This is a genomic window from Allobosea sp. Root670 (assembly GCF_001429415.1).
Taxonomy (GTDB): domain Bacteria; phylum Pseudomonadota; class Alphaproteobacteria; order Rhizobiales; family Beijerinckiaceae; genus Allobosea; species Allobosea robiniae.
In genome coordinates, this window is record NZ_LMJU01000001.1 from 1,127,025 (window position 1) to 1,183,448 (window position 56,424).

The following is a 56,424-nucleotide window of genomic DNA, read 5'->3' on the forward strand; positions in this document are numbered from 1 at the left end:
ATAGGCCCATTTGCCGGTGGTGCGGAAATCATAGGTCGTGCAGAAGCCGACGTCCGGGGGCGTGCCGGCATCGACCGCGCCGACCGATTTCGTGACGCAGTCCTCGGTCGCGTAGAGCGAGAGCTCGACCTTGACGCCCGTCGCCTTCTGGAATTTGTCGACGACCGCCAGCAGCGCGTCGTCCTCTCCCTTGTAGAAGCCCTTGGTGAACCAGGCCGTCAGCGTCTCCTGCGCCATCGCGGCGCCGGACCAGCCCGCTACGACTGCCGCGACAGCCGTTCCCATGGCGAAATGCCGTACAAGCTTCATCCGATATCCTCCCATTTAAACCGTTTTAAAGCGACCTTATGGTCGTCTTGCCGCGACCCTAATCGAAAAGCCCCGCCCGAAACAAGCCGGGCGAGCCCCGCTAAATAGTATTTCTAATTCCAGAGTGCGCAACTGGCCCGCAGCGTGGAAACCGGGGATCGTTTCATGGAACCGTCATCTGCCGGGACTACCGGCAGCGCCATCTCGCAGACGCGATCAAGAGATGGAGTTTGACATGCAGCGCAAGGCCCTGAGCGCCTTCATCATCGCGGCCGGCCTCGCGGCCGCGCCGCAGGCTTTCGCCATCGAGGGCAAGCTGGTGCTCTATACCAGCCAGCCCAATACCGACGCCCAGCAGACGATCGACGCCTTCAAGGCAAAATACCCCAAGGTCGATGTTTCCTTCGTCCGCGACGGCACGCCGCGCGTGATGGCGAAGCTCAAGGCCGAGTTCGAGGCCGGCGCCCCGCAGGCCGACGTGCTGCTCATCGCCGATGCCGTGACCATGGAAGGTCTCAAGAAGGACGGGCGCCTGCTCGCCCATGACAAGGCCGATCTCGCCGCCTATCCGGCCGGCATCCACGACCCGCAGAAGATGTGGTTCGCGACCAAGCTGATCACCACCGGCATCGTCTACAACACCAAGGCTACGATGAAGCCCGCGAGCTGGACGGACCTCGTCAAGCCGGAGGCGAAGAATCAGCTGGCCATGCCGAGCCCGCTGAACTCCGGCGCCGCGCTGATCCACACCATTACGCTCACCAGCAATCTTGGGGACGGCTGGGGCTTCTACGAGAAACTCAAGGAGAACGGCACGCTCGCCGCCGGTGCCAATGGCGATATCCTGCGCCAGGTCGCCACCGGCGAGAAGCTCTACGGCATGATCGTCGACTTCATGCCGATCCGCGAGAAGGCCAAGGGCGCGCCGGTCGAGTTCGTCTTCCCGAGCGAGGGCGTCTCCGCGGTCAGCGAGCCGGTCGCGATCCTGAAGACCACCAGGAACCCGGAAGCCGCCAAGGCCTTCATTGATTTCCTGCTCTCGAAGGAGGGCCAGGAGCTGGCGCTGAAGCAGGGCTATGTCGCCGCCCATCCCGACGTCGCCCTGCCGGCCGGCTATCCCGCCCGCAGCGCGATCAAGCTGATGGTCTTCGACGCCGCCAAGGCGCTCGCTGAAGAGACCGCCGCCCGCAAGCGCTTCGGCTCGATCTTCGAGTGATGACGGCTTCACTGCTGCAGCGGTCGGCGCGATGACGCTGGCCCTTGCCCGAAACAGCCGGCGGGAGTCCGCGATCGCGGTCCCGCCGGTTTCGCGTCTGCGCCTACCGGAAGGCTGGGGCCTGCCTGCGCTCGTCGTCGCGGTCGCTCTGCTGCTCGGCGGCCTGCCCTTCTTCCGACTGGTCGCGGCCGCCTTCGCCCCCGGCTGGCAATTCGCACCGGGGGAAGCCTTCGTCGAGATGGCAAGCCGCGCAGCGATGACCGCAACCTGGCATACGCTGGAAACGGCCTCGCTCTCGGCGCTCGGCGCGCTCCTTGTCGGCGGCATCGTCGCGCTGGCGCTCGGCGTCACCGATGTCAGGGGCAAGCGCCCCCTCGCCTTCGCCTTCGTCTTCTCGATGATGATCGCGCCGCAGGTGGCGGCGCTCGCTTTCCTGAGCCTGCTCGCGCCGAACTCGCCAATCCTCTCGCTGATCGGGCTCGCGCCGCCACCGGGCACGCCGAACCCGCTGCTCGGGCGCGGCGGCATCATCCTGGTCATGGCGCTGCATCATGCGCCGCTCGTCGCGATCACGCTCTGGACCGGCCTGCGCAGCATCCCGCAATCGCTGGTCGAGGCTGCCCAGATGGAGGGCGCCGCGCCTGCCACGATCACCACGCGGATCGTCATCCCGGTGCTGCGACCGCAGATCATCGCCGCCGGGCTGATCGCCTTCGTCGCAGGCGTCGGCAATTTCGGTATTCCGGCCCTGCTCGGCCTGCCCGTGAACTACCTGACGCTGCCAACGCTGATCTACCGCCGGCTGTCGAGCTTCGGCCCGTCGAGCCTCGGCGAGACGGCCGCGCTCGCGGTGCTGGTCGGCGTGGTCGCGGCGCTCGGCATCGTCGCCGCCGCGCTCGCCGCCCGCAACCAGCGTGGCAAGGTCGAGATCGAGCGGTCTCTGGAGCCCTATTGGCTGCTCGGCCCGGCCCGGCCCTTTGTCGCTGCTGGGCTCTGGCTGCTGCTCGCTCTCAAGCTCGGCTTGCCGCTGCTCGCCCTGCTCAGCGAGGCGCTGACTCCGGCCTTGGGCGTGCCCCTCTCCTGGCAGACACTGACCTTCGACAAGTTCACGGAAGTTCTGTTCCGGCAGGCGGTGACCATGCGCGCCTTCCGCAACTCGCTGATCTTCGCCGGCAGCGCCGCGCTGATCCTCGCTATCCTTGCGATCGTTTTCGCCTATGGGCTGGAAAGGCGGCTCGGCAGGTTCCGTCGCGCCGTCGAGCTGATGATCGAACTGCCCTATGCGCTGCCGGGCATCGTCCTGGCCATCGCCTGCATCCTGATCTTCCTGAAGCCGTTGCCGCTGATCGGCGTCAGCATCTACGGCACGCCCTTCATCATCCTCTTCGCCTATCTCGCCCGCTTCCTGCCGCTGGCGCTGAAGGCGCCGGTCGCTGCGATGGCCCAGATCGAAGCGCATCACGAGGATGCCGCGAAGCTCGACGGCGCCAATCTCCCGCAGATGCTGCGCTTCATCGTCGCGCCGATCCTGGCGCCGGCTGCCGCCGTCTCGGCGCTGATGGTCTTCCTCGTCGCCTTCAACGAGTTGACGGTCTCGGCCCTGCTCTGGTCCTCGGGCACCGAGACACTCGGCGTCGTGCTGTTCAGCCTGAAGGAGGCCGGGCTTGCCGGCGAGGCGGCGGCCGTCGCGATCAGCGCCTGCGCCGTCATCCTCGTCGTGATGCTGGCGCTCGACCTGATCGGGCGCAACCGGCAGCACAATATCTTGCCCTGGCGGATCTGAGGCCTCTCCGTACAGGTCATCAAAGCGCAGCCGTTGTCTCAACAGATGTGACGGAAAATTAAACTTGGGGGCGCCCTAGATGGAGCATGGGTGCCCATCAGACATTACAGGCCAGGCCGGAGCCCGTGCCGGACGATCGCCAGATTCTCGTCATCGAGGATTCACGAACCTTCTCGCTGGCGCTGCGGCAACTTCTCCAGGCCGAGACCGGACTGCCTGTCACGACCTGCGCATCGCTGAAGGAGGTCAGCGACCTCATCGTCGCGGCGCCCGGCGCCTACGCGATCGCCGTGGTCGACCTCAACCTGCCGGATGCTCCTCGCGGCGAGGCGCTCGACTGGACCGTGACCCACGGCATCCCCTCGGTCGTCTTCACCGCCACCTTCGATCTCGCCACGCGCGGGCGGATCATGGAGCGGGAGGTGATCGACTACGTCCTGAAGGACAATGAATTCGCGCTTCCCAACATTGTCGGCACGGTCAAGCGGGCGCTCAACAACCGCAACACCCGCATCCTCGTCGTCGACGATACCCGCACCACCCGCAAGGTGCTCGCCCGGATGCTGTCGATCCAGCAATATGCCGTGGTCGAGGCCGGCTCCGGGCAGGAGGCGCTGGCGATGCTGGAGAGCAATCCCGACATCCAGCTCGTCGTCAGCGACTATTACATGCCCGACATGGACGGCTTCGAGCTGGCCCGGCGCATCCGCCGCCGCCATCCGAACGTGCGCGTCCTCGGCATTTCCTCCTCGACCGACCGGCAGACTTCAGCGGGGTTCCTCAAGGCCGGCGCGCATGATTTCGTCTCGCGCCCGTTCGTGCTGGAGGAGCTGCAATGCCGCATCGCCTCCAATGTCGAGGTCCTCGACCAGCTCAGGCAATTGCAGGACCTTGCAGCGCGCGATTTCCTCACCGGCCTGTTCAACCGCCGCCATTTCTTCGCCCGTGGCCGGCAGCTCGTCGGCGAAGCGCGCGATATGGACCTCCCGGTCTCGATCGCTATTCTCGACATCGACCATTTCAAGCGGCTCAACGACCGCTACGGCCATGACGGTGGCGACCAGGCGCTGACGGCGGTTGCGAGGACGCTGAGCATCATGGCCGAGCGCGGCTTCAACCTGCTCGCCCGCATCGGCGGCGAGGAATTCGCCATCATCTTCCCGGGTGCCGATCTCGCCGAGGCCGAGCGCCTGTGCGAAGGCATCCGGACGGCCATTGCCGGCGCGCCGCTGACCATCGAGGGAGAAACCCTGCCGCTCACGGTCTCGATCGGCGTCGCTTCGATCGGCCCCGGCGATGCGCTCGAAGCTGCCCTCGGGCTGGCCGACCAGGCGCTCTACACAGCCAAGCAGGGCGGGCGCGACAAGGTCCACACCGCTACCGCTGTCGCCTGAGGCTATTCCGCTGCGATGCGCGACTCGGCCCTGTGCTCGCCCATCAGCAGGGCACGCGACGCCTTCACCTCGCGGACGACGAAGTCGACGATGGCGCGAACTCGCGCGACATCCTTCAGGTCGGCGTGGACCAGGAGCCAGAAGGAGCGCGTGATCGAAACCGTCTCGGGCAGGACGGGCACGAGCCGCTTCTCTCCTTCCGCCATGAAGTGATGGATCACGCCGATGCCGGCACCGGCGGCGACGGCATTCATCTGGGCGATGACGCTCGAGCTCTGGACATGGGCGCGCAGGCCCTTGGCAACCTCGTCGAGATAGTCGAGCTCGGGCGAGAAGATCAGGTCGTCGATATAGCCGATGATGCGATGCTCGAAGAGATCCTCCGGCTTGGTCACCGGCGGCATCGAGGCGAGGTATTCCGGCGAGGCGTAAAGCCCGAGGCGGTAGTCTGAGAGCTTGCGGGCGACGACCTTGCCTTCCTTGGGCGGGGCCAGCGTGATCGCGACATCGGCCTCCCGCTTCGACAGCGAGAGCAAACGCGGCATGGCGATGAGCTGGATCTCGAGGCCCGGATAGGATTTCGCGAACAGTGCCAGGCGTGGCGCGAGGAACGAAGTGCCGAGACCATCCGGTGCGCCGATCCTGACGGTGCCCGACAGCGCCATGTCGGCGCCACCAATATCGCTCTGGATCGCGAGCGCCTCGGTTTCCATGCTTTCCGCCTTGGCGAGCAGGCGCTCGCCGTGAGCGGTCAGCATGTAGCCCTGCGGGCGGCGCTCGAAGAGCTTGGCCTTCAGCGCCTCCTCCAGCGAGGTGATGCGGCGCGAGACGGTGGCATGATCGGCGCCGAGGCGGCGCGCCGCCGCGGTCAGGCGCCCGGAACGCGCGACGGCAAGGAAAAAGCGGAGGTCGTCCCAGTCGAAGCGCTCCAAGGTCCTCTCCCCGTATTTGTGTTTTCGCACGGCCGACGTTTCACTCTCGCTATAGCCGTGCATAAACGAGAATGGTAGGGAGGATGCGGGATCATCGCACCATCAGTTCGTAGGGAGGGCGCCATGCGTCAGGTTGGACATTTCATCGGCGGCAAGCATGCCGCGGGCACGTCGGGTCGCACGGCCGACATCTACCAGCCGATGGACGGCACGATCATCGGCAAGGTGGCGCTGGCCTCGACGGCCGAGCTCGACGCCGCCGTGCGGAACGCCGCCGAGGCGCAGCCGAAATGGGCCGCCGTCAATCCGCAGCGCCGCGCCCGCGTGCTGATGAAGTTCATCGACCTGATCGCGCAGAACAACGACGCGCTCGCCGAACTGCTCGCCCGCGAGCACGGCAAGACCATTCCCGATGCCAAGGGCGACATCCAGCGCGGCGTCGAGGTCCTGGAATATTCGCTCGGCATCCCGGGCCTGATGAAGGGCGAGTTCACCGACGGCGCCGGCCCCGGCATCGACATCTATTCGATGCGCCAGCCGCTCGGCGTCGTCGCCGGCATCACCCCGTTCAACTTCCCGGCGATGATCCCGCTCTGGAAGCTCGGCCCAGCCATCGCCTGCGGCAATGCCTTCATCCTGAAGCCCTCCGAGCGCGACCCCGGCGTGCCGATGCGCTTCGCCGAGCTGTTCATCGAGGCCGGCGGCCCTCCCGGCATCCTCAACGTCGTCAACGGCGACAAGGAAGCCGTCGACGCCATCCTCGACCATCCCGAGATCAAGGCCGTCGGCTTCGTCGGCTCGACCCCGATCGCGGAATACATCTACGCCCGCGGCTGCGCGGCCGGTAAGCGCGTGCAGTGCTTCGGCGGCGCCAAGAACCACATGATCATCATGCCGGACGCCGACATGGACCAGACCGTCGATGCACTGATCGGCGCGGGCTACGGCTCGGCCGGCGAGCGCTGCATGGCGATCTCGGTCGCCGTCCCGGTCGGCAAGGCCACCGCCGACGAGCTGGTCAAGCGCCTGATCCCGCGCGTCGAAAGCCTGAAGATCGGCCCCTCGACCGATACCAGCGCCGATTACGGCCCGGTCGTGACCAAGGCGGCGATGGAGAAGATCAAGTCCTATGTCGATATCGGCGTGAAGGAAGGCGCCAAGCTCCTGGTCGACGGGCGCGACTTCAAGATGCAGGGCTACGAGAACGGCTTCTATGTCGGCGGCTGCCTGTTCGACAACGTCACCAAGGACATGAGCATCTACAAGGACGAGATCTTCGGACCGGTGCTCTCGGTGGTGCGCGCCGAGACCTATGACGAGGCGCTGAAGCTGACCAACGACAACGAATACGGCAACGGCACCGCGATCTTCACCCGCGACGGCGACGCGGCACGCGACTTCGCCTCGAAGGTCCAGGTCGGCATGGTCGGCATCAACCTGCCGATCCCGGTTCCGCTGGCCTATTACACCTTCGGCGGCTGGAAGCGTTCCGCCTTCGGTGACCTCAACCAGCACGGCCCGGACGCGATCCGCTTCTACACCAAGACCAAGACGGTGACGGCGCGCTGGCCGAGCGGTATCAAGGATGGTGCGAGCTTCGTCATCCCGACGATGAACTGAGGCGCCACCGACGGAGGAGGCTATGGAGCGACCGCTGCGCATCATCGCATCGTCGCTCGTCCTCCTCTGCGGCATGGGGCCGGCCCTCGCGACCGGCCCCTCGCCCGACGCCACACCCTCGTCCGAGGATGCGCTCTGCGAGCCGGGCGCATCCGAGAACGCGCCCCTCGGTAACGTGCAGCTCGCCCGTTGCCGCCGGCTCTGGCAGCAGCGGGTCGAGGCCGCCCGGGAGCGAAGCCAGAGCTATGTCGAGGGATTGATCGAGGATCGCCGGCAGCGGCGGGAACGCGCGGCGAGCCGGCCGCCGCCAACTCCTCCACCTGTGACGGTCGAAACCTTCCTCGGCAGCGATCTCGCCTATGGCGATGTGGTGGTGACCGACAAGGGACCGCGCGTCTTCGTCGGGAAGGCCGGGGAACCGGCAACCGCGGACGATTTTGTGGCCCTCGACGCGGCCCGGTCGCCGCATCGCGGCCGTGCCCAGCCCTATGACGGGGCCTATCCGCAGCCCAAACGCCCTCAGGTCGCGACGCAGCGGCCCGCCGCCCTCAAGCCCCAGGAGCGCCAGCCTTGAGCCCGTTTTCCCTGACCGAGGACCAGATCGCGATCCGCGACATGGCGCAGGACTTCGCCGCCGAGACATTGGCGCCCCATGCCGCGCGCTGGGACGAGGAGAAGCATTTCCCGGTCGAGGAAATGCGCGCCGCAGCCGCGCTCGGCATGGGCGGCATCTATATCCGCGACGATGTCGGCGGCTCCGGCCTCTCGCGTCTCGACGCAGCCTTGATCTTCGAGGCGCTCTCGACCGGCTGCCCGACGGTCGCGGCCTATATCTCGATCCACAACATGTGCGCCTGGATGATCGACCGCTACGGTTCGGACGAGCAGCGCCAGCGCTTCCTGCCGAAGCTCTGCACGATGGAGCATCTGGCGAGCTATTGCCTGACCGAGCCCGGCGCCGGCTCGGACGCTGCTGCGCTCAAGACGAAGGCGGTGCTGGACGGCGACCATTACGTTCTCGACGGGCAGAAGCAGTTCATCTCCGGCGCCGGCGTCTCCGACATCTATGTCGTGATGGCGCGTACCGGCGAGGCCGGCCCCGGGGGCATCTCGACCATCGTCGTCGAGAAGGACACGCCCGGCCTCTCCTTCGGCGCCAACGAGAAGAAAATGGGCTGGAACGCCCAGCCGACGCGCGCCGTGATCTTCGAGAACTGCCGCGTGCCCGTGACGAACCGCCTCGGCCCGGAAGGCATCGGTTTCAAGATCGCCATGGCCGGGCTCGATGGCGGCCGACTCAATATTGGCGCCTGCTCGCTCGGCGGGGCGCAGGGCGCGCTCGACCGATCCCTCGCCTATGCCAAGGAGCGCAAGGCCTTCGGCTCGGCCATCGCAGATTTCCAGGCGCTGCAGTTCAAGCTCGCCGATATGGCGACGGAGCTTGAGGCGGCCCGCAGCCTGCTCTGGCGCGCGGCGGCGGCGCTCGACGCCAAGACGCCAGATGCGACCAAGCTCTGCGCCATGGCCAAGCGCATCGCCACCGATACCGGCTTCGAGGTCGCCAACCACGCCCTGCAGATCCATGGCGGCTACGGCTATCTCGCCGATTACGGCATCGAGAAGATCGTCCGGGACCTGCGCGTCCACCAAATCCTCGAGGGCACCAACGAGGTGATGCGGATGATCGTGGCGCGCGGGCTGGTCGGCCGGTCGAAAGGGAATTGACGCCGGAGGCGTCATCCCGAACGCCGAACGGCGACCTGGGATGACAAGACGAGACAGCACCTTTTTCTGATGATGATCCCGCGTCTGCTCTTCGCGCAGCCCGGAATGACACCAAGAGCGACGACAGAAACGACGAGAGGATACGACCATGACCAACATCGCCTTCATCGGCCTCGGCAATATGGGCGGCCCGATGGCCGGGAACCTCGTCAAGGCCGGGCACGCCGTCAAAGCCTTCGATCTCGTGCAGGCCTCGAAGGACGCCGCCGCTGAACTGGGCGTTGGCATTGCCGGCTCGGCGAAGGACGCCGTGGCCGATGCGGAGGTCGTCGTGACCATGCTGCCGGCCGGGAAGCATGTGCTGAGCGTCTGGGCCGATATCCTCCCGGCGGTGAAGCCCGGCACGCTGCTGATCGATTCCTCGACGATCGATGTCGAGAGCGCCCGCAAGGCGCATGCGCTGGCGGCCGAGCGCGGCTGTCTTTCACTCGATGCCCCGGTCTCGGGCGGCACCGGCGGTGCGAAGGGCGCGACGCTGACCTTCATGGTCGGCGGCACCGAGGATGCCTTCGCCCAGGGCGAGCCCATCCTTGCCAAAATGGGGCGGCGGATCGTGCATTGCGGCGGCGGCGGCAACGGCCAGGCGGCCAAGATCTGCAACAACATGATCCTGGGCATCTCGATGATCGGCGTTTCCGAGGCCTTCGTGCTGGCCGAAAAGCTCGGCCTGTCGCATCAGGCGCTGTTCGACGTCGCCTCGACCTCGTCGGGCCAGTGCTGGTCGCTGACGACCTATTGCCCGGTGCCGGGGCCGGTGCCGACCTCCCCCGCCAATAACGAGTACAAGCCGGGCTTCGCCTCGGCACTGATGCTGAAGGACCTGAAACTGTCGCAGGAAGCGGCGCAGGCTGCGGGCGCCTCGACCCCGCTTGGCGCGGCGGCGGCGCAGCTCTTCGGGCTGCACAATGCCTGGGGCGAGGGTGGCACGGATTTCTCCGGCATCATCCATCTTCTGCGCGGACGCGGGCAGGCGTGAGACGCGCTTGCGCGGCAAGGCGTCGCGGGTCTAGACCCTGACCATGAACGACGCCCTGCCCCGCCGCGAACGCTCCTCCTTCACCGGCTTCGCGATCAACCGGCTCGACCGGCGCGAAGACCTGCGCAACCAGCCCAATGCGGTGACGGCCTTGCGCCACCGCTCGGACACACGGATTGCCGTGGTCGCGGGCGAGACGCCGATCCTGAAGCGCCTCGACGGTGAGGCGCTCACGGTCTGGTTCAGCCATGGCGAGACCGAGATGCTCGGCCCGGCGGCCGAGGAAATCTTCATGGGTATGGCCGAGGACGGGACGCCCCGCTTCGGCCGCCTGCTCGACAAGGCCCTGGCCGAGCCGCTGAAGGAGCGGGCCGAGTTGTTCGTCACCGATCTGCGCTCGGTCGCGCTGAAGCGCATCGTGCCGGAAGACGAGGTCGGGCCACTCGGCGAGGCCAAGGCCGTGCTCGACTGGCATGCCCGCCATCGCTTCTGCGCGCAATGTGGCGGGCCGACCGTCGCTGGCGCCTCGGGCTGGCGCCGTGAATGCACTGCTTGCGGCGCGATGCATTTCCCGCGCACCGATCCGGTCGTGATCATGCTGGTGACGCGTGGCGATGCCTGCCTGCTGGCGCGCCAGGCCCGGTTCGCACCGGGCATGTATTCCTGCATCGCCGGCTTCGTCGAACCGGGCGAGACGATCGAGGACGCGGTCAGGCGCGAGAGCTGGGAGGAGGCCGGCTTGAAGGTCGGCGCCGTCCGTTACCTCGCCTCGCAGCCCTGGCCCTTCCCCTCCTCGATCATGATGGGCTGCATCGCCGAGGCGCTCGGCGACGAGATCACGCTCGACATGACCGAGCTTGAGGAAGGCCGCTGGTTCCCCCGCGAAGAGGTGCTGCAGATGCTGGACGGCAAGCATCCCGACGGGCTCGCCTGCCCGCAGCATATCGCCATCGCCAACACGCTGGTGCGGGCCTGGGCACTGGACGGCGAGCGGATCTAGCGGGACCCTTTACCATTCCTTAACCGTGAAGGGCGCCCCCTTGCGCGGTCCACCGGGGCTTTTGGGGGCTCGGAAAGGACCGCGACCATGCACGAGCTCGACCCTGAGCAGACCATCATGGAGCAGCTCGTCGGCCTGCCCGTTGCCGATGTCGAACGTGATCTGATTCTCGCCACCCTGCGCGAAACCGGCGGCAACCGCACCCACGCTGCCAACCTCCTCGGCATCGCCATCCGCACGCTGCGCAACAAGATCAACAGCTATACGGCGGCAGGCTACGAGGTGCCGGAAGCGCTCCAGCCGTCGGCGCAGTGAGCGGCCATGCGCATCACGGCATCGAATGCGGCGGCGGCCGGCCAGTTGGTCGCCGCGACGACCACGGCGGCGCTGCTGCGCTGCCTGTTCCACAAGGGGGTCCTGGCGCCCCACGACATCCGGGAAATCTACGAGGCCGCCCTTCTCCTGCTCGAAGAGCAGCAGGGGGCGGCGCCGGAGCACTCCGCCACATTCATTGCGGCGCGGGAGATCATCGAAGACGGCCTCAAGGACTGAGGCCGTCTTCCTGCGCAGCGAACAGCCGTCGTTTGTTCACAAGCGGCTACTCGCCGGCTTCCTCGATCGTCGAGCGGAAGTCGTTGGCGGCATAGACGCCCATGATCTTCATCTCCTTGGAGAAATAGGAGAGCTCGTCGAGCGCGCGCCGCAGCGCCGGGTCGTCGGGATGGCCCTCGACATCGGCATAGAACATCGTCGCCGAGAAATGGCCGTCGACCATGTAGCTTTCGAGCTTCGTCATGTTGACGCCGTTGGTGGCGAAACCGCCCATCGCCTTGTAGAGCGCGGCCGGAATGTTGCGGACGCGGAACATCAGCGTCGTCACCGTCTTGGCCCCGCCCTGGCGCGCATATTCCGGGTATTTCGAGAGCACGACGAAGCGGGTGGTGTTGTGCTTCTCGTCCTCGATATCCTCCATCAGGATATCGAGGCCATAGACCTCCGCCGCGATGCGCGGGGCGATGGCCGCGCGCGTGAGATCGCCGGCCTCGGCGACCTGGCGGGCGGAGCCCGCGGTGTCGGCGGCGACCTCGGCCTTGAGGCCGAGCTTGCGGATGATCTTCCGGCACTGGCCGAGCGCATGGATATGGCTCTGGACCGTCTGGATCGTCGCGAGCGTCGCGCCCTTCACGCCCATCAGGTGAAAGCGGATCGGCAGGAAATGCTCGCCGATGATGTGCAGCCCCGAACGCGGCAGCAAATGATGGATATCGGCGACGCGGCCGGCGATCGAGTTGTCGATCGGGATCATGCCGTAGCGTGCCTTGCCGTCGCTGACGGCCGAGAGCGCGTCCTCGAAGGTGGCACAGGGCAGAAGCTCGCAGTCCGGAAACACCTGAAGGGCCGCCTGCGAGGAGAAGGCTCCGGGCTCACCCTGATAAGACACGACGAAGGACATGGGACGACTTCAGGCTCCAGCTTCTTGTTATCCGCCACTCCAGAGGGCGACCGTGATACGGCCCCTGCGGAAACGGCTTTATCGGGACTTCAGCAATACACGAGCGCGATCGAGATCGGGCGGCGTATCGACGCCGCGCGGCACATGGTCGATGACCATGACGTCGATGCGCATGCCGTCTTCCAGCGCACGGAGCTGCTCCAGCTTCTCGCGCAGCTCCAACGGCGATTGCGGCAGGCTGACGAAACGGTCGAGCACAGCGCGGCGATAGGCGTAGAGACCGACATGGTGATAGAGCGGCCCCTCGCCGTAAGGTGCCGTGGCGCGCGTGAAATAGAGCGCGCGCAGATGGCCGGGTGCAATCTCGCTGCCGACGAGCTTCACGACGCTCGGCGCCGTCTTCTCTTCCTCGTCGTCGATCACGCCGGCGAGAGTTGCGATATCCACAGCCGGATCGGCAAGCGGCTTCACCGCCGCGGCGATGGCCGAGGGCGCCAGCGTCGGGAAATCGCCCTGCACATTGACGATGATGTCGTAATGCCTGTCAGGGTCGAGAATGTCGGCTGCTTCCTTGATCCGGTCCGATCCGGTCTGATGCTCGGCGCTGGTCATCACCGCCTTGCCCCCGGCGGCTTCGATCGCGGCCGCGATTTCCGGCGCATCGGTCGCCACCGCCACATCGCCGGCCCCGGATTCGACCGCCCGGCGCCAGACATGCACGATCATCGGCTCGCCATGGATATCGGCGAGCGGCTTGCCGGGCAGGCGCGTCGCCTGCATGCGGGCCGGGATCAGGATCAGCGGATGGGCCATTTTCGGATCGTGCTCGGCATGGGCACCGTCGGCAGAAGCCGGCGGCGGCAAAAAGTCTCAAACGGTGCGTGCTTATACGAGTTGCAATGAAGCGCGCAAAGCGGTTAAGCAACGGCGGAAGCTGGAGCCTTTCAAGACTCCGGCCAAGCGCTATCTCGTCTCCCGCGCCTCGGACGCGGAGGGCACCAGGGTTCGGATACGATGAACATCGAAGCCAACAAGATCGCCGGCGCGGTTCTCTCCACGCTGCTCGTCGTGCTGGGCCTCAATATGACGGCCGGTATCGTCTTCGCGCCGAAGAAGCCGGCAGTGACAGGCTTCGACCTGCCGAGCGAGGAGCCGGCTGCCGCAGGTGGCGCCGCCGCTGCCCCCGCAGCCGAGGAGCCGATCGCGGTGCGCCTCGCCAAGGCCGACCCCGCCAAGGGGGAGAAGGCCACCGCCGCCTGCAAGGCCTGCCATACCTTCGAGAAGGGCGGCGCCAACAAGGTCGGCCCGCATCTCTACGACGTCTATGGCCGCAACGAAGGCACGGTCGCCGGCTTCGGCTACTCGGCCGCGATGAAGGGCCGCAATGACAAGACCTGGGACGCCGAAGGGCTCGACCATTTCCTGAAGGGCCCGAAGGCGTATGTGCCCGGCACGATCATGGCGTTCGCCGGCATCGCCAAGCCCGAGACCCGCGCCGACGTGATCGCCTATCTCAACAGCCTCTCCGAAGCGCCGAAGCCGCTGCCGAAGCCCTGAGACGGCCCGGCAAACAGCCAATCAGCGATCACGAAGCCGGGCTCTGCCCGGCTTTTTCGTTTCGTGCCTTGCTCCCGCCCTGCGGCTGCCCGCACAATCCGCGCCTCACCAGCCATTGCGGTCGCGGCGCACGCAGGCGACACAGGACAACGGCGAATCAGACGGAGACGCGAAACGATGGCGATGCGCATCACACGCCGCAGATTGCTGGAAGCCGCAGGCACTGCTGCGGTCGCGGGCACCCTGCCCGGGCTTTCCGGCACGGCGCTGGCGCAGGATGCCGAATCGCATGGGCTCTCGACCTTCGGCGAACTCGCCCTGCCGCCGGACTTCCCGCATTTCGCCTATGTGAATCCGAAGGCGCCGAAGGGCGGCATGCTGACCGTCCAGATCAAGCGCGGCGGCGGTAACCAGAGCTTCGACACCTTCAACACGCTCAATACCTATGTCCTGCAAGGCGACGGCGCGGCCGGCATGGACGCCTGCTTCGACAGCCTGATGGCCGGCTCCGGCGATGAGCCGGGCTCGCTCTACGGCTTGCTCGCCAAAAGCGTCGCGGTCTCCCCGGACAAGCTGACCTACCGATTCCGGCTGCGCCCCGAAGCGAAGTTCCATGACGGCACGCGGGTGACAGCGCGCGACGCCGCCTTTTCGATGAACATCCTGAAGGCGAAGGGCCATCCCTCCTATCGGCTCCTGCTCAACGAGCTCGTCTCGTCGGAAGCCGAGGGCGACGATATTCTCGTGGTGAAGCTCTCGCCGAAGCGCGGGCGCGACCTGCATCTCGTCGTCGCCGGGCTGCCGGTCTTCTCCGAAAAATACTGGTCGACGCGGGACTTCACCGCATCGACGCTGGAGCCGCCACTGGGCTCCGGCGCTTACAAGGTCGGGCGTCTCGAGCAGGGCCGCTTCATCGAATTCGAACGCGTGCCGGACTACTGGGCCAAGGATTTGCCGGTGAATGTCGGCACCAATAATTTCGACCGGGTGCGCTGGGAGTATTTCCGCGACCGGCAGGTCGCCTTCGAAGCCTTCAAGGCGGGCGCCATCACCTTCCAGGAGGAGTTCACCTCGCGCATCTGGGCGACGGGCTACGATTTCCCCGCCCTGCACGAGGGCAAGGTCAAGAAAGAGGCTCTGCCGAAGACCGAGCCGGTCGGCTCGCAGGGCTGGATCTACAATATCAGGCGCGAGAAATTCGCCGACCCGCGCATCCGCGAGGCGCTGGGGCTCGCCTTCGATTTCGAATGGACGCGCAAGACCATCATGTTCGGCTCCTTCGAGCGCATGACCTCCTATTTCGAGAACTCGGATTCGAAGGCCTCCGGCAAGCCCTCGGCCGAGGAAATCGCGCTGCTGGAACCCTGGCGCGGCAAGGTGCCGGACGAGGTCTTCGGCGAGCCCTTCCTGCCGCCGGTCTCCGACGGGTCGGGCAGCGATCGCGCCCTCTTGCGCAAGGCCGACGAAATGCTGCGCGCCGCCGGCTGCAAGCGCGACGGCAATGTGATGAAGCTGCCGAACGGCCAGCCCTTCGAGATCGAGTTCCTCGATTCCAACCCGGCCTTGCAACCGCACACCCAGCCCTTCCAGGCCAATCTCAAGCGGCTCGGCATCAACGCCACCTCCCGCCTCGTCGACCCCGCGCAGTACCAGCGCCGCCTCGACCAGTTCGATTTCGACATTATCAGCATGGCGCTCTCGGGCGGCTCGATCCCCAGCGATACGCTCAGCATCGTCTATGGCTCGGAAGCCGCGAAGACCCGTGGCTCGCGCAACGTCGCCGGCATTGCCAGCCCGGCCATCGACGCAATGATCGAGAAGATCGGCCAGGCCAAGACCTATGCCGAATGCGTCGTCGCCGCAAAATGCCTCGACCGGCTGCTGCGCGCCGGGCGCTACTGGATCCCGATGTGGTGGAACGACGAGGAATGGCTGGCCTATTGGGACATGTACGACCGGCCGGCGACCAAGCCGAAATACTCCTCCGGCGCGCCGGGAATCTGGTGGTACGACGCCGAGAAGGCCAAGCGGATCGGAAAGGCGTGAGCGGGGCATGCTGAGCTATATCGCCCGGCGCCTCGCGCTGATGGTGCCGACGCTGTTCGGCATCCTGCTCGTCTCCTTCGTCATCGTGCAGTTCGCGCCGGGCGGGCCCGTCGAGCGCGTGATCTCCCAGCTCCAGAACCCCAATAGTGGCGGCGCAGCCGACCGCGTCGGCGGCGGCCAGGGCGGCGACGCCGGGGCGCATGGTGACGGCGCCGCCTATCGCGGCGCGCAGGGGCTCGACCCCGCCTTCATCAAGGAACTGGAGAAACAGTTCGGCTTCGACAAGCCGGCGCATGAGCGCTTCCTGAAGATGCTCGGCGACTATGCCCGCTTCGATTTCGGCCGCTCCTATTTCCGCGATGCGCCGGTGCTGCAGCTGATCAAGGAGAAGCTGCCTGTGTCGATCACGCTCGGCCTGTGGATGACCTTGATCTCCTATGCGATCTCGATTCCGCTCGGCATCCGCAAGGCGATGAAGGAGGGCTCGCGCTTCGACACCTGGACGAGCGCGGTCGTCATCGTCGGCTACGCCATCCCGAGCTTCCTGTTCGCGATCCTGCTGATCGTGCTCTTCGCCGGCGGCTCGTTCTGGCAGATCTTCCCGCTCAGGGGCCTGACCTCCGACAACTGGGCCGATCTCAGCCTCTTCGGCAAGGCCAAGGACTATCTCTGGCACATCGCCCTGCCGGTGCTCGCCATGGCGCTCGGCGCCTTCGCCACCTCGACGCTGCTGACCAAGAACTCCTTCCTCGACGAGATCCGCAAGCAATATGTCCTGACCGCCCGGATGAAGGGCCTCAGCGAGCGGCGCGTGCTCTACGGCCATGTCTTCCGCAACGCGATGCTGATCGTCATCGCCGGCTTCCCCGGCGCCTTCGTGCATGCGCTCTTCGCGGGATCGCTGCTGATCGAGACGATCTTCTCGCTCGATGGCCTCGGCCTCCTCTCCTTCGAGGCGATCGTCAACCGCGACTATCCGGTCGTCTTCGCCAATCTCTTCATCTTCTCGCTGATCGGCCTCGTCGTGCACCTGATCACCGACCTGACCTATAGCTGGGTCGATCCGCGCATCGATTTCGAGAGCCGGGAGGCGTGAGCATGGACACGCTGATCGACATCCCGCCGCCGGCCCTGCGCAGCGACACGCCCCTCGCACCGGCCGAGGCCAAGCAGGGCTGGCTCAAGCTCTCGCCGATTAACCGGCGCAGGCTCAACAACTTCAAGGCCAACAAGCGCGGCTGGTGGTCGCTCTGGCTCTTCCTCGCGCTGTTCGTGCTGACGCTCTTCGCCGAGTTCATCGCCAACGACCGGCCACTCATCGTGCGCTACAAGGACGAATGGCTGTTCCCGGTCGCGGTGAACTATCCGGAAGAGAAATTCGGTGGCTTCCTCGCGACCACCGATTATCGCGATCCGGTCATCGCCAAGGAAATCGCCGCCAACGGCTTCGCGATCTGGCCGCCGATCCGCTACTCCTATCGCACCCATAATCTCGACCTGCCGGTGCCCGCGCCCGCGCCGCCGACCTGGCTGCTCAAGGACGAGCAGTGCAAGCCGATCGCGGAACGTACGGGCGGATCGACCTGCCGCGATCTCGAATGGAACTGGCTCGGCACCGACGACCAGGGTCGCGACGTGGTCGCGCGCCTGATCTACGGCTTCCGCATCTCCGTGCTGTTCGGGCTGATCCTCTGCGCCTTCTCCTCGGTGATCGGGATCACGGCTGGCGCCATCCAGGGCTATTTCGGCGGCTGGACCGACCTGATCTTCCAGCGCCTGATCGAGATCTGGACCTCGATTCCGGCGCTTTATTTGCTGATCATCGTCGCGGCGATCATCACGCCCGGCTTCTTCGTGCTGCTCGGCATCCTCCTGCTGTTCTCCTGGGTGGCGCTGGTCGGCGTTGTCCGCGCCGAGTTCCTGCGGGCCCGCAATTTCGAATATGTCCGGGCAGCCCGCGCGCTCGGCCTCTCCGACCGCACCATCATGATCCGGCATCTGCTGCCCAACGCCATGGTGGCAACGCTCACCTTCCTGCCCTTCATCCTGAACGGCTCGATCACCACGCTGACCTCGCTCGACTTCCTCGGCTTCGGCCTCCCGCCGGGCTCGCCGTCGCTGGGCGAATTGCTGGCGCAGGGCAAGGCCAATCTCCAGGCTCCCTGGCTCGGCCTCTCCGGCTTCATCGTGATCGCCTTGATGCTGTCGCTGCTGATCTTCATCGGCGAAGCCGTGCGCGATGCCTTCGACCCGCGGAAGACCTTCGCATGACCGCGCCGCTGCTCTCCGTCGAAGACCTCTCCGTCGCCTTCCGCCAGGGCGGGCGAGAGACGCTCGCGGTCGACCATGTCTCCTTCCAGGTCGCCAAGGGCGAGACGCTGGCGCTGGTCGGCGAATCCGGCTCCGGCAAGTCGGTCTCGGCGCTCTCGATCCTGAAGCTCCTGAACTATCCGGCGGCGCACCATCCCTCCGGCAAAATCCTGTTCAACGGGCAGGACCTGATCGCGGCCGACGAGGACGCGATGCGCCAAGTGCGCGGCAACGACATCACCATGGTGTTCCAGGAGCCGATGACCTCGCTCAACCCGCTCCACCCGATCGAGCGGCAGATCGGCGAGATCCTCGAACTGCACAAGGGCCTGCGTGGCGAGAAGGCGCGCGCCCGCACGCTGGAGCTGCTCGACCTCGTCGGCATCCGTGACGCGAAGAGCCGGCTCGACGCCTACCCGCACCAGCTCTCCGGCGGCCAGCGCCAGCGCGTGATGATCGCCATGGCGCTCGCCAATGAGCCGGAGCTGCTGGTCGCCGACGAGCCGACGACCGCGCTCGATGTCACCGTGCAGGCGCAGATCCTGAAGCTGCTCAAGGAATTGCAGGGCCGGCTCGGCATGGCGATGCTGTTCATCACCCATGATCTCGGCATCGTCCGGCGCATCGCAGACCGGGTCTGCGTCATGCTGAAGGGCAAGATCGTCGAGCACGGGCCGGTAGCCGAAATCTTCGGCAATCCGCAGCACGATTACACCAAGCGCCTGCTCGCGGCCGAGCCGAAGGGCCGCCCTGCCCCGGTTCCGGCAGATGCCGCGACGCTGCTGGAGGCCGGGCCGGTCAAAGTCTGGTTCCCGGTCAAGTCCGGGCTGCTGCGCCGTACGACGAGCCATGTGAAAGCGGTCGACGGCATCTCGGTGAAGGTCCGCGAGGGCGAGACGCTGGGCGTCGTCGGCGAATCCGGCTCGGGCAAGACCACGCTCGGCCTCGCCATCCTCAGGCTGATCTCCTCGGAAGGACCGATCGTCTTCCTCGGCGACCGGATCGACGGGCTCTCCAGCAAGCAGGTCCGGCCGAAGCGCAAGGATTTGCAGGTCGTCTTCCAGGACCCCTATGGCTCGCTCTCGCCGCGCATGTCGGTGGCCGAGATCGTGGCGGAAGGACTCGCCATCCAGCAGCCGAACCTGACCTACCCGCAGCGTCGCGAGGTCGTGGCGCAGGCGCTCGCCGATGTGGGCTTGGATCCCACAGCGATGGACCGCTACCCGCACGAGTTCTCCGGCGGACAGCGCCAGCGCATCGCGATCGCGCGGGCGATGGCACTCGATCCGAAATTCGTGGTGCTGGACGAGCCGACCTCGGCGCTCGACATGTCCGTGCAGGCGCAGATCGTCGAGTTGCTGCGCGGGCTGCAAAGCAAACGCAAGCTGGGCTATCTCTTCATCAGCCATGACCTCAAGGTCGTGAGAGCGCTGTCGCATCGAGTGGTCGTGATGCAGAACGGCAAGGTGGTCGAGGAAGGCCCGGCGGAAGAAATCTTCGCTTCGCCGCGCGAGACCTATACGCAGGCGCTGCTGGCCGCCGCGCTCAATCTCGACACGGCCAATGCTGCCGCGGTGAGGGACTGAACATGGCCCGCGCGCTCCTGATCGTGCTGGATTCGGTCGGCTGCGGTGGGGCGGCCGATGCGGCGGCCTATGGCGATGCCGGCTCCGACACACTCGGCCATATCGCCGAGGCCTGCACGGATGGGCGCGGCGATCGCGAGGGGCTGCGCAGCGGGCCGCTCAAGCTGCCGAACCTCGTGCGGCTCGGGCTCGCCCATGCCTGCGTGGCGTCGACTGGCCGGCCGCTGGCGGGCGTCGCGAAGCCGGCCAGCCCCGAAGGGCGCTGGGGCTATGGCGTCGAAATCAGCCAGGGCAAGGATACGCCGTCCGGTCATTGGGAGATCGCCGGCTGCCCGGTGCCGTTCCAGTGGGGCTATTTCACCGATCTGGAGCATTCCTTCCCGTCGGAGCTCGTCGCCGGCATCGTCCAGCAAGGCGCCCTGCCCGGCATCCTCGGCAACAAGCATGCCTCGGGCACCGCGATCATCGAGGAGCTCGGGGCGGAGCATATCCAGACCGGCAAGCCGATCTGCTACACATCGGTCGATTCCGTGCTGCAGATCGCGGCGCATGAAGAGCATTTCGGGCTGGACCGGCTCTATGCCCTCTGCAAGGTCACGCGCGGTCTCGTAGACCCGCTGCGGATCGGCCGCGTCATCGCCCGCCCCTTCGTGGGATCGCCGGAGGAAGGCTTCACCCGCACCGGCAACCGCAAGGACTTCGCCATCCCGCCGCCGGACGAGACGATCCTCGACCGGCTGGCGGCTCAGGGACGGACGGTCGTCACCGTCGGCAAGATCGGCGACATCTTCGCCCATCGCGCCACGGGCACCGAGATCAAGCCCTTCGGCAATGCGGCGATGCTCGATGCGGCGCTGGAGGCCTGGGACGGCCTGCCGGATGGCGGCTTCTGCTTCGTCAATCTCGTCGATTTCGACACCGAGTTCGGCCACCGGCGCGATATTCCCGGCTATGCGGCGGCGCTCGAAGCCTTCGACCGCCGCCTGCCGCATATCGAGGCGACCCTGCGGCTAGGCGACATCGCCGTCATCACCGCCGACCACGGCAACGATCCGAGCTGGCCCGGCACCGACCATACGCGCGAGCACGTGCCGATCCTGGCCTTCGGCCCCGGCATCGGCACTGAGCCGCTCGGGCGCCGCGGCAGCTTCGCCGATATCGCGGCGAGCCTCAGTGCCTTCCTCGGCATCGGACCTGTCGGTCCCGGCCGCCCCTGGTAGCTGTCAGGCGGCCGCGACCCGGCCGCAGAAGCTCGCCACGTCCTGGCGGATTTCCTGCGCCTGCCGGGCGAGCGCGCTGGCGGCATCCTGCAATTGCTGGGCAGCGCCATGGGTCTGGCGGGTCATGACCTCGAAGCCGCCGGCGACATCGGCGCTGCGCTGCGCGCCCTCGAAAGACAAGCGGACCTGATGCGCGATCTCAGCCGTGGCGCGGCTCTGCTCGTCGACGGAGAGCGCGATCGCGTTGGCAACGCTCTCGACCTCGCCGATCGCCTCGACAATGTCGCGGATCGCCTTGAGCGAGCGCTGCGAAGCCTGCTGCATCGTGCCGATCTGGTGAGAGACCTCATCGGTGGCCCTGGCGGTCTGGGCCGAGAGCGTCTTGACCTCGCTGGCGACGACGGCGAAACCGCGGCCCATCTCGCCGGCACGGGCCGCCTCGATCGTGGCGTTGAGCGCGAGCATGCTGGTCTGGGCGGCGATGCCACGGATGATCTCGACGACGGCGCCGACATTCTCGCTGCTCTGGGCGAGGTGCTCGATCTCGGCGCTGGCACGACGGGCGAGCCCTGCGGCCATCTTCGAACCATCGGCCGATTGGCTGGCGTTGCGGCCAATCTCGCCGATCGAGGCAACAAGCTCGGCGCTGGCAGCGGAAAGATGGTCGATACTGTCCATGGTGCCGGCGGCGGAATCGGAGACCATCGTGGTCTGGCGCCGGACATGGTCGGAGGTTTCGGTCAGCGCGCCGGCCTCGGTGTTCATCGCTGCCGCCGAGTGATCGAGCACGGCCATCGCCTGCTCCATCTGCGAACGAAAATCCACGACGACATCGCGCAGCATCTCGGCACGTCGCCCGAGCTCTTCGGCAAGATTGCGCTCCTTCTCGCCGGCGATGCGCTCACGCTCGGCCACTTCCTGCGCCCGCGCCAGGTTCTGCTCGTTCACGGCGAACATGCGCTGCAGGACCACGGCGAAGATCGCGAGGAACGCCGTCTCGATGATGACGATCACCGCATGGAGCAGCACGCGCAGCAGGCTGCCGCCCTGATAGAACACGGCGGCCGGCAGGGCGTATTGCAGCACGAGATGGTGCGCGGCCGTCAATGTCGCGCCCATCAGGATCGGGCGCCAGTCGCAGAAGCCGGTCAGCAGCGCCAGGATCGCGAAATAATACATGTGGATGTCCGGCTGCCAGGGATGGCCGGCAAAGCTGAACACCAGGATCGAGACCTGCCCGATCAGTACGACAGCAATGATCAATTGCGTCACGATCGCCGGGCCGGCCAGGCGATAGACCAGCACAGCCGTAACGGCAGCCAGCGCCGCCATCGCGACCGGGATCGCACCTGACGCGCCGTTGGCCCAGAAGCCCAGCGCGAGCAGCGGCACATGCAGCAGCCCGAGCGCGAGCAGGGCCTGTGTGACCCTGTGGCGCACTGCTGACAAGGTCCAGATCATGACGATGTTTCCGTTCGGCCGGGGGTGTCGAGGCACCCGGCAAGGCCGGCCAGGACGAGGGAGAACCATGCGCCTTTGGGCAAGGCCGGCGCCTGCCCGCTCAGCGTCGGGGCGACCACGACGATCGCCGTGAAGCGGCCGCTGCGCAGGACGCGATGACCGGATGCGAAGCTCCGCGCCACGGCTTCCACGCCATCCGTCCAGGGCGGGAAGACGATCGCGACCGGCGCGCTGCCGTCGGTCGCCCGCGGCAGGCTCGCAAGGGCTCCGACGCTGACCAGCAGACAGACGAGAGCGACGAGAAGACCGCCGCCAAGCGACAATCGTTCCGCGCCAGCCGCAGGTTCCGCAGGAGATGTCGAAGGCATTGGCAGTGAATCACTCGGAGCGACGGCGGCGTATCGGCGAACCAAATCCACTCGCGTAAAATTTTACTTAAGCGATTCACGCGCGATGAACGGAGATCATCCGCCCCGGCCCGCATTTACTTTTCGTCAACAGGAGAGATTTACAACTTTTAGTTGTATTGACTGATCGAGGAACGGCCATGCTTCCCGCACTGTCCCGCCTCTTGCGAAACCAGCACGCGACGACCGCGATCGAGTTCGCCTTCATCGCTCCGATCCTGCTGCTGCTCCTCGTCGGCATCATGGGGTATGGCTACGTCTTCGGCATCTACCACAGCATCCAGCAGATCGCAGCCGAAGCGGCACGCTCGTCCGTATCGGGCCTCAGCGACACCGAGCGCTCCCAGATCGCGCGCGATTTCATCACGGCTCATGCCGGCGCCTACGCCTTCATCGATCCGGCGAAGCTTCGGGTCCGAACCGGCCAGACCGGCCCGCAGATGCAGAGCTTCGAGGTCTCCGTCGCCTACGACATGAGCGGCTCGATCTATGACGACCTCAGTCGGCTGGTTTCGCTTCCACAACCCGTGATTGAGCGTCGGGCTATCGTCCAGCGCGGCGGATACTGAACGCTTTTTCGAGGGCTCAAGGCCAAAGGGGGCCATCCATGCTCAGGCTCGTGAACTTCGCCGGGAATCAGAGGGGCGGTGCCGCCATCCTTTTCGCGGTCTCTGCGGCAGTCCTGTTCGGCTTCGGTGCGATGGCCGTCGATGTCGGCAATTTCTACTACGAGAAGCGCAAGCTGCAGACGGCCAACGATCTTGCCGTTCTCGCAGCGGCGAGCGACCTGCCGCGCGCCCAGGCCGCGGCCCGGGCCAGCACGATGCAGAACGGCTTTTCCGGCAACGCGATCCAGACACTGCAGACCGGCATATACACGCCCGACCCGAAGCTGGCGGTCGAGGCACGCTTCGTCCCGAGCGCGGCCGCCAGCGTCAACGCCGTCAGGATCGACATGCGGACCACCACGCCGCTGCTGCTCGGCCGGGTCCTGTCCTCGTCAACCGCGACCTCGCCGACGCCGGGCGCGGCCCCAAACCCGGCGGGAGGCACGCAGCCCGTGGCGAGCCTCAGCGGCGGGGACGTGCCAATCGGTTCCAGCGCCATCGCGTTCCAGGATGCCCAGGCCTCGTTCGCCGTCGGCTCGCGCCTGCTCAAGCTCGATGGCGGCCTGCTCAACAGTCTGCTGGGTAGCCTGCTCGGGGGCAGCGTCTCGCTCTCCGTCATGGACTACGACGCGCTGATCAAGGGGCGGGTGGACCTGTTCGACTTCTCGAAGCGGCTCGCCACCCGTCTCAACCTGACCGCGGCGACCTATGATGACGTGCTCAAGGCCGATGTCCGCCTCGGCGACGTGCTGGCGGCCATCGTCGACGCCTCCCGCGATCACGACACGCGCAGCGGCACCGCCACCGCGGCACTGGGCCGGATCGCGACCGCATCGGCGAGCAACCTGCCGGTCAACCTCGCTTCGCTGATCTCCTTCGGCCCGGCCGGCGACAAGCCGCTCTCCGGACCGAAGCCGCTCGCGGCCTCGCTCGCGGCGCTGGATATCGTCTCGGCGGTCGCGCAGATCGCCAACGGCAACCGCCAGATCGATGTCGGGCTCAACCTGAACCTGCCCGGGGTTGCTGCGGTATCGCTGAAGCTCGGCATCGGCGAGCGGCCGGTGGGCACCAGCCTGGTGCGGGTCGGGCGCGCCGGCTCCAGCGTCCACACGGCGCAGACACGGCTCCTGCTGACGGTCGATCTCGTCGGCTCGGGCGCGGCCTCGTTGGTCCGGCTGCCGCTTTATCTCGAACTCGCCGCCGCGACGGCCCGGATCACCGGCATCCAGTGCACGCCGGGCGACGTCTCGACCTCGCGCGTCACGCTCGGCGTCACGCCCGCCGTGGTCGACGCCTGGATCGGGCAGGTCTCGATGGCGGAATTCAACAATTTCAGCAGGGCGCCGAACCCGCCCGCCGCGACGCTCGTCAACGCCGCAGGGCTCGCCAAGGTCACCGGCCGCGCCCATGTGACGATGACGAACCTCTCCGAGACCGCCGTCAGCTTCAGCTATCCGGAGATCCAGCGCGGCGACAAGAAGACCACCTCGACCCATAATTTCGTCGCCACCTTGCTCGGGCGGCTCGTCGGCGATCTCGAGCTGCGGGTGGAGGCGCTGGGTCTCGGCCTCGGTCTGCCGGGGCTCGACGGGCTGGTCAGCGGGGTCATCGGCAACGCGGCGACGCCGCTCGACCAGATCCTCAACGGCGTGCTCGGAACGCTCGGCATCGGTCTCGGGCAGGCCGATAGCTGGGTCAGCGGCGTGCGCTGCGGCGGGGCCGTGCTGGTGCGGTGAGCGCCGTCAGCTCTGGAGGCGCTGCTTGATCCGCTTGATCAGGCCGTCCCGGACATCGCGATAGGCGTCGAGCTTCTGCTCGCGCGAACCCTGGAAAATGGTGGGATCGACGGTGGGCCAGTATTCCACCTCGGCGGCATGGGTCCGCGTCAGGTCCAGAGCCTTATGGTGCGCTTCCGGCGAGAGCGTGATGATCAGGTCGAAGTTGAGCCCCTCCCATTCCTCCAGCTCTTCGATCGATTTCGGCTTGTGGCGGCTGAGATCGATGCCGATCTCGTCGAGCACCGTCGACACGAAGCCATCGATCTCGCCCTTCCGGGCGCCGGCCGACTGGACATAGATCGACTTGCCGAAGAAGTGCTTGGCCAGAGCCTCGGCCATGGGCGAGCGCACGGCATTCATCGCACACATGAACAGCACGCTTTGTACCTTGCGCGGAACGTCACGCGCATTCGGCGCATTTTCGACAGGCGAGCCGGGGGCCAATTCGCTCGAAAATGCATTGGGCTTCAAGCGCGTCAGCCCTTCCAGTGCAGGGCGTAGATCAGCGTGAAGAGGCGGCGCGCCGTGTCGAAATCGACCTCGACCTTGTTCGCCAGCCGCTCGGCCAGGATGCCGGCTGCCTCGTCGTGCAGGCCGCGCCGGCCCATGTCGATGGCCTCGATCTGCGCCGGCGTCGAGGTCCGGATCGCCGCATAATAGCTGTCGCAGACCATCTCGTAGTCCTTGATGATGCGCCTGAACGGGCTGAGCGAGAGATGATGCGTCACAACCGGCGCGCCGTCCGCCGCCTTGATCTCGAAGACGAGACGCCGCTCGACCATGGCGAGATGGGCGAGATACGGCCCGCCGTCATGCTCGGGAACGACGAAGCTGTTGCGCTCGATCAGGTCGTAGATCGCGACGGCACGCTCGTGCTCCTGATCAGGCGTGCCGCGGCCGAGGGAGGTCTCATCGAGGGTCAGGCCAACCAGGCGCTGGTTGGTGGCAATCGAGACGTCGGGCATCGCTCCTCCGGCCATGGCGCCGCCCGTCGGACGGAGCTCAGATATTCAGTCTGATCGTCACGGATCGGCCGTGCGCCTGCAAGCCCTCTGCCTCAGCCAATTGCGTCGCGGCCGAGGCCAGGACGCGCAGGCCCGCGGGGCCGCATTTCAGCAGCGAGGTCCGCTTCATGAAATCGCCGACGCCGAGCCCGGACGAGAAGCGGGCCGAACGCGCCGTCGGCAGGACATGGTTGGGACCGCCGACATAGTCGCCGATCGCCTCCGGCGTATGCCCGCCGAGGAAGATCGCGCCGGCATTGCGGATCAGCCCTGCAAGGCGCTCGGGATCGGCCGTCATGATCTCGAGATGCTCGGGCGCGAGCCGATCGACCAGCGGCACGGCAGCTTCCAGATCGGCGACGAGCAGGATCGCTCCGAAATCCTGCCAGCTCCTGCCCGCGATCGCCGCCCGCGGCAGCGTCGCGAGCTGGGCCGCCACCGCCTTCTCGACCTCGGCGGCCAGTGCGGCATCGTCGGTCATCAGGATCGACTGAGCGGAGACGTCGTGCTCGGCCTGCGCCAGCAGGTCGGCGGCGATCCAGTCGGGATTGGCGCTGCGATCGGCGATCACCAGCACTTCGGAGGGGCCGGCGATCATGTCGATGCCGACCTGGCCGAAGACGCGGCGCTTGGCGGCAGCGACATAGGCATTGCCGGGACCGACAATCTTGGCGACCGGCGCGATCGCAGCCGTGCCATAGGCGAGCGCCGCGACGGCCTGCGCACCGCCGATGCGATAGACCTCGTCGACGCCGGCGAGCCGGGCAGCGGCGAGCACGAGCGGGTTGGTTTCGCCCCGCGGCGTCGGCGCGACCATGACGATGCGCGGCACGCCGGCGACCTTCGCCGGAATGGCGTTCATCAGCACCGACGACGGGTAGCTCGCCGTACCGCCGGGCACATAAAGCCCGACCGCCTCGATCGCGCTCCAGCGCCAGCCGGCCCCGACGCCGGCCGCATCCTCGACCCAGGAATCCGTGGGCTTCTGGCGGCGGTGATAGGTCTCGATGCGCTCGCGCGCCGTCTCCAGCGCCGCCAGCAATTCGGGCGAGCAGGCAGCGACAGCCGCATCGATCTCGACCTCGGAGACGCGCAACGTCTCAGGCGTCAGGTCGAGCGCGTCGAAGCGGGATGTATAGCCGATCAGCGCCGCATCGCCCTTCTCACGGACGTCGGCGATGATGTCGGCGGCGACGCGATCGACCTCCTCCGAGACCTCGCGCTTGGCGGAGAGCAGCGCCGCGAAGCCCGCAGCGAAGCCGGCATCCCTGTCGTCGAGCCTGATCGGCATCGCTGGGTCCTTGGGTATTGATCGAAAAGGGCTGGAGGGCTCAGGCGCCGTCGGGATGACCGGGCGTCGCCACGGCTTCCCAGACCGGACCGAGATCCTTCATCTGGGCCTCGATGCATTCGACCGAAAGGCGGATCGCCGCCCCTTCCGAGAAATGCAACGTCACCTCGCCGGCAGGGTCCTCGCCGAGATCGAAGGTGACGGCGAGGAGATTCAGGACCTTGTCCGGATCGTTCTTGTCGAGCTTGGCGCTGCGCACGGCCTGGACGCGATCGAAATGCAGCGCCGTCAGGCGCCGCCGTCGCTGGCCGTGCTGGGCGCCTTCCCAGTCGAAGCGGCGCAGCGCGAGCGCGAAACGCTGCTCGCGCGGCAGATAGACGAGGTCGGCCGCCTTCAGCACCGCATCCTGGAGATGGGCTGAGACAATCGCGAGATCATCGGCGTCGAGCGCAATGAGCTTCAGCGGGTCGGCGGCAGCGTCTGACATGATCCTGTTCTGACGAGCCGCCCCGAGAAAATCAACAGCCGAGAATCAGCTGCTGATCCGTTCCACCAGCGCGCCGCAGCGGCTGAGCTTGGCTTCCAACGCCTCGAAGCCGCGATCGAGATGGTAGACGCGGTTGATCGTGGTGTCGCCCTCGGCGGCGAGACCGCCGATGACCAGCGAGACCGAGGCACGCAGGTCCGTCGCCATCACCGGCGCACCCGTCAGCTTCTCGACGCCTTCGACATGGGCGACATCGCCGTCCAGCCGGATCTTCGCGCCGAGGCGGGCGAGCTCCTGCACATGCATGAAGCGGTTTTCGAAGATGGTTTCGCGGATGCGCGAGGTGCCCTTGGCCTTGGTCATCAGCGCCATGAACTGCGCCTGGAGATCGGTCGGGAACCCCGGGAAGGGATCGGTGTCGATATCGACGGCCGTGATGCCGTGGCCGTTGCGGCGCACGCGGATGCCCTCGTTGGTCGAGTCGATATCCACCCCGGCCTGACCCAGCACATCGAGCGCCGATTGCAGCAGCTCCGGCCGGGCGCCTTCGAGGACGACGTCTCCGCCGGTCATCGCCACGGCCATCGCATAGGTGCCGGCCTCGATGCGATCAGGCAGCACGGCATGATGTGCGCCGCCGAGGCGCGCCACGCCGGTGACCACGATGCGCGAGGTGCCCACACCCTCGATCTTGGCGCCCATCTTGACGAGGCAGGCGGCGAGGTCGGTGACCTCCGGCTCGCAGGCGGCGTTCTCGATCACCGTGGTGCCCTGGGCGAGCACCGCGGCCATCAGCGCGGTATGGGTGCCGCCGACCGTCACCTTCGGGAAGACGATCTCGCCGCCCTTCAGACCCTTCGGCGCGCGCGCCAGCGCATAGCCGTTCTCGATGACGATCTCGGCGCCGAGCTTCTCCAGCGCCATCAGCAGCAGATCGACCGGGCGCGTGCCGATGGCGCAGCCGCCCGGCAGCGAGACCTTGGCCTCGCCCATCCGGGCCAGGATCGGCGCGATCACCCAGAAGCTCGCCCGCATGGTCGAGACCAGCTCATAGGGCGCGCAGGTGTCGACGATCTGGCGGGCGGTCAGCGAGATGGTCTGGCCGGTCTCCGCGGACTGGCCGATGCGCTTGCCGGCGACGGTGCGGTCGACGCCCTGGTTCGACAGGATGCGCGAGAGCGCCGTCACGTCCGAGAGGCGCGGCACATTGGTCAGCGTCAGCGTCTCGTCCGTCAGCAGGCTGGCGATCATCAGCGGCAAGGCGGCGTTCTTCGCGCCGGAAATCGGGATGGCGCCATTGAGGCGCTGGCCGCCGGTGATGCGGATCTTGTCCATCGTCGGGTCCTGCTCGGCCGGCCGGGCACAGGGCCGGCGGCGCATGGGAGAATAAGGGAGTTCAGGTCCGGGAGGAATCGGCCTGAGAGGGCGGGGCCGGCTCACGCGCTTGCGCTTCGTCCGAGCGGCGAGCGCGAGCCTGGGCCTTGCGGCGCTTCAGGTTCTCGCGGAGCGCGGCGGCAAGGCGCGCCTGCTTCTCGTCCTCGGCTGTCTGGCGGGTCACGGCATCAGCTCGGCAAAAGATGTTTGAACGCGGGAACGCGGCGAATTCGCGGCGGTATCGTTAGACCCACAGCCGCCGGTGGACAAGGCCGTCGATCGCCGCCCGCCCTGCCCCATGACGGGCCAGCATCGTGCCGGAGCGAGCCAGCTCCGATGCGATTTTCCCGCCCGGAAACGATCCTTCTCCCGCAGGCCGCGGCACGACTCATTTGTTTCCAGCTTCGGGCCTCTCCACGCAATCATCGTTCGCATCACGGCGGCGCGGCTCTTGCCAGGTTGGCGTCCGAGCGTCTCAGAACGCATCGCGTGACGCAGCGTCATCGAAAAAAGCTTAATGCTATTAACCATTTCCGCCGGATTTCGTTTACACTTCGTTAAGCTCGTTTACGCTGCGGGCATCAAGGAGTTTGTGGGGTAGCTTCATGTTGCAGTCCTTGAAGGTCAGAGCAGGAAGCCTTGCGCCGACCCTGCTCGAGAGTTGCGAAGTCATCGATGCGATCCGCTACAAGGCAGGCTTCCTGCCGGAGGTGGAGATCGCCTATGAGCCGGACATCAAGACGCTCTGGGTCACGATCCGGCCGGAGCTGAAGCCGGTCTTCACGCTGCAACTGCTCGACAGCCTGGTGAAGATTCAGAGCGCGATCGTCGCGCTATGGGGCGCGCCCGACCAGTATCACCGCGCCCCGGTGCGCTTCCTCGCCTTCCGCGGCACGGGGCCGTTCTTCACGCTCGGCGGCGATCTCGATTTCTACCTGGACTGCCTGGCCAAGAACGACCGCGCCGCGCTGGCGGAATACGCCCGGCTCTCGGCGGAAGGTGCGATCTGGAATTCAGGCGGCCTCAACGGCCTCGTGGTGACGCTCTCGACGATCCACGCCAAGGCGATCGGTGGCGGCATCGACGCGCCGCGCTCGTGCAACGTCATGATCGCCGAGGAACAGGCCTCGTTCGTCTACCCCGAGATCAAGTTCAACCATTTCCCGATCACGGCGGTGGCGATCCTGTCGCGACGCATGGGCCAGCGCGCCGCCGAGCAGATGCTGCTCTCCGGCGAGGAGATGAGCGCGCAGGAGTTCATGGCGGCCGGCGGCCTCGAGGCGGTGGTCCCGGCCGGCACGGGCGAGGACTGGATCCGCAAATACTGCGCCGACTCGCTGCCGATCCACGCCGCCAAGACCGCGCTGTTCTCGGCCTTCAACCGTCGCCATGGCGACCTGCGCGAAGAACTCGGCCATCTCGGCGAGATCTGGACGAATTGCATGCTGCGCCTCAGCCCGAGCGCAATCTCGAAGCTGCAACGCATCGCGCAGACGCAGGACCGGATGCTGGCCCGCGTCTATCAGCGCCATCTCGCCCCGGTCTGACCGAAGGCGCGTATCAGGTCCCGCCAGATTTTCGGGGGAACGGCCCCCGGAAAACCACACGAAGCATTTACCTCTGCTCTCGTACAACCCTTCGGCACAATGCGCGACGTGCGAGCTTCGCGCGTCGTGATGCGCGAGGGCGGCAAAGGCAGGAGTAGATGGCAGGCGCGCTCAAGCGACTGATGACAGCTGGCGAGCGCGAGCAGGGCGAGACCATCGACCTGACCGGCTATACGCTGCTGGTCAGCTCGCTGTTCTCGTCGCCGGCCTCGATCGTCCCCGGCGGCATCGCCGGCATCCTGACGCCGTTCCTGTGCTGGGTGTCCACCGGCATGGACATCTTCATGGTCCTTACCGTGCTGGTGACGCTGATCGTCATCCTGCGCATCATGACGGTGATCGCCTATCGCCGGCGCAACCATGCGCAGGACAGCTATGTCGAGACCCGCCGCTGGGACCGCGACTATTTCCTGGGCGCCACGGCGTTCAGCGCCGTCCTCGGCTACAGCTGCTATGTCGCGCTGGTCCAGACCGACGATGCCGCCGCGCATATCACCTCGGTCGCCTCGACCATCGCGCTCGCCTCCGGCTATGTCGCGCGCAACGCCGGCCGGCCGAAATTCGTCGCGGTGCAGCTCCTGACCTTCTGCATCCCGATGGCGATCGGGCTGATCGGCGCCCATAATCCCTATTACCGCTATATCGGCTATTTCGCCTTCCTCTACGTGGCGGCCAATATCGCAATCACCAACTCGCTGCATCGCAACCTGCTCGCGCTCAGCGACGCCAACAAGCAGTCGAAGGCGCTCGCCTCCGCCCTGCACTCGCAGAACCTGACGCTCGACGCCGCGCTCAACACGATGATCGACGGGCTCGCGATGTTCGACCGCAGCCTCAAGCTCGCGGTCAGCAATGCCCCCCACAGCACGCTCTACGGCCTGCCGGAGACGCTCGCCCTCCCCGGCACACCCTTGACGGCGATCGCGCGCTTCCTGGTCGAACGGCAGGTGATCAGCCAGGACCAGCTGCGGGACATCCGCGCGGCACTGACGGAGCTGCAGGCGACCCAGCAGGCGACCAGTCGCGAGCTGGTGACGCGGGGCGGCCTCGTACTGGTCGTGACGCTGGCGCCTGCTGCCGAGGGCGGCATCCTGATGCTCACCGAGGATGCCACCCAGCGCAAGGCGACCGAGGCGCGCATCGAGCAGATGGCGCGCTTCGACGAGCTCACCGGGCTGGCGAACCGGTTCGAGTACAGCACGCAGATCGCGGAAGCCTTCGCCAAGCTCGAGCGCACCGGCGATGCCTTCGCGCTGCTCTATCTCGACCTGGACGGCTTCAAGCAGGTCAATGACAGCCTCGGCCACGATACGGGCGACCATGTGCTGATGGAGACCGCGAGCCGTCTGCGCAGCGCGATCCGCAGCAACGACCAGCTCGCCCGATTCGGCGGCGACGAGTTCCTGCTGATCCTCCCCTCCGCAGACCATGTCGTCGTCACCGCCATCGCCCAGCGCATGATCGACGTGATGGCGCGGGCCTTCGACGTCGACGGCAAGACCGTCTACGTGACGGCGAGTATCGGCATCGCGATGGCGCCACACGACGGCGCCAATCCGGCCGACCTGCTGCGCCATGCCGATACCGCGCTCTACAAGGCGAAATCGGCTGGCCGGAACACCGTGATGTTCTTCAACCCGGCCATGGCCGAGGAGATGATGGAGCGGCACGAGATCGAGATCGATCTGCGCAAGGCCTGCACCGACGGCACGCTCGAACTCTATTACCAGCCGATCATCGACCTGAAGACCCAGAAGGTCGTGTCGCGCGAGGCCCTGATGCGCTGGCGCCACCCGACCCGCGGCATGGTGCCGCCCGGCGTGTTCATCCCGATCGCCGAGCAGTCCGGCCTGATCGCCGGCATGGGCGACTGGGCGATCCGCCAGGCCTGCCGCGATGCCGCAAGCTGGGAGCCGGGCATCGGCGTCTCCGTCAACGTCTCGCCATTGCAGTTCCGCGAGCCACGCCGGATCGTCGAGACGGTCAAGGACGCCCTCCTCGCCTCGCAGCTCGAATCGCGTCGCCTGATGCTGGAGGTGACGGAATCGCTGCTGATCGAGGACGAGAAGCTGGCGCTCTCGGTGCTCGACGAGTTGCGGGCCCTGGGCGTCACCTTCGCGCTGGATGATTTCGGAACCGGCTATTCCTCGCTCGCCTATCTCTCGACCTACCCGTTCGCGCAGGTGAAGATCGACCAGAGCTTCACGCGCGAGGTCCACACCAACGAGGCCTCCAAGGCTGTCATTGAGGCGGTCTGCCAACTCGCGCGTCGCCTGCAGATGAACGTCGTCGTCGAGGGTATCGAGACCGAGCAGCAGCGCATCGCCGTCCAGCTCCTCGGCGCCCATCGCGCCCAGGGTTTCCTGTTCGGCCGCCCCGAGCCGCTCGCCGGCATCAAGGCCAGGAACGGCAGCCGCAGCGTGGCCTGAACGGGCGAGCAGCGTTCTTTTTCCGAAGCGCCTGCGCAGCGGCCTTGATTCCGCCGGCCCGGCAACGCATCAGCGATTGGACAAACGAGCAAAACGGGACATCCGGTGAGCGACGGCACGGCCAAGGCGGCGAAACCAGCCGCGTTGACACCCGATATCTGCGTCATCGGCGCGGGCGCGAACGGCATTGCGCTCGCGATCGCCGCGGCGACTTTCGGCGTCCCGGTCGTTCTGGTCGAGCGCAACGCCATCGGCGGAGACCGGGGACCGCTCGCAACTCAAGCCCTTATCGCAATCGCCGCTCGGGCGCAGGCGCTGCGCGATGCGGCGCGCCTCGGCCTCGCGGCGGCCGAGCCGCAGCCGAACCCGACCCAGATCCACGACCATATCCAGCGTGCCCTGTCCGCCGACCGCGCCAATCATTCAGCCGAGCGCCTGGCTGCGCTGGGCATCACCGTCATCCGGGGCGAGGCCCATTTCACCAGCCGCAGCACGGTCACCGTCGATGGCCGCCCGATCAAGGCGCGCCGCTTCGTGATCGCCACCGGCGCGCATGTTGTGTCGCCGGCGATGCCGGGGCTCGATTCCGTCCCTGTTCTCCATGAGGCCGATCTCGCCGGCCTGACCCGATTGCCCGAACGGCCGATCGTGATCGGCGACGCGGGCGTCGCCCTGGCCCAGGCCCTGCGCCGCCTCGGCTGCCTCGCAAACCTCGTCGCTCCGGACGGGCTGCTCGCAGGTCACGACGACGAAGCTGCAATGATCCTGCGGCGCCGGCTGCTGCGCGAGGGGCTGGATCTCCTTGAAGGCTGTGAGCCGCTGCGGGTGGAGCGCAGCCGCTCGGGGCTTCGCCTCGTCCTCGCGACGCCCTCGGGCGAAACCACGATCGAAGGCTCGCACCTTCTCGTCTGCGGCCAGCGCCGCCCGGCGATCGGCAGCCTCGACCTCGATCTCGCCGGGATTCGTCACGATGCATCCGGTATCAGCGTCGACCGGAGCCTGCGGACGAGCAATCGCCGCGTCCATGCCATGGGGGCCTGCGCAGGCGGCGCAGCGGCCGCCTCGCCCGACCGGGCCGGCGACGACCATGTCGGACTCGTGCTGCGCAGCATCCTGTTTCGCCAGCAGGTGAAGATCGATCCGGCGAGCGAGCCGCGCGTCGTCTGGAGCCGGCCCCAGATCGCCGCGATCGGTCTGACGGAGGCTGAAGCCCTTGCCAGGGCCGGAGCGATCCGGGTGCTGCGCTGGCCGTTCTCCGAGAACGCGGCCGCACAGGCTGCCGGTGAGACGGACGGTTTCGTCAAGGCGGTCGTCGACCGCAAGGGTCGCATCATCGGCGCCACCATCGTCGGCGACGATGCGGGGGAATTGATCGCCCCTTGGTGCATCGCAATGCGGACCGGGCTCGGCGTCAGCGAGCTCGCCGGCATGCCTCTGCCCGCCTTCGCCCGCGCGGACGCCTCTCGGCGTGCTGCGCTGTCGTTCCATGCGACATTGACCACGCGGCCGGGCTTGCGCCGCCTGATCGGCTTTCTCAGGCGTTTCGGCTAAGATCGCTGACGATGCATGCGCCCAAGCCAACCCTGTCGGTCAGCCAGCCGCGCGGCCTCACGCGCCTCGGCCTTTCGGCCAAGCTGCTGCTCGTCACCGTGCTCTTCGTCATGCTGGCGGAGGTGCTGATCTATCTGCCCTCCATCGCGAACTTCCGCCGCAACTGGCTGCATGACCGGATCGCCGCCGCCCAGGTCGCCGCGCTGGTGCTGGAAGGCGCCCCGGAGGACGGCCTGCCCGAGGGCAGCGAGAACCGCCTGCTGATGGGCGTCGGAGCCCGCGCGATCGCGGCGCGCGTCGGCGGCGCACGCCGGCTGCTCAGCCTCGACTCGATGCCGCCGCCGGAGGTTTCCCGCTCGATCGACCTGCGCAGCCTCGACTGGATGAATGCGATCAAGGAGGCGCTCGCCGTCCTCGTCGCACCCGCGACCATGCCGATCCGCGTGGTCGGCGAAGCCGTCGGCGGCGCCGATTTCGTCGAGATCGTCATCGACGAGGCGCCGCTGCGCCGGGCGATGCTGAAATTCTCGTGGAGCCTGCTGCTGATCTCGCTGCTGATCACCGGCCTGACGGCGCTTGCCGTCTATATCGCGCTCAATGCGCTGATCATCGGGCCGATCCGGCATCTGGCGGCCAATGTCATGGAGTTCGAGGCCGATCCCGAGAACCCGCGGCGGATCATCGAGCCCTCCCTGCGCGCCGACGAGATCGGCGAGGCGGAACGCGCGCTCGCCCGCATGGAAGCCACGCTCGCCGACGAGTTGCGCACCAAGAAGCACCTCGCCGAGCTCGGCCTCGCCGTCTCGAAGATCAATCACGACCTGCGCAACATGCTGGCGGCGGCGCAGTTGATGTCCGACCAGCTGATCGAGACCCGCGACGCCAAGATCCGCCGCTTCGCACCGCGCCTGATCGCGACGTTGGGGCGCGCCATCGACTTCTGCCAGGCCACCCTCGCCTATGGCCGCGCGGCCGAGGCCACGCCTGCGATCCGCGATGTCCCGTTGCGGCAGCTCGTCGCCGAGCAGGCGGAGATGCTCGGCCTCGGCGACGGCAAGCAGCCACGCTTCGAGAACCGGGTTCCGCCCGAACTGTCGGCGCCCTGCGATCCCGACCAGATGGCGCGCGTGTTGACGAATCTGATGCGCAACTCGGTCCAGGCGCTGACGCGGGCCGGGGCGGAGCCCGGCGACCTGCCGGTGCTGACGGTGACGGGCGGGCCGGAGAACGGCTCGGTGGCTTTGCGCATCATCGACAACGGCCCCGGCGTGCCGGAGCGGGCGCGGGCCAATCTGTTCCAGGCCTTCCGGGGCTCGGTGACACCCGGCGGGACCGGCCTCGGCCTTGCGGTCGCGGCCGAGCTGGTCCGGCTCCATGGCGGCTCGATCACGCTCGAGCCATCCGATGCCGGCGCGGTCTTCGCGGTGATGCTGCCGACCCGGCGCGCCAACGGGCACTGACGGATCATCTCCGCCTACTGGCTTGCCCAGATCACCCGCGCCATGAAGGCGATCTCGGCGAGGTTCAGCACGCGGTCGGCATGCTCCGGGTTGAGCGAGGCGAGCTCGATCGTCTTGGCGGTCTGGCGCCTGAGCTGCTTGGCCAGCACCTCGCCCTCCACCGTCTTGACCACGACCCGATCGCCGCGCCGAACCGTCGCGGTCGGCGAGACGATGATGGTGTCGCCGTCGCGGTAGAGCGGCAGCATCGAATCACCGGAGATTTCCAGCGCATAGGCCTTCTCGTCGGCGACCCCGGGAAAGGCGACCTCCTCCCAGCCCGTGCCAACCGGAAAACCGCCATCGTCGAAGAAGCCGCCCGAGCCCGCCTGGGCGAAACCGATCAGCGGGATCGTCCGGGCAGGCGCGGGATCGCGGCGCAGCACCACGCTCATGAACTCGTCGAAGGAGGCGCCGGTCGCGGCCAGGATCTTGGAGATCGATTCGGTCGAGGGCCAGCGCTCGCGCCCGTCGGGGGCGACGCGCTTGGAGCGGTTGAAGGTGGTGGCGTCGAGCCCGGCCTTGCGCGCCAGCCCCGAGGCAGTGAAGCCGTAACGCTGGGCCAGCGTGTCGATCGCCCCCCAGATCTGGTCATGTGACAGCATCGCTGAGGGCCTCGCTTCGCTCTTGCCGTTCGGCGGGGATTGAAGATAGGAAATATCCCCTATCGGATAAGATTTCAATCCGAATCTTGCCGCAATCCGACAGCGACTTGCGGAATCCTCCTGCCAGCGTTTAAGCCGGTGCCCGACATGCGCGCGCGAGACCTCCGGTGCCCCTGATATACAAGATATGCCCTGCCGCGCTCTGGTCCGAGGCGGAGGCCAAGGGCCGCTTCGACGGCGCCCCGGTCGACCTCGCCGACGGCTACATCCATTTCTCCACGGGTGCCCAGGTCGCCGAGACCGCAGCGAAGCATTTCGTCGGGCAGGACGGGCTCCTGCTCATCGCCATCGACGATGAGCGGCTGGGCCCGGCCCTGCGCTACGAGCCCTCGCGCGGCGGGGCGCTCTTTCCGCATCTCTACGCCCCGCTCGATCCGAAGGCGGTTCGCTGGGTCGCTCCCATGCCGCTGACACGCGACGGCAGCCACGCCATTCCGGAGACGCTCGCATGATCGGCGGCCTGTTCAACCTCGCCCGGCCGCTGATCCACCGCATGGATGCGGAGACGGCCCATCGCCTGACCGTCGCGGCGCTGGCCGCGGCGCCTGCCCTGAGGCCAGGTGCCGACGACCCCGTGCTCGCGACCGAGGCCTTCGGGCTCTCCTTCCCCAATCCGGTCGGCCTCGCCGCCGGCTTCGACAAGCATGCGGAAGCGGTCGACGGCGCACTGGGCCTGGGCTTCGGCTTCGTCGAGATCGGCGGCGTGACGCCGCTGCCGCAGCCCGGCAACCCGCGCCCGCGCGTCTTCCGGCTGCTCGAGGACGAGGCCGTGATCAACCGCTACGGCCTCAACAGCGAGGGCATGGAGGCCGTCGCGAAGCGGCTCGAAGCCCGGCGGGGACGCGGCGGGCTCGTCGGCGTCAATCTCGGGGCCAACAAGGATTCCGCCGACCGTGCCGCCGACTATGCCACGCTGGCGCGCCGGCTGGCACCACATGCCGATTTCCTGACGATCAACGTCTCCTCGCCGAACACGCCGGGCCTGCGCGACCTGCAGGCGGAAAGCGCGCTCGACGACCTCGTGGCGCGCACACTCGCCGCGCGGGACGAGGCGACAGCCGGCGGCAAGCGCACGCCGGTCCTCGTCAAGGTCGCGCCGGACCTGACCCTGCCAGAGCTCGACGGCATGATCGCGGTCGCACGCAAGCGCAGCATCGATGGCCTGATCGTCTCGAACACCACGGTCACGCGCCCGCTGACCCTGCGCAGCACCAGCAAGGCCGAGACGGGCGGGCTCTCCGGCAAGCCGCTCTTCACCGCCTCGACCCGCATCCTGGCCGAGGCCTTCCTGCGCGTCGAAGGGCAGTTCCCGCTGATCGGCGTCGGCGGAGTCGATTCGGCCGAGACCGCCTTCGCCAAGATCCGGGCTGGGGCTACGCTGGTGCAGTTCTATTCGGCGATGGTGTTCAAGGGGCCGGGCCTCGCCAAAGAGATCAAGGCAGGGCTCGCCGCCCAGGCGCGCCGCGCCGGCCTGACGCGCCTGACGGCCCTGATCGGGCGCGATGCGGCTGCGATCGCGCGCGGAGAAGGGCTGTAAGGTCTATTTTCGCGCTGCGAAGAGCCGCATCAGCAGCCAGAGCGGCACGACGATCAGGGCGCCGGCGATCAGCCACTGCGCGACCTCGCGCACCGCGCCGAAGCCGAGCCCGGTGATCGAGCGCAGGAAGCGCGCGGCCGCCTCGTAGAGATTCTGCGGGGACAGGCCGAGGAAAGCCATTGCCGCGCCGACCAGCAGCGAAATGAAGATCAGGCGGACGAGGACGCTAAGGGGCGAGCCGCCGAGAAACCGTTCCATGGAAGCAATCGTCATCCTGTTGCGCCCCCTGTCGTTCCGGGGGCGCTTCTGTGCTGTCTTAACCTGAAATCCACCGCGCTTGAACGGCGTCTGAACGGATTGCCTCAGGCCGTGGCCGAGGCGCCCGCCGTCGCCCAGGCGGTGCCGGCGATCTTCGAGGCTGCGATTACGGCCTGCGTGCGGCTGTCGACATCGAGCTTGGTCAGGATCGCCGAGACATGGGCCTTCACCGTCGCCTCGGAGACGCCGAGCTCATAGGCGATCTGCTTGTTGAGGAGCCCTTCCGACAGCATCATCAGCACGCGCACCTGCTGCGGCGTCAGTGTCGACATGCGGCGGACCATGTCGGCGATCTCGGCATCGACCGGGGCGGAGAGATCGACGCCCGGCGGGGTCCAGACCCCGCCGTCGAGCACGGCGCGGATCGCCTCGCCCATTTGCGCGACGTCCGCGGTCTTGGGCAGGAAGCCGAGCGCGCCAAACTCGATGCAGCGGCGAATCACCGCCGGGTCGTCATTGGCGGAGACGACGATGACCGGGATCTCCGGATGGTCCGCCCGCAGGAAGAGCAGGCCGGAAAAGCCCTGAACACCCGGCATGGTGAGATCAAGCAGGACGAGATCGGCATCACCGCCGCTGGCCAGTGCCTCGGTCAGGGCCTCGAGCGAGCCGACTTCACTGACCTCGGCACCGCCGATGGCGCTCGACACGGCCTGGCGGAGCGCGCCGCGAAACAGCGGATGATCGTCCGCGATGACGATCCGCGTCGAAGGCTGCTTGCTCATCGCCCCACTCCTTAAAGCCTGCACCGTCCCCCGCCCGAAACCGCGTTATCCGCTTCGGGCCGATGCATTCGTCCGACCCGGGCATTTTGCCCCAGGCCGGCCGCGCATCACAAGCACCGCAAGCGCAAGGCTGCAACCCATTCCGGCTCAACCATTGGTCGGCAACAGCGCTTCGAGCACCTCGATATGGTCGGCTTCACCAGGCGGCTTGTCCCAGCGGATGCGGTTGATCCGGGGAAAACGCATGGCGAGGCCGGATTTATGCCGGGTCGAACGCTGCAAACCTTCGAAGGCGACCTCGAAGACGAGGCCCGACTGCGCGTCATGCGTGACCTCGCGCACCGGGCCGAAACGGTTCAGCGTGTTCTTGCGGACATATTTGTCGATCTCGATCAGCTCCTCGTCGGTGAAGCCGAAATAGGCCTTGCCGACCGGCACGAGTTCCTCCCCGCCATCCTCGCCGACGCGCCAGACACCGAAGGTGTAGTCCGAATAGAACGAGGAGCGCTTGCCGTGGCCGCGCTGGGCATACATCAGCACACAGTCGACGAGCCGGGCATCGCGCTTCCATTTCCACCAATAGCCCTTGGGGCGGCCAGGCAGATAGGGCGAATCGCGGCGCTTGATCATGCAGCCTTCGACCGCTTCCGCATCGGCGCCTGCCCCCGCACCGGCCGGATCGGCACGGGCGGCCGTCAGTTCCTCCCAGGAGGCGAAGGGGATGACCGGCGAGAGATCGAAGCGGATGCTGGCGAGGCGCGACAGGAAGGCCTCCAAACGCTGGCGCCGCTCCTCCAGCGGCAAGTGCCGGATATCTTCCTCGCCATCGACGAGCAGGTCATAGACGCGGATATGAGCGGGGAATTCGCCCAGCATCTTGGCGGTGACGGTCTTGCGGTTGAGCCTTTGCTGCAGCGTGTTGAAGCTCTGCACGGCGCTCTCGCGCATCACCAGCAACTCGCCGTCGAGTGCGCCGTCCACCGTGAGTTCCTCGACGAGATCGGGGAAGGCAGCGGCGATATCCTCGCCGGTGCGGGAATAAAGGCGGGTCACGCGCATGCCGTCGGCCTTGCGCCCGCTGACGGCCTGGACGCGGATGCCGTCCCATTTCCATTCGGCGGAGAATTCGGCCGGATCGAGCTTGTCGAAATCGCCGTCCTCGATCGGGTGCGAGAGCATGACCGGGCGGAAAGGCGCGGGATCGCGTGCCTCGGGCCGCGCGCCCTTGCCCTCCAGCCAGGCGAAGAGCTCGGCATAGGGCGGCTCCAGCCCGTGCCAGACCTGCTCGACCTCGTCGGGCGGCACGCCGCCGAGGCTGGCGGCGGCCGTCTTGGCGAGCCGGGCCGAGACGCCGATGCGCAGCGCGCCTGTGATGAGCTTGAGCAGCGCCCAGCGGCCGGTCTCGTCGAGCGCATCGAGCCAGCCGGCGACGAGGCGCGGCAGGTCGGTCTTGCCGGCCTCGCGCAGTCTCTCGACCACCTCCGGCAGATGCGGCACTGCGTTGGCGCCATGCCGCGCCGGCCACATCAGCGCGACCGTCTCGGAGAGATCGCCGACATAGTCATAGGACAGCGCGAAGAGCACGGGGTCGGCGCGCTCGGCGATCAGCGCGCGGATCAATCCGGCCTTGGCATTGCGGAACACCAGTCCGCCCGTCATCGCCGCCAGCGCATAGCCGCGATCCGGGTCGGGCGTGGTGCGCAAGTAATCGGCGATCAGTGCGATCTTGGCGTTGCGGCGCGGCTCATAGGCCAGGCGATCGAGCAGCCAGGCGAAGCGGTTCATGCTGTCGCCCCCGCGCCACAGTGCCTGGGTTCGTTCCTGTTGCACCGCATCGTTCAGATACCGTTCATGAAGCAAACCTTAACGGCAGCAGAGTAGCTGGGAGAGAGACGCCGATGCGTGCCGCGATGCGGTTCCTTGCCTTGCCTGTCATCGCTGCAACGCTTTCGGTCGGAGCCACCGCGCAGGCGGCGAGCTTCTCCTGCCGCGAGACGCCGATCGTGCGCTCGAACGCCGCGCTCGCGCCGCTCTCCGCCAAGGTCTCGCAGGGCCAGCCGCTCGCCATCCTCGCCATCGGCTCGTCCTCGACCGAAGGCATCGGCGCCAGCGCCAAGGACAGGACCTATCCCGCCCGCCTCCAGGCGCTGCTCGGCAAGGCGTGGCCCAAGTCCCAGGTCGAGATCGTCAATGCCGGCATCGGCGGCGAGACTGCCCCGCAGACGCTCACGCGGCTGAAGACCGCGCTTGCCGCGCGTTCCTATGATCTCGTGATCTGGCAGGTCGGCACCAATGATGCCGTCAAGGGCGGCGATCTCGACGCCTTCAAGGCGATGGTCGGCGAAGGCATTTCGCTCGTCCGCGAAGCCGGCCCGGCGCTCGCCATCCTCGACCCGCAGTATTTCCCCTCGGTGCGCGATCCACAGCGCTACGGCCGATATGTCGAGGCCGTCGGCGACGTCGCCCGGCGCGAGGCCGTTCCGGTCTTCGGCCGCTATGACGCGATGCGCGAATGGCACCGCAGCGATGCCGAAGCCTTCAAGGCCGCGCTCTGGACCGACGGTTTCCACATGAGCGATGCGGGCTATGACTGCCTCGCCCGCGACATGGCCAACGCCATGGTCGGCATGGCCGCGCCATCGCGCCCGGTCGTCGCCGCCTCGCGCTGATCGGAACCTAGACGGCGGCCGCATCGGCAGCCTCCTCAACCGGATCGGCCTCGCCCTCGTCGCCATAGCCGACCAGGTGCAACGGCTTGGCCTTGAGGCCGGCCGTGCCGCACCAATGGACGAGCGCGTCGGCCTCGCCATGGGTGACCCAGATCTCGCCCGCCTGAACCTCCCTGATCGTCGCGAGCAGGTCGTCCCAATCGGCATGGTCGGAGATGACGAGCGGCAGTTCGACGCCCTTCTGGCGCGCCCGCGCCCTGATCCGCATCCAACCCGAGGCGAAGGCCGTGACCGGATCGGGAAAGCGGCGCGCCCACAGATCCTGCGCCGCGCTCGGCGGGCAGATGACGATCTCGCCGCCCAGCGTCTTGCGATCGGTCTCGGCGACCAGCCTGATCTCACCGAGCGGAATGCCCTCGGCTTCGTAGAAGGCGGTGATCTTCTCGACGGCGCCGTGGATATAGATCGGCCTGTTGTAGCCGGCCTCGCGGATCAGGGCCATGACGCGCTGCGCCTTGCCCAGTGAATAGGCGCCGACGATATGCGTCCGCTCCGGGAAGAGCCTGACGGATTCAAGCAGCTTGGCCACCTCCCCCGATGCCGGCGGATGGCGGAAGACCGGCAGGCCGAAGGTCGCCTCGGTGATGAAGATATCGCAAGGCATGGGCTCGAAACCGGCGCAGGTCGGGTCGCGCTCGCGCTTGTAGTCGCCTGAGGCGACGATCCGCAGGCCGCGGCTCTCGACCGCGATCTGGGCGGAGCCGAGGACATGGCCCGCCGGCACGAAGGTGAAATCGACCTCGCCGATGCGGATTGCCTCGCCGGGCACCGCGACCTGTTGCGAGCCGGTGAAGCCTTCGCCGTAGCGTAGCGCCATGATCGCCAACGTCTCGCGTGTCGCCAGCACAGCACCATGGCCGGCGCGGGCATGGTCGGAATGGCCATGGGTGATCAGCGCCCGTGCCACCGGGCGAACGGGATCGATATGGATGTCGGCAGGCGGGCAATAGAGCCCGGCCGGCGTCGGCAGCAGCAATTCGGAGGGGCGCCAGCGGGCGCTTTGTCTGGCCAGCGTCAGATTCCCCCGTGCAGCGTGGCGAGGCGGACGAATGGCCGCCAACCACCCGAAATTGGCATTGGACTGCTTCGAAAGGCGAATTTCGCTTCGCGTTGCGTTACTCTAGACCCGCTTCCCCCACCTCCGAGGATTCGCCCATGCATTTCGCCAGCTCCGGCGACCCGGTGCTCGACCGCCGCTACGGCCGAGCCAAAGCGGCGCTGGAAGACGGCGATCCACAAACCGCGGTGGACATCCTCGACCAAACCGTCGCGCAAGCCTATCACTTCACGGCGGCCTGGCATCTCTATGGGCTGGCGCAGGAAGCGCTCGGCCACAAAGAGGACGCCGCCACCGCCTGGCGGCAATGCCTCGACCTCGATCCCAACGACCATTTCGGCGCGCGGCTCGATCTCGCCCGCATCGGCGCCTTGCCGGCCGAGCAGGCGACCTCGGAGAATTTCTCCGGCGCGCTTTTCGACGCCTATGCCGACCGCTTCGACAGCCATTTGACCGAAATCCTGCAATACAACGCGCCCGACCTGCTGAAGGCGGCGCTCGTCCGCTGCTGCAGCAACGCCGGCCGGCCCTTCCGGTTCGACATCGTCTACGACCTCGGCTGCGGCACCGGATTGATGGGCGAGGCGATCCACGAGCAGAGCGGCTTCATCGCCGGCTGCGATCTCTCGCCACGCATGATCGAGCGGGCGCGCACCAAGCTCGCGCCGGATGGCACGCCGCTCTACGACAAGCTCGCCGTCACCGGCCTGACGAGCTTCCTCTCCAGCCGGCCGGACGCCTCCGCCGATCTCGTCGTCGCGGCCGATGTCTTCGTCTATCTCGGCGAGCTCGCGCCCTGCTTCGCCCAGAGCGCGCGCGTGCTGGAACCGGACGGGCTCCTGGCCTTCACGGTGCAGAGCCATGACGGCGAAGGCGTCGTGGTGGGTGATGACAGGCGGTTCGCGCATGCGGAAGGCTGGCTACGAGAGCGGCTCCTGGAAGCCGGGCTCATTCCCGTACTCGTCGAACCCGCCAGCACGCGGCAGGATCGCGGCACCCCCGTGCCGGGGCTGCTGGTCGTGGCGGAGAAGCGGTGAGGATGCCCGCCCGGGGTCGATAACCAAAGCCGCTGTCAGGCGTAAGCGACCCAGCCACGGAACGCGAATCCTGCATAAAAGAGGCTGATTTCGCTAAAGCCAGCCTCATATAAAAGCTGCTGGTCGTCTTCGGGCGAAAGGATGGGTAGACGTTCCGCGACCGCATCTTGCGCCTTCCTGGCATGCGAAGGCTCGATCCCGGATGAAATCGCAAAGGCGGCAACCCGAGACATCCACAGATCGACCTCGTCTTGCGGGATGCTGTAATGGGCAACAACGAATGGAGCGCCGGGTTTCAGCCGCCTGCGGACCTCTCGAAGCGTGCGCAAGCGCTCTTCCCGCTCGATGAAGTGAAGCGTCAGAATGCAGGCTCCCGCGTCGAACGGCCCCGCCGGCGCGATATCGATGAACCCTTGGTGAAACGAGGCCCGCGCGGCTAGCTCTCCGAGCGTCAATCGCGCCAAGTCCAGCATCGGAGCAGACGGATCGACCGCGACGAAGCTCCAGCCGGGCTTCGCCGTGGCGAAGACCTTCATCTCGAGGCCTCCGCCCGCACCGAGAACCAGGACCTCCGCGTCGTCTGGTGCGCGCTCTGCGATAAGAAGCATGGCCATGCGTTGCATGTCCGCAAAACCGGGCACCATCCGAGGTGGGTTCTCCGCATAACGTGCGGCAAGTTGGGGGTCGGCGAATGCGTCCATAATCGTGGATAGGACACGAGATAGCGCCCCGCAATATCTCCATTGGGTCGCCAGCAGGCATTCCGGCCTCTCGAAGCGAACCAGCCTGCAGCCCGCGACCAACCAAAGCCCTACCCTTCTCATTCCCCTTTCGTTCTCCCTCATCACCCCCTATCTTCGGCCGGCATGGCCGCTCCCTCCCCGCTCCCTCCCGCCTTCGAGGCCTGGTTTTCCGGGCGCGGCTGGAGCGTGCGGCCGCATCAGCTCGCGTTGCTGGAGGAAGCCCGCGCCGGGCGCTCGACGCTGCTGGTCGCGCCGACCGGTGCCGGCAAGACGCTCGCCGGCTTCCTGCCCTCGCTGGTGGAGCTGGCCGAGCGCAAGAGCCGGCATGACGGGCTGCATACGCTCTATATCTCGCCGCTGAAGGCGCTCGCCGTCGACATTGCCCGCAATCTCGAAGCGCCCGTGCACGAGATGGCACTGCCGATCACGATCGAGACCCGCACCGGCGACACCTCCGCCGCCAAGCGCACGCGCCAGATCCAGCGCCCGCCCGATATCCTGCTGACGACGCCGGAACAGCTCGCGCTACTGGTCTCGCATCGCGACGCCGCGCCGTTCTTCTCCAATTTGCGCCGGATCGTGCTCGACGAATTGCATGCGCTGGTCACCTCGAAGCGCGGCGACCTGCTGGCGCTCGATCTTGCACGGTTGAAGGCGCTGGCGCCGCAGGTCTCGGCCGTCGGCCTCTCGGCGACGGTGCGCGAGCCGGCCGATCTCCAGCGCTATCTCGGCGGCGCCGGGACGCCGGCGGGGCTCGTCACGGTCGCGGGCGGGGCCAAGCCGCGCATCGGCATCCTCGACACCGAACGGCGCCTGCCCATCGCAGGCCACACGACCCTGCATGCGATGGCCGAGGTCTATCAGGCCATCCGCACGCACAAGCTGACATTGGTCTTCGTCAACACGCGGATGCAGGCGGAGTTCGCCTTCCAGGCCTTGTGGAACCTGAACGACGACAACCTGCCGATCGCGCTACATCACGGCTCGCTCGACGCCCAGCAGCGCCGCAAGGTCGAGGCTGCCATGGCGGATGGGCGGCTGAAGGCCGTGGTCTGCACCGCGACGCTGGATCTCGGCATCGACTGGGGCGATGTCGACCTCGTCGTCAACCTCGGCGCTCCGAAGGGCGCGAGCCGGCTGATCCAGCGCATCGGCCGCTCCAACCACCGCATGGACGAGCCCTCGGAGGCGCTGCTGGTGCCGTCCAACCGATTCGAGCTCTTGGAGTGCCGCGCCGCGCTCGAAGCCGTCCATGAGGCCGCGCAGGACACCCCGCCACCGCGCATCGGCGCGCTCGACGTTCTCGCCCAGCATGTGCTCGGCGTCGCATGTTCCGATGGGTTCGAAGCCGATGCGCTCTATGAGGAGGTCCGCACCGCCTCCCCTTACGCCGATCTTACCCGCGAAGACTTCGATGCCGTCGTCAATTTCGTCGCGACCGGCGGCTATGCGCTGAAGAGCTATGAGCGCTTCGCCAAGCTCAGGCAAGACAAGGCCGGCCTCTGGCGCGCCAGCAACGCCCGCGTGATCCAGCAATACCGCATGAATGTCGGCACCATCGTCGAGGCGACGATGCTGAAGGTCCGGCTCGGCCGGGCGCGCGCCGGCAGGCCGGGCCAGCCCGGCATGATCACGCGCGGCGGGCGCGTGCTCGGCGAGATCGAGGAATATTTCGCCGAGACCATGGTGGCGGGCGATACCTTCGTCTTCGCCGGCGAGGTCCTGCGCTTCGAGGGCATCGTCGAGAACGAGGCGGTCTGCTCGCGCGCATCGCCCGGCACCGATCCCAAGATTCCCTCCTATGACGGCGGCAAGTTCCCGCTCTCGACCTTCCTCGCGGCGCGCGTGCGTGCGATCCTGGCCTCGCCCAGCCTCTGGCATACGCTGCCGGAGGAGGTCTCGGCCTGGCTGGATGCGCAGAAGCGGATATCGCGACTGCCACAGCCGGGTGAACTCCTGGTCGAGACTTTTCCACGCGGCGGGCGCTTCTATCTCGCAGCCTACCCGTTCGAGGGACGCCTCGCCCACCAGACGCTCGGCATGCTGCTGACGCGCCGGCTGGAGCGCGCCCGAATGCGCCCGCTCGGCTTCGTCTGCAACGATTACGGCATGGCCTGCTGGACGCTGGGTGACATGACGGCCGCGATCGCACGCGGCGCGCTTAATCTCGACGACTTGTTCGCGCAGGACATGCTCGGCGACGATCTGGAAGACTGGATGGCGGAATCGGCGCTGATGAAGCGCACCTTCCGTTCCTGCGCCATCATCGGCGGATTGATCGAGCGGCGCTTCCCCGGCCAGGAGAAGAGCGGCCGGCAGGTGACGATTTCGACCGATCTGGTCTACGACGTGCTGCGCCGGCACGAGCCCGACCATATCCTGCTCAAGGCCGCGCGAGCGGACGCGGCAACCGGCCTGCTCGACATTCGCCGGCTTGGTGAGATGCTGACACGGATCAGCGGCCGAATCGTGCATCAGCCGCTCGACCATGTCTCGCCGCTCTCCGTCTCAGTCATGCTCGAGATCGGGCGCGAGGCGGTCTATGGCGAGGCGGCGGACGAGATCCTGGCGGAAGCAGAGGCGATGCTGACGGAAGAGGCGATGGCGTGACGGCTGCAGCGGCAATGCTGGCCAAGCGACAGGGAGAGACGAACGAGGCCTTCATGCTGGGCCGGCTCGCGCTCGTGCCCGATCTCTCGGGCGCGCTCTGGTTGCCGGAGGAGCGCACGCTCGTCGTCGCGGACCTGCATCTGGAAAAGGGCTCCGCCTATGCGGCGCGCGGCGTGATGCTGCCGCCCTATGATTCCACTGCAACGCTCGTGGCGCTTGGCCACGCGATCCGACGCCACCAGCCGGCCCGCGTGATCGCGCTCGGCGATTCCTTCCACGACCGCGATGCCGAAAACCGCCTTGCGCCCGAGACACGAGCCACGCTCAGCCTGATGCAGCAGGGCCGCGACTGGCTCTGGATCACCGGGAACCACGACCCTGCGATCAGCCGCGCCATGGGCGGCGAGAGTGCCGCGGAGGTCGTGCTTGCCGGCGTAATCCTGCGCCACGAGCCGGCCGCCTCCGAAGACGGCTACGAGATCGCCGGCCACCTGCACCCGGCCGCCAAGGTCAGGATGCGCGGGCGCGCGATCCGGCGGCGCTGTTTCGCGATGTCGGCGCGGCGTTGCGTGATGCCGGCGATGGGCGCCTATGCCGGCGGCCTCAACCTGCGCGACGCCGCTTTCCGGCCGCTGTTCCGCGAAGGCTTGAGCGCCCATCTGCTTGGCGACGGCCGGCTCTTCCGGATCGATCCACGGTTATTGCTGCCGGATTGAGAGAGCGGGTTGCGTCCGTCACAAGGTTGTGGCATCAGGGCGCCGCTTCGGAACGACGCCAGCGCACGCAACCGCCTCAGAGCGACCGCGAACGCTTCGGCCGCCGGACCTGCTGCGGTAGCTCAGTGGTAGAGCACTCCATTGGTAATGGAGAGGTCGCGAGTTCAATCCTCGCTCGCAGCACCAGCCATTCTCCCGATAGCCGATTATTTTCCAGCGATGTCGGGAGAGACGCGCTGTTTCCGCAGCCGACCAGGCCGTCGTCGAGAAGGACCGGCTTTCTCTCCCGACCGTCTCCCCTCGCCCGATAAGGCTATTGAAATGGTCTGACCCACGGCGGGCGGGAGAATAAAACTGTCGCGCGGCAGCTGAGCCGGAAAGCATCGCTTTCCAATCACGTCGATGTTCGGAGGCCTTTTCCAGGCGGAGGACGCTAATCCTAGAGGACGACAACCTTGCAAGAGACGCGCTCCGCATGCCCCTGTTTCGTCCTACATATTGGTCCGGCTTCATCCTCTCGGCAGGCCTGGCCCTCGCCAGCATGGCGGGCGCCGCTGCGGCGCAGACCCTGACCATCGCGCAGGGCAACGACATCCTGTCGCTCGACCCGGCCAATCACGGCAACAACAGTACCGAGTCGGCGCTCATCAATATCTACGAGTACCTGGTCGACAAGGATTTCAGCCAGGGCCAGCTGCGCTTCACACCCCGTCTCGCGCGCTCCTGGAGCACGGAAGACAACATCCGCTGGACCTTCAAACTGCGCGACGACGTGCTCTGGCACAATGGCGATCGCTTTACTGCGTCAGACGTGAAGTTCACCATCGAGCGGGCCCAGCAAGACAAGAAGCTGATCAACGCCTCGAAGTTCCGTCGCATCAAATCGGTCGAGGCGCCCGACGACACGACGGTGGTGATCGAGACAGACAGGCCCGACACGCTGCTGCTGCATTATTTCGTCGGCAACGGCGCGGGCATCCTGCCCAAGGCCGCCTTCGAGAAGGCCGGCGGGAAGGAGGAGTTCTTCAAGAAGCCGGTCGGCACCGGCCCCTATGTCTTCGAACAGTGGATCAAGTCCGACCAGGTCATCCTGAGCCGGAACCCGCGCTGGTGGGGCGGCACGCCGAAATGGGACAAGGTGGTGATCCGCTCGATCCCCGAGACCACCACCCGCGTCGCCGAACTGCTGACCGGCGGCGTCGATATTGCCGTCAACATCCCGCCCGAGGACATCGCCCGGCTGAACGACAACAAGGGCACCCGCGCCATCACCTTCGACATCGCGCGCAACATCGCCCTGCATGTGCGCACCGGCAAGGACCGCGTCACCGGCGATCCGAAGCTGCGCGAGGCGATCGACCTCGCCATCGACCGCGATGCCATCGTGAAGCAGGTGCTGGAAGGGCATGGCAAGCCGACCCGCGGCTTCTTCCCGCCCGCCATCCCGGGCTTCGCGCCGGACCTCAACACGAATATCCGCTTCGACCCTGAACGCGCCAGGGCGCTGCTGAAAGAGGCCGGGTTCGATGGCCGCAAGCGCCCCGCGATCAAGATCAGCACGCCCAGCGGTCGCTATGTGAAGGATCGCGAGATCGTCGAGGCCGTGGGAGGCTATCTGGAGGATGTCGGCTTCCGGGTGCAGGTCGAGGTGCTCGACTGGACAGTCTACAACAGCAGGCTTGCCGGCGACGGCTTCGGGGAACTCTATCTCTGGGGCATGGGCTCCTACACGGACGCTTCTTCGATCTTCGTGCAGGACTTCAAGCGCCATTACGACTGGTCGGACCCTGCCTTCGAAGACCTGGCGAAGAAAGCCGGCAACGCGAAGACGGAGGCGGAGCGCATCGCGCTCTCGCAGCAGGCGCAGAAGATCGTCGCCGAGCAGCGCGTGCGTATCGGTTTGCTGCTGCCGCAGTCGATCTACGGCGTCAGCGACCGCGTGGTCTATGACGGCCGCTTCGACGAGATGATCGCTGCGGAGGATGTCGGGCGGCCATGACCAAGCGCTCCCCGCTGCGGGCCCTGCTGCAATTCGTGCCCGTGCTCTACATCGTCTCGCTGGTGGTCTTCGTCCTGGTCTACCTCACCGGAGATCCCTCCGCCCTGCTGATCCCGGAGGACGCCAGCGAAGCGGACCGGCTCGCCCTCATCGCCGCCTGGGGCCTCGATCAGCCCTGGTACACGCAGTACCTGCACTACATGGCGAACATCCTCAGCGGGGATTTCGGGGTATCCTATCGCTATGGCAGCGATGCCCTGCCTGTGGTGCTGGAGCGTATCCCCGCCACGCTGACGCTGACAGCTGGCGGGCTTGTCGTCGCGATCCTGATTGCGCTGCCCACGGGCATCTTCGCCGCGCTGAGGCGCAACAGCTTCCCGGATTTCGCGATCTCGGCCGTGACGGTGCTGGGCAAGGCGATGCCGAATTTCTGGGTCGGGATCATGCTGATCCTCGTCTTCGGCGTCTGGCTGCGGCTGGTGCCGGTCTCGGGCAGTGGCGGCTTCGCGCATCTCATCCTCCCGGCGATTACGCTGGGGACGGGTTTCGCGGCGGAGCTGACCAAGCTGATCCGCTCCAGCTTGCTCGAGGTGATGGGGCAGGACTATGTCCGCACGGCCCGCGCCAAGGGCGTCCCCGAGACGCTGGTCGTGCTGCGCCACGGATTGCGCAACGCACTGATCCCGGCCCTGACGATGACCTCGCTGCACGCCATCGCCCTGCTTGGCGGGGCGCTCGTCACCGAGACCGTGTTCTCCTGGCCCGGCCTCGGCCAGCTTGTCGTGCAAGCGGTCTACGTCAAGGATATGGCCGTCATCCAGATCGCGGTCTTCGTCATCACCATCATGGCGCTCACGATCAACCTGGCGACAGATGCGCTCTATCGCCTGATCGACCCGCGCCTGCGGCACTGACCGGAGTTCCAGGCACATGACACCGTTATCGCTGCCGATCCCGCGCGAAACCAGATCGTGATTCCGCGCCTGGCGCGATCGCTCCTGTCGAACAAGGCGGGGGTCGCAGGATTGTTGATCGTCGCCATGATGGTGGCGGTAGCGCTCGCCGCCGACCAGTTGGCGCCGCTCGATCCGCTGCGACGCAACCTGTCGCTGAAGCTGATGCCGCCGGCCTGGCTGGAGGGCGGCGATCTGCGCCATCTTCTCGGAACCGACAGTCAGGGACGCGATCTGTTCAGCCGCATCCTTTTCGGCGCACGCACCTCTCTTGCAGTCGGTGTCGCCGCCGTGGCGCTGTCGAGCCTGATCGGGCTCGCGCTCGGTCTCGTCGCCGGCATGGCAGGCGGAAAGGTCGATCTCCTCATCATGCGGCTGATCGATGCGATGCTGGCAATCCCGACGATGCTCTTCATGCTGGTCGTGGCGCTCGTGGCGGGGACCGGGTTGCTGCCGCTCGTCGTGGTCATCGCCGCCACCAACTGGGTCGGCGCCGCGCGGATCGTCAGAGCCGATGTGCTCAGCGTGAAGGAGATGGACTATGTCGCCGCGGCACGCGCGCTGGGCGCCCGGCCGCTGGGGCTGTTGCTGCGCCATATCCTGCCCAACACGCTCTCCTCCTTCGTGGTGGTCTCGACGATGAATGTCGGAACGGTGATCCTGGCGGAATCGGCCCTGAGCTTTCTCGGCTTCGGCATTCAGCCGCCGGATATCTCCTGGGGCCAGATGCTCAGCGAGGGCCGGCAGTATCTCGCGACCAGCTGGTGGGTCGCGACCTTCCCTGGCATCGCGATCACACTGACCGTGCTCGGCGTGATCCTGCTCGGCGACTGGCTGCGGGACCATCTCGATCCGCGCCTCGACTGAGCGCATCTCCTTCCCGATATCGAAGCGACCCAGACCAATGACGATGCATCACCGCCATTCCGGCAAGCGCAAGCTCCATCTCGGCCTGTTCAACCAGCCGCTGGGGCGCCACCCCGCCGCCTGGCGTCGGGCCGAGGCGCAGGGACATCCGGAAGATATCGACTGGGCCATCCGGAACGCGCGCAAGGCCGAGGAAGGCCTGTTCGACATGTTCTTCGTGGCCGACAACCTGGCCGGCCCCGAGCCGGGCGCGCAAGGCAAGGCGGGCGGCCTCGAGCCGATCACCTTGCTTTCGGCGCTCGCGATCGCGACGTCGAAGATCGGGCTGGTCGGCACGATCTCGACCAGCTTTTCCGAGCCCTACAACATCGCCCGGCAACTGGCCTCGCTCGACCATATCAGCCGCGGACGCGTCGGCTGGAACGTGGTGACGACGCAATCCGACCGGTCGGCCGAGAACTTCAGCCTCTCCACGCTGCCCGACCACGCGGCCCGCTACGCCCGGGCCGGCGAGTTCGTGCAGGTGGTGCGCGGGCTCTGGGATAGCTGGGCCGAAGACGCGCTTGTGATGGAGCGCGAAAGCGGGCGGTTCCTCGATACCAGCCGGGTGCGTCTGCTGGAGCACAGGGGAGCGTTTTTCTCCGTGCGCGGGCCTCTCAACATCTCGCGCCCACCCCAGGGACATCCAGTGATCATTCAGGCCGGCTCGTCGCGCGACGGCATCGGACTCGCCGGGGCGCAAGCCGACCTCGCCTTCACTGCGCAGGACACGATCGACGACGCACGCGTCTACCGCCATGCCTTGGCGGAGGTAGCCAAGGCGGCCGGCCGTCCGACGCCGCCGATCCTTCCGGGCGTCATGCCGATCGTGGGCCGCACCGATGCCGAGGCGCGGGAGAAATTCACGGCGCTGCAGGAACATACCGACATTGCGGCCGGCATCAGGCAGCTCTCGGGTCGCTGGGGCTACGACCTGTCGACCCATCCGCTTGACGGCCCGGTGCCGGAGCCGGGAGAGCGCATCCATGGCGAGAGCCGGGTGCGCCTGTTGCTGAACAAGGCACGCGCCGAGAACTACACGCTGCGGGAACTCGCGGCCCTCGCCATCGCCTCGCATGGGCACCGTATCGTCATCGGCTCGCCCAAGACCATCGCCGACGATTTTCAGCGTTGGTTCGAGCAGGGCGGCGCTGACGGCTTCAACCTGATCCCCGCCTCCATGCCGGACGGGCTCGACGATTTCGTCGATCTGGTCGTGCCCGAACTGCAGGCGCGTGGGCTGTTCCGCGAACGCTATGAGGAGACGACCTTGCGGACGCGCTTCGCCCTCCCGATACCAAGCCTCGGCGCCTTCGCCTGACCCAAACGTGGAGGTGCGTCAGATCGATGTCCGATGGTGGCAGGCGCGATCGGTGCAAGGCCTCGTGATGAGGGCGGCCCATCTCGGCTGCGACCTGGTCGAGCGTGGCTCGCATCGACACTGCCGATCGACCAGGAACCGGTCGATGCCGCCCAAATCGTCTAACGGGGGCGCAGTTCGCTGAGGTAAACGCCAGAGACCCGCCCGTTCCCGCGACCGTAAGAGCAGGATATGTTCACCAATCCTCAGTTTTGCAAAAGGTAATTTTCAAATAACCGCGCTAGATTGGAACATCATACTTATTTTTTCTGCAGTATTGATTGGAGCAAATCCGCCGATACTCTGCTCTGACCGATAATGCACCGTAGCCAGCGCCATCTGCCGGAGCCTTTTCATGCCAGACCTGATCGTCAGGACCTCCCCACTAGATCCTCGTGCCGCAATCCTGGTCGAGGGGCTCATAGCGGAATATGACGGGCGCTACGGAGCCAATAGCCGCCCCGGCGGCGCACGCTCCGAGCTGATGCGCTATCCGGCGGAGGCCTTCGCGCCGCCGCTGGGCGAATTCATCCTCCTCCGTCGTGGCGACGAGACGATCGCCGGCGGCGCCTTCATGAGCCATGACGACGAGACCGTGGAGCTGAAGCGGATCTGGACGCGCGAGGATATGCGGCGGCAGGGCCTTGCCCGGCGGATCGTTGCTGCCCTGGAGGACTCCGCGGCAGCGCTAGGATATGTGCGGGCCTATCTCACGACCGGCTTCCGCCAGCCCGAGGCGACCAATCTGTATCGTTCGCTCGGCTATCGGCCCCTGTTCGACATGTCCGTCGAGCCAGAACTGTATCGGTCGCTGCCCTTCGAGAAATCCATCGGGGCTAGGGCGGGTGCAACACCGACAACGCCGATCCATCCGCCAGCCGCATCCTTCGCGGAGGCAAGTGCCCGGGTCGCAGCCATCAAGGCGGAGCAGGAGACCCGGATCGCCTTGCGGCTGGCTGCCCTGCGCTCTGACGCCGCGTGAAGTGAAATCGCGGTGCATGTTCGCCGCCCAGAAGGTAATCGATCTGCACCGGCCAGAATCTTTGCAAATCTGAACTCTTGATCGAAGCAGAGATGAACCCGACACTTGTGATGACGGGTCAATTTCGATCCGCACCAAGTTTTCCTCCATCCGATTATTGGGCCAACCCGTGTCTCTCTTCGGGCGGCTTGAGCGCGTTGCGTCCATTTCCTTGCGGCTCGCCCGCTTCAGCCTGTTCGGAGTATCCGATGACCATCGTGCCGCTCGCATCCCGCAAGATCGTCAGCAGCGCACCGCATCCGGAGCCGGCTTCGTCCGGACCGGTCTCCGTCGGCTCGTTCAGGGCGGCGATGCGCCAGCTTCCAGGCGGAGTGAGCGTTGTGACCAGCGGACGCGATGGCGGGCGGACCGGGCTGGTCGCGACATCCGTTTCGTCACTCTCGGCGGAACCACCGACCCTGATGTTCGGTCTCAACCTGGCATCTTCGACAGCGATGGTGCTGCGCCGGCAAGGTGCCTTCGCCGTCAACTTCCTGGCCGCCTCCCAGGCTGACGTTGCCGAGCGCTTCTCCGGCCGCCGCGGCGAGAAGGGCGAAGAGCGCTATGCCGGCGCGCACTGGAGCGAGGGCGTGACGGGCTCCGCCCTGCTTGATGGCGCGTTGGCCTCGCTGGATTGCGAGGTCGAGGAACTGATCGAGCGTCACACCCATGCGATCGTGATCGGCCGCATCCGCGAGATTCGCATCGGCCGGCAGCAACCAGCCCTGATCTACCGCGACGGGCGCTTCGAATCGTCGCTATCGCCGCAGCCATCGCTTCCTTCCGTCGGCCTTCGAGCCTTTTGAGCGCGAGCGGAGTCATGCCTTATAGCCTGAGCCTTCTCGACAAGAGTCCGATCCTGGACGGCGAGCCCGCCACCGACGCCATCCGCCGAAGCGTCGCGCTCGCACAGGCGGCCGAGCGACTGGGTTACGCGCGGTTCTGGCTGGCCGAGCATCACGGAGCCCCTGGGCTCGCCAGCAGCGCGCCGGAGATCCTGATCGCGCATCTTGCGGCCCGCACCCAGCGCATCAGGATCGGCAGCGGCGGCGTGCTGCTCGGCCATTACAGCCCCTATAAGGTGGCGGAGACCTTCAATCTGCTGGCAACCCTGGCGCCAGATCGCGTCGATCTCGGCATCGGCAAGGCACCTGGCGGGCTGCCTTTCTCGACGCGGGCGCTGCGAGCCCGCCAAGCCGAGGCAGCGCCCTTCGGCGAACTCCTGCGGGAACTGGACGGCTATCTGCTCGACCGAAGCAAGGCTTCGCCGGGTATCGACGCCGCCAAGGCCTTTCCAGCACCGCCCGCTCCGCCGGAGCGCTTCTTGCTGGGCGCCAGTGCCGAAAGTGCCGCGCTTGCCGCCGG

Annotated in this window: 53 protein-coding genes and 1 tRNA gene (2 of these 54 running past the window's edge); 36 read left to right on the forward strand and 18 right to left on the reverse strand. The window is 66.9% G+C overall.

Annotated elements, in window-relative coordinates; translation table 11 throughout:
- Nucleotides 1-309 carry the 5' end (the start) of an ABC transporter substrate-binding protein gene (locus ASE61_RS05175; protein ID WP_061965227.1) on the reverse strand. 1,074 nt of this gene lie to the left of the window's left edge, so 309 of the gene's 1,383 nt are visible here — the first part of the coding sequence; its start codon is at nt 307-309; its stop codon lies beyond the left edge, outside the window.
- Between the two features lie 235 nt (nt 310-544).
- Between ASE61_RS05175 and ASE61_RS05180 the strand changes: the two genes are divergently transcribed.
- The 3 genes from ASE61_RS05180 to ASE61_RS05190 all read left to right on the forward strand — a co-directional run bounded on the left by ASE61_RS05180 (nt 545) and on the right by ASE61_RS05190 (nt 4,702).
- Entirely contained in the window at nt 545-1,525 is a 981-nt protein-coding gene (locus tag ASE61_RS05180) for an ABC transporter substrate-binding protein (protein WP_061965637.1), read from the forward strand.
- Nucleotides 1,526-1,556: 31 nt separating this feature from the next.
- On the forward strand, nt 1,557-3,308 hold the full coding sequence (locus ASE61_RS05185; protein ID WP_082617109.1) for an ABC transporter permease: 1,752 nt from the start codon (nt 1,557-1,559) through the stop codon (nt 3,306-3,308).
- Nucleotides 3,309-3,394: 86 nt separating this feature from the next.
- Nucleotides 3,395-4,702, forward strand: a complete 1,308-nt coding sequence (locus ASE61_RS05190) for a diguanylate cyclase (protein WP_061965229.1) — start codon at nt 3,395-3,397, stop codon at nt 4,700-4,702.
- A 2-nt stretch (nt 4,703-4,704) separates the two neighbouring features.
- Here the strand turns inward: ASE61_RS05190 and ASE61_RS05195 are convergent, their stop codons facing one another.
- Nucleotides 4,705-5,634: a LysR family transcriptional regulator gene (locus ASE61_RS05195; RefSeq protein WP_061965231.1), complete on the reverse strand. Its 930-nt coding sequence runs from the start codon at nt 5,632-5,634 to the stop codon at nt 4,705-4,707.
- 123 nt (nt 5,635-5,757) lie between these two features.
- Here ASE61_RS05195 and ASE61_RS05200 point away from each other — a divergent pair, with 123 nt between their 5' ends.
- From ASE61_RS05200 to ASE61_RS05230, 7 genes are all read left to right on the forward strand, one after another.
- On the forward strand, nt 5,758-7,254 hold the full coding sequence (locus ASE61_RS05200) for a CoA-acylating methylmalonate-semialdehyde dehydrogenase (RefSeq protein WP_061965233.1): 1,497 nt from the start codon (nt 5,758-5,760) through the stop codon (nt 7,252-7,254).
- A gap of 22 nt (nt 7,255-7,276) precedes the next feature.
- Nucleotides 7,277-7,828 (forward strand): hypothetical protein, encoded by a 552-nt coding sequence (locus ASE61_RS05205; RefSeq protein WP_061965235.1) that lies wholly within the window; start codon nt 7,277-7,279, stop codon nt 7,826-7,828.
- Nucleotides 7,825-8,979, forward strand: coding sequence for an isobutyryl-CoA dehydrogenase (locus tag ASE61_RS05210; protein WP_170843314.1), 1,155 nt, complete (start codon nt 7,825-7,827; stop codon nt 8,977-8,979). The genes ASE61_RS05205 and ASE61_RS05210 overlap by 4 nt, the downstream gene beginning before the upstream one ends.
- A 148-nt stretch (nt 8,980-9,127) precedes the next feature.
- A complete protein-coding gene (gene mmsB / locus ASE61_RS05215) occupies nt 9,128-10,015 on the forward strand; it encodes a 3-hydroxyisobutyrate dehydrogenase (RefSeq protein WP_061965237.1) in 888 nt (295 codons plus the stop codon).
- Between the two features lie 43 nt (nt 10,016-10,058).
- The gene (nudC, locus tag ASE61_RS05220; protein ID WP_061965239.1) at nt 10,059-11,015 is read left to right on the forward strand and encodes an NAD(+) diphosphatase; all 957 of its coding nucleotides are present in this window, start codon (nt 10,059-10,061) and stop codon (nt 11,013-11,015) included.
- A gap of 87 nt (nt 11,016-11,102) precedes the next feature.
- Entirely contained in the window at nt 11,103-11,330 is a 228-nt protein-coding gene (locus tag ASE61_RS05225; protein WP_061965241.1) for a helix-turn-helix domain-containing protein, read from the forward strand.
- Between the two features lie 6 nt (nt 11,331-11,336).
- Entirely contained in the window at nt 11,337-11,567 is a 231-nt protein-coding gene (locus ASE61_RS05230; RefSeq protein ID WP_061965243.1) for a hypothetical protein, read from the forward strand.
- A gap of 46 nt (nt 11,568-11,613) precedes the next feature.
- On the opposite strand, the gene ASE61_RS05235 is transcribed toward ASE61_RS05230, so the two are convergent.
- Nucleotides 11,614-12,468 carry a prephenate dehydratase gene (locus tag ASE61_RS05235; RefSeq protein ID WP_061965246.1) on the reverse strand — a complete coding sequence of 285 codons (855 nt, stop codon included), beginning with the start codon at nt 12,466-12,468 and terminating at the stop codon, nt 11,614-11,616.
- A 78-nt stretch (nt 12,469-12,546) separates the two neighbouring features.
- Nucleotides 12,547-13,281, reverse strand: coding sequence for a 3-deoxy-manno-octulosonate cytidylyltransferase (locus ASE61_RS05240; RefSeq protein WP_061965643.1), 735 nt, complete (start codon nt 13,279-13,281; stop codon nt 12,547-12,549).
- 201 nt (nt 13,282-13,482) lie between these two features.
- Here ASE61_RS05240 and ASE61_RS05245 point away from each other — a divergent pair, with 201 nt between their 5' ends.
- The 6 genes from ASE61_RS05245 (at nt 13,483) to ASE61_RS05270 (ending at nt 21,187) form a co-directional block, all read left to right on the forward strand.
- On the forward strand, nt 13,483-14,025 hold the full coding sequence (locus ASE61_RS05245; protein ID WP_061965247.1) for a c-type cytochrome: 543 nt from the start codon (nt 13,483-13,485) through the stop codon (nt 14,023-14,025).
- A 177-nt stretch (nt 14,026-14,202) separates the two neighbouring features.
- A complete protein-coding gene (locus ASE61_RS05250; protein ID WP_200959591.1) occupies nt 14,203-16,071 on the forward strand; it encodes an extracellular solute-binding protein in 1,869 nt (622 codons plus the stop codon).
- A gap of 7 nt (nt 16,072-16,078) precedes the next feature.
- A complete protein-coding gene (locus ASE61_RS05255) occupies nt 16,079-17,167 on the forward strand; it encodes a microcin C ABC transporter permease YejB (protein ID WP_061965249.1) in 1,089 nt (362 codons plus the stop codon).
- 2 nt (nt 17,168-17,169) lie between these two features.
- Entirely contained in the window at nt 17,170-18,342 is a 1,173-nt protein-coding gene (locus ASE61_RS05260; protein ID WP_082617117.1) for an ABC transporter permease, read from the forward strand.
- Nucleotides 18,339-19,967, forward strand: coding sequence for an ABC transporter ATP-binding protein (locus ASE61_RS05265; RefSeq protein WP_061965251.1), 1,629 nt, complete (start codon nt 18,339-18,341; stop codon nt 19,965-19,967). Before ASE61_RS05260 ends, ASE61_RS05265 begins: the two co-directional genes overlap by 4 nt.
- Before the next feature lie 2 nt (nt 19,968-19,969).
- Nucleotides 19,970-21,187: a phosphopentomutase gene (locus ASE61_RS05270; protein WP_061965253.1), complete on the forward strand. Its 1,218-nt coding sequence runs from the start codon at nt 19,970-19,972 to the stop codon at nt 21,185-21,187.
- A 3-nt stretch (nt 21,188-21,190) separates the two neighbouring features.
- Here the strand turns inward: ASE61_RS05270 and ASE61_RS05275 are convergent, their stop codons facing one another.
- A complete protein-coding gene (locus ASE61_RS05275) occupies nt 21,191-22,648 on the reverse strand; it encodes a methyl-accepting chemotaxis protein (protein ID WP_061965254.1) in 1,458 nt (485 codons plus the stop codon).
- On the reverse strand, nt 22,645-23,016 hold the full coding sequence (locus ASE61_RS05280) for a hypothetical protein (RefSeq protein WP_156406983.1): 372 nt from the start codon (nt 23,014-23,016) through the stop codon (nt 22,645-22,647). Before ASE61_RS05280 ends, ASE61_RS05275 begins: the two co-directional genes overlap by 4 nt.
- Nucleotides 23,017-23,195: 179 nt before the next feature.
- On the opposite strand from ASE61_RS05280, the gene ASE61_RS05285 reads away from it, so the two are divergent.
- Both ASE61_RS05285 and ASE61_RS05290 read left to right on the forward strand, forming a co-directional pair.
- Nucleotides 23,196-23,624 carry a TadE/TadG family type IV pilus assembly protein gene (locus ASE61_RS05285; protein ID WP_061965258.1) on the forward strand — a complete coding sequence of 143 codons (429 nt, stop codon included), beginning with the start codon at nt 23,196-23,198 and terminating at the stop codon, nt 23,622-23,624.
- A gap of 38 nt (nt 23,625-23,662) precedes the next feature.
- A complete protein-coding gene (locus ASE61_RS05290) occupies nt 23,663-25,399 on the forward strand; it encodes a pilus assembly protein TadG-related protein (RefSeq protein WP_061965260.1) in 1,737 nt (578 codons plus the stop codon).
- A gap of 6 nt (nt 25,400-25,405) precedes the next feature.
- Here the strand turns inward: ASE61_RS05290 and ASE61_RS05295 are convergent, their stop codons facing one another.
- From ASE61_RS05295 to ASE61_RS26870, 6 genes are all read right to left on the reverse strand, one after another.
- Nucleotides 25,406-25,810: a low molecular weight phosphatase family protein gene (locus ASE61_RS05295; protein WP_082617235.1), complete on the reverse strand. Its 405-nt coding sequence runs from the start codon at nt 25,808-25,810 to the stop codon at nt 25,406-25,408.
- A gap of 107 nt (nt 25,811-25,917) precedes the next feature.
- On the reverse strand, nt 25,918-26,406 hold the full coding sequence (locus ASE61_RS05300; protein WP_061965262.1) for a UPF0262 family protein: 489 nt from the start codon (nt 26,404-26,406) through the stop codon (nt 25,918-25,920).
- 37 nt (nt 26,407-26,443) lie between these two features.
- Nucleotides 26,444-27,736: a histidinol dehydrogenase gene (gene hisD, locus ASE61_RS05305; RefSeq protein WP_061965264.1), complete on the reverse strand. Its 1,293-nt coding sequence runs from the start codon at nt 27,734-27,736 to the stop codon at nt 26,444-26,446.
- 40 nt (nt 27,737-27,776) lie between these two features.
- On the reverse strand, nt 27,777-28,223 hold the full coding sequence (locus tag ASE61_RS05310) for a DUF2948 family protein (protein ID WP_061965266.1): 447 nt from the start codon (nt 28,221-28,223) through the stop codon (nt 27,777-27,779).
- Nucleotides 28,224-28,268: 45 nt separating this feature from the next.
- Nucleotides 28,269-29,558, reverse strand: a complete 1,290-nt coding sequence (gene murA / locus ASE61_RS05315) for a UDP-N-acetylglucosamine 1-carboxyvinyltransferase (RefSeq protein ID WP_061965651.1) — start codon at nt 29,556-29,558, stop codon at nt 28,269-28,271.
- A gap of 61 nt (nt 29,559-29,619) precedes the next feature.
- Nucleotides 29,620-29,781: a hypothetical protein gene (locus ASE61_RS26870; protein WP_170843316.1), complete on the reverse strand. Its 162-nt coding sequence runs from the start codon at nt 29,779-29,781 to the stop codon at nt 29,620-29,622.
- Between the two features lie 421 nt (nt 29,782-30,202).
- On the opposite strand from ASE61_RS26870, the gene ASE61_RS05320 reads away from it, so the two are divergent.
- From ASE61_RS05320 to ASE61_RS05335, 4 genes are all read left to right on the forward strand, one after another.
- Nucleotides 30,203-31,144, forward strand: a complete 942-nt coding sequence (locus ASE61_RS05320) for an enoyl-CoA hydratase-related protein (protein ID WP_061965268.1) — start codon at nt 30,203-30,205, stop codon at nt 31,142-31,144.
- 158 nt (nt 31,145-31,302) lie between these two features.
- A complete protein-coding gene (locus ASE61_RS05325) occupies nt 31,303-33,633 on the forward strand; it encodes a putative bifunctional diguanylate cyclase/phosphodiesterase (RefSeq protein ID WP_061965270.1) in 2,331 nt (776 codons plus the stop codon).
- A gap of 105 nt (nt 33,634-33,738) precedes the next feature.
- Entirely contained in the window at nt 33,739-35,184 is a 1,446-nt protein-coding gene (locus ASE61_RS05330; protein ID WP_061965272.1) for an FAD-dependent oxidoreductase, read from the forward strand.
- An 11-nt stretch (nt 35,185-35,195) separates the two neighbouring features.
- Nucleotides 35,196-36,644, forward strand: a complete 1,449-nt coding sequence (locus tag ASE61_RS05335; RefSeq protein WP_061965274.1) for a sensor histidine kinase — start codon at nt 35,196-35,198, stop codon at nt 36,642-36,644.
- Nucleotides 36,645-36,658: 14 nt separating this feature from the next.
- Here the strand turns inward: ASE61_RS05335 and ASE61_RS05340 are convergent, their stop codons facing one another.
- Nucleotides 36,659-37,288: a helix-turn-helix transcriptional regulator gene (locus tag ASE61_RS05340; RefSeq protein ID WP_061965276.1), complete on the reverse strand. Its 630-nt coding sequence runs from the start codon at nt 37,286-37,288 to the stop codon at nt 36,659-36,661.
- A gap of 167 nt (nt 37,289-37,455) precedes the next feature.
- Between ASE61_RS05340 and ASE61_RS05345 the strand changes: the two genes are divergently transcribed.
- Nucleotides 37,456-37,800 carry a DUF952 domain-containing protein gene (locus ASE61_RS05345; RefSeq protein WP_061965278.1) on the forward strand — a complete coding sequence of 115 codons (345 nt, stop codon included), beginning with the start codon at nt 37,456-37,458 and terminating at the stop codon, nt 37,798-37,800.
- A complete protein-coding gene (locus ASE61_RS05350) occupies nt 37,797-38,885 on the forward strand; it encodes a quinone-dependent dihydroorotate dehydrogenase (protein ID WP_061965280.1) in 1,089 nt (362 codons plus the stop codon). The genes ASE61_RS05345 and ASE61_RS05350 overlap by 4 nt, the downstream gene beginning before the upstream one ends.
- A gap of 3 nt (nt 38,886-38,888) precedes the next feature.
- Here the strand turns inward: ASE61_RS05350 and ASE61_RS05355 are convergent, their stop codons facing one another.
- The 3 genes from ASE61_RS05355 to ASE61_RS05365 form a co-directional block, all read right to left on the reverse strand.
- The gene (locus tag ASE61_RS05355) at nt 38,889-39,143 is read right to left on the reverse strand and encodes a DUF6460 domain-containing protein (protein ID WP_244492708.1); all 255 of its coding nucleotides are present in this window, start codon (nt 39,141-39,143) and stop codon (nt 38,889-38,891) included.
- Nucleotides 39,144-39,247: 104 nt separating this feature from the next.
- Nucleotides 39,248-39,928, reverse strand: coding sequence for a response regulator transcription factor (locus ASE61_RS05360; protein ID WP_061965284.1), 681 nt, complete (start codon nt 39,926-39,928; stop codon nt 39,248-39,250).
- 147 nt (nt 39,929-40,075) lie between these two features.
- Nucleotides 40,076-41,713, reverse strand: a complete 1,638-nt coding sequence (locus ASE61_RS05365) for a cisplatin damage response ATP-dependent DNA ligase (RefSeq protein ID WP_061965286.1) — start codon at nt 41,711-41,713, stop codon at nt 40,076-40,078.
- Nucleotides 41,714-41,826: 113 nt separating this feature from the next.
- Between ASE61_RS05365 and ASE61_RS05370 the strand changes: the two genes are divergently transcribed.
- Nucleotides 41,827-42,597 (forward strand): SGNH/GDSL hydrolase family protein, encoded by a 771-nt coding sequence (locus tag ASE61_RS05370; protein ID WP_061965288.1) that lies wholly within the window; start codon nt 41,827-41,829, stop codon nt 42,595-42,597.
- A gap of 7 nt (nt 42,598-42,604) precedes the next feature.
- Here the strand turns inward: ASE61_RS05370 and ASE61_RS05375 are convergent, their stop codons facing one another.
- Nucleotides 42,605-43,633, reverse strand: a complete 1,029-nt coding sequence (locus tag ASE61_RS05375; RefSeq protein ID WP_320409854.1) for a ligase-associated DNA damage response exonuclease — start codon at nt 43,631-43,633, stop codon at nt 42,605-42,607.
- 179 nt (nt 43,634-43,812) lie between these two features.
- Here ASE61_RS05375 and ASE61_RS05380 point away from each other — a divergent pair, with 179 nt between their 5' ends.
- Nucleotides 43,813-44,751, forward strand: a complete 939-nt coding sequence (locus tag ASE61_RS05380) for a methyltransferase domain-containing protein (RefSeq protein ID WP_061965290.1) — start codon at nt 43,813-43,815, stop codon at nt 44,749-44,751.
- 35 nt (nt 44,752-44,786) lie between these two features.
- Here the strand turns inward: ASE61_RS05380 and ASE61_RS05385 are convergent, their stop codons facing one another.
- Entirely contained in the window at nt 44,787-45,452 is a 666-nt protein-coding gene (locus tag ASE61_RS05385; RefSeq protein WP_061965655.1) for a class I SAM-dependent methyltransferase, read from the reverse strand.
- A gap of 165 nt (nt 45,453-45,617) precedes the next feature.
- Between ASE61_RS05385 and ASE61_RS05390 the strand changes: the two genes are divergently transcribed.
- The 10 genes from ASE61_RS05390 to ASE61_RS05435 all read left to right on the forward strand — a co-directional run.
- Nucleotides 45,618-48,104 (forward strand): ligase-associated DNA damage response DEXH box helicase, encoded by a 2,487-nt coding sequence (locus ASE61_RS05390; RefSeq protein WP_061965292.1) that lies wholly within the window; start codon nt 45,618-45,620, stop codon nt 48,102-48,104.
- 14 nt (nt 48,105-48,118) lie between these two features.
- Nucleotides 48,119-48,820, forward strand: coding sequence for a ligase-associated DNA damage response endonuclease PdeM (pdeM, locus tag ASE61_RS05395; RefSeq protein WP_061965294.1), 702 nt, complete (start codon nt 48,119-48,121; stop codon nt 48,818-48,820).
- Between the two features lie 111 nt (nt 48,821-48,931).
- A tRNA-Thr gene (locus ASE61_RS05400) sits at nt 48,932-49,006 on the forward strand.
- A gap of 289 nt (nt 49,007-49,295) precedes the next feature.
- On the forward strand, nt 49,296-50,819 hold the full coding sequence (locus tag ASE61_RS05405) for an ABC transporter substrate-binding protein (protein WP_061965296.1): 1,524 nt from the start codon (nt 49,296-49,298) through the stop codon (nt 50,817-50,819).
- Nucleotides 50,816-51,733, forward strand: a complete 918-nt coding sequence (locus ASE61_RS05410) for an ABC transporter permease (protein ID WP_061965298.1) — start codon at nt 50,816-50,818, stop codon at nt 51,731-51,733. Before ASE61_RS05405 ends, ASE61_RS05410 begins: the two co-directional genes overlap by 4 nt.
- A 57-nt stretch (nt 51,734-51,790) precedes the next feature.
- Nucleotides 51,791-52,639, forward strand: a complete 849-nt coding sequence (locus ASE61_RS05415; protein ID WP_244492710.1) for an ABC transporter permease — start codon at nt 51,791-51,793, stop codon at nt 52,637-52,639.
- Between the two features lie 37 nt (nt 52,640-52,676).
- A complete protein-coding gene (locus tag ASE61_RS05420) occupies nt 52,677-53,999 on the forward strand; it encodes an LLM class flavin-dependent oxidoreductase (RefSeq protein WP_082617121.1) in 1,323 nt (440 codons plus the stop codon).
- 394 nt (nt 54,000-54,393) lie between these two features.
- Nucleotides 54,394-55,020 (forward strand): GNAT family N-acetyltransferase, encoded by a 627-nt coding sequence (locus tag ASE61_RS05425; RefSeq protein WP_061965302.1) that lies wholly within the window; start codon nt 54,394-54,396, stop codon nt 55,018-55,020.
- A gap of 77 nt (nt 55,021-55,097) precedes the next feature.
- Nucleotides 55,098-55,865 (forward strand): flavin reductase family protein, encoded by a 768-nt coding sequence (locus ASE61_RS05430; protein WP_244492711.1) that lies wholly within the window; start codon nt 55,098-55,100, stop codon nt 55,863-55,865.
- A 14-nt stretch (nt 55,866-55,879) separates the two neighbouring features.
- Nucleotides 55,880-56,424, forward strand: partial view of an MsnO8 family LLM class oxidoreductase gene (locus ASE61_RS05435; protein ID WP_061965306.1) — the 5' portion only. It continues 454 nt past the right edge of the window; 545 of the gene's 999 nt are visible here — the first part of the coding sequence; the start codon lies at nt 55,880-55,882; the stop codon falls past the right edge of the window.

Bases quoted from the DNA above. Each gene is read 5' to 3' on its own strand.
- ASE61_RS05230 (WP_061965243.1), top strand. From the start codon at position 11,337: ATGCGCATCACGGCATCGAATGCGGCGGCGGCCGGCCAGTTGGTCGCC.
- hisD (WP_061965264.1), bottom strand. From the start codon at position 27,736: ATGCCGATCAGGCTCGACGACAGGGATGCCGGCTTCGCTGCGGGCTTC.
- ASE61_RS05335 (WP_061965274.1), top strand. From the start codon at position 35,196: ATGCATGCGCCCAAGCCAACCCTGTCGGTCAGCCAGCCGCGCGGCCTC.
- ASE61_RS05410 (WP_061965298.1), top strand. From the start codon at position 50,816: ATGACCAAGCGCTCCCCGCTGCGGGCCCTGCTGCAATTCGTGCCCGTG.
- ASE61_RS05245 (WP_061965247.1), top strand. From the start codon at position 13,483: ATGAACATCGAAGCCAACAAGATCGCCGGCGCGGTTCTCTCCACGCTG.
- nudC (WP_061965239.1), top strand. From the start codon at position 10,059: ATGAACGACGCCCTGCCCCGCCGCGAACGCTCCTCCTTCACCGGCTTC.
- ASE61_RS05185 (WP_082617109.1), top strand. From the start codon at position 1,557: ATGACGCTGGCCCTTGCCCGAAACAGCCGGCGGGAGTCCGCGATCGCG.
- pdeM (WP_061965294.1), top strand. From the start codon at position 48,119: ATGCTGGCCAAGCGACAGGGAGAGACGAACGAGGCCTTCATGCTGGGC.
- ASE61_RS05370 (WP_061965288.1), top strand. From the start codon at position 41,827: ATGCGTGCCGCGATGCGGTTCCTTGCCTTGCCTGTCATCGCTGCAACG.
- ASE61_RS05260 (WP_082617117.1), top strand. From the start codon at position 17,170: ATGGACACGCTGATCGACATCCCGCCGCCGGCCCTGCGCAGCGACACG.
- ASE61_RS05310 (WP_061965266.1), bottom strand. From the start codon at position 28,223: ATGTCAGACGCTGCCGCCGACCCGCTGAAGCTCATTGCGCTCGACGCC.
- ASE61_RS05180 (WP_061965637.1), top strand. From the start codon at position 545: ATGCAGCGCAAGGCCCTGAGCGCCTTCATCATCGCGGCCGGCCTCGCG.
- ASE61_RS05425 (WP_061965302.1), top strand. From the start codon at position 54,394: ATGCCAGACCTGATCGTCAGGACCTCCCCACTAGATCCTCGTGCCGCA.
- ASE61_RS05295 (WP_082617235.1), bottom strand. From the start codon at position 25,810: ATGTGTGCGATGAATGCCGTGCGCTCGCCCATGGCCGAGGCTCTGGCC.
- ASE61_RS05265 (WP_061965251.1), top strand. From the start codon at position 18,339: ATGACCGCGCCGCTGCTCTCCGTCGAAGACCTCTCCGTCGCCTTCCGC.
- ASE61_RS05380 (WP_061965290.1), top strand. From the start codon at position 43,813: ATGCATTTCGCCAGCTCCGGCGACCCGGTGCTCGACCGCCGCTACGGC.
- ASE61_RS05385 (WP_061965655.1), bottom strand. From the start codon at position 45,452: ATGGACGCATTCGCCGACCCCCAACTTGCCGCACGTTATGCGGAGAAC.
- ASE61_RS05200 (WP_061965233.1), top strand. From the start codon at position 5,758: ATGCGTCAGGTTGGACATTTCATCGGCGGCAAGCATGCCGCGGGCACG.
- ASE61_RS05240 (WP_061965643.1), bottom strand. From the start codon at position 13,281: ATGGCCCATCCGCTGATCCTGATCCCGGCCCGCATGCAGGCGACGCGC.
- ASE61_RS05275 (WP_061965254.1), bottom strand. From the start codon at position 22,648: ATGATCTGGACCTTGTCAGCAGTGCGCCACAGGGTCACACAGGCCCTG.
- ASE61_RS05355 (WP_244492708.1), bottom strand. From the start codon at position 39,143: ATGGAACGGTTTCTCGGCGGCTCGCCCCTTAGCGTCCTCGTCCGCCTG.
- ASE61_RS05250 (WP_200959591.1), top strand. From the start codon at position 14,203: ATGGCGATGCGCATCACACGCCGCAGATTGCTGGAAGCCGCAGGCACT.
- ASE61_RS05390 (WP_061965292.1), top strand. From the start codon at position 45,618: ATGGCCGCTCCCTCCCCGCTCCCTCCCGCCTTCGAGGCCTGGTTTTCC.
- ASE61_RS05340 (WP_061965276.1), bottom strand. From the start codon at position 37,288: ATGCTGTCACATGACCAGATCTGGGGGGCGATCGACACGCTGGCCCAG.
- ASE61_RS05290 (WP_061965260.1), top strand. From the start codon at position 23,663: ATGCTCAGGCTCGTGAACTTCGCCGGGAATCAGAGGGGCGGTGCCGCC.
- ASE61_RS05225 (WP_061965241.1), top strand. From the start codon at position 11,103: ATGCACGAGCTCGACCCTGAGCAGACCATCATGGAGCAGCTCGTCGGC.
- ASE61_RS05205 (WP_061965235.1), top strand. From the start codon at position 7,277: ATGGAGCGACCGCTGCGCATCATCGCATCGTCGCTCGTCCTCCTCTGC.
- ASE61_RS05350 (WP_061965280.1), top strand. From the start codon at position 37,797: ATGATCGGCGGCCTGTTCAACCTCGCCCGGCCGCTGATCCACCGCATG.
- ASE61_RS05280 (WP_156406983.1), bottom strand. From the start codon at position 23,016: ATGCCTTCGACATCTCCTGCGGAACCTGCGGCTGGCGCGGAACGATTG.
- ASE61_RS05320 (WP_061965268.1), top strand. From the start codon at position 30,203: ATGTTGCAGTCCTTGAAGGTCAGAGCAGGAAGCCTTGCGCCGACCCTG.
- ASE61_RS05360 (WP_061965284.1), bottom strand. From the start codon at position 39,928: ATGAGCAAGCAGCCTTCGACGCGGATCGTCATCGCGGACGATCATCCG.
- ASE61_RS05300 (WP_061965262.1), bottom strand. From the start codon at position 26,406: ATGCCCGACGTCTCGATTGCCACCAACCAGCGCCTGGTTGGCCTGACC.
- mmsB (WP_061965237.1), top strand. From the start codon at position 9,128: ATGACCAACATCGCCTTCATCGGCCTCGGCAATATGGGCGGCCCGATG.
- ASE61_RS05420 (WP_082617121.1), top strand. From the start codon at position 52,677: ATGACGATGCATCACCGCCATTCCGGCAAGCGCAAGCTCCATCTCGGC.
- ASE61_RS05365 (WP_061965286.1), bottom strand. From the start codon at position 41,713: ATGAACCGCTTCGCCTGGCTGCTCGATCGCCTGGCCTATGAGCCGCGC.
- ASE61_RS05190 (WP_061965229.1), top strand. From the start codon at position 3,395: ATGGGTGCCCATCAGACATTACAGGCCAGGCCGGAGCCCGTGCCGGAC.
- ASE61_RS05285 (WP_061965258.1), top strand. From the start codon at position 23,196: ATGCTTCCCGCACTGTCCCGCCTCTTGCGAAACCAGCACGCGACGACC.
- murA (WP_061965651.1), bottom strand. From the start codon at position 29,558: ATGGACAAGATCCGCATCACCGGCGGCCAGCGCCTCAATGGCGCCATC.
- ASE61_RS05255 (WP_061965249.1), top strand. From the start codon at position 16,079: ATGCTGAGCTATATCGCCCGGCGCCTCGCGCTGATGGTGCCGACGCTG.
- ASE61_RS05405 (WP_061965296.1), top strand. From the start codon at position 49,296: ATGCCCCTGTTTCGTCCTACATATTGGTCCGGCTTCATCCTCTCGGCA.
- ASE61_RS05325 (WP_061965270.1), top strand. From the start codon at position 31,303: ATGGCAGGCGCGCTCAAGCGACTGATGACAGCTGGCGAGCGCGAGCAG.
- ASE61_RS05235 (WP_061965246.1), bottom strand. From the start codon at position 12,468: ATGTCCTTCGTCGTGTCTTATCAGGGTGAGCCCGGAGCCTTCTCCTCG.
- ASE61_RS05270 (WP_061965253.1), top strand. From the start codon at position 19,970: ATGGCCCGCGCGCTCCTGATCGTGCTGGATTCGGTCGGCTGCGGTGGG.